Origin of the sequence: Streptomyces scabichelini (assembly GCF_011045015.1) — a bacterium.
In the GTDB taxonomy this organism is placed as follows: domain Bacteria; phylum Actinomycetota; class Actinomycetes; order Streptomycetales; family Streptomycetaceae; genus Streptomyces; species Streptomyces scabichelini.
On record NZ_JAAKZY010000030.1, the window covers coordinates 1 to 57,671 of the forward strand.

Sequence of the window (57,671 nt, forward strand, 5' to 3'; positions counted from 1 at the left end):
CTTTTTTTGTTTTTTTTTTTTAACAAGCAGAAGACGTCAGACGAGATCAGGGAGAGTCTCGTGGGCTGGGAGATTTGTATAGGAGACGGGGGCGGGGGCGGGCCGAGGTGTTACGCGAGAGTTTCGGAGCACTACCGGATCGGCGTCCAGCATCAAACCGAGATCTGTCCATGCGATAAGCGCATCAATGCAAGCGGGCGATTCCTTTTCTCGTCCGCCATGGAGGCCACCACCCTGCGTCAACTGGCGTCGTACGCGGCCGTCGCCCGGGCCGCGAGCTGCACCGCGGCCGCCGCAGAGATGCACATGTCACATCTGTGTAGAGGCTGCCGTGCCCCTGCCGACCGGAGGGCGATACCCCGCCGGGTGGCTGGAGCTGCCGCCCGACAGGCTGCGGGGACGCTCCGGAGCTTTAGGGTCGAGGCGCGGTAAGAGTCGGGCGGTGGGGACGAAGGTGAGGCGGCGGGCACGTGATCCGGGTAGTGGTGGTGGACGACGAGGCTCTGGTCCGGTCGGGTTTCGGGCTCATTCTGGGCGCGTCCGACGACATCGAGGTCGTCGCGACCGCGAGCGGCGGCGACGCCGTGGAGACCGTCCGCCGGGAGCGGCCCGACGCGGTGCTGCTGGACATCCGGATGCCGGACGTCGACGGGCTGACCGTGCTGCGCGAGCTGCGGACGATGCCGGATGCTCCCGTCGTGGCGATGCTGACGACGTTCGACGCCGACGAGTACGTCCTGACCGCGCTGCACTCCGGCGCCGCCGGTTTCCTGCTCAAGGACACCGAGCCGGAACAACTCGCCCACCTGGTACGCACCCTGGCCGCGGGCGGTGTGGTGCTGTCCCCCAAGGCGTCGCGCACCCTGCTGCACAGCCACCCCCGCACCGAGGCGGCCGTCGACAAGGAGGCGGCCCGCGTCCGGCTGCTCACCGCCCGCGAGCGCGATGTCCTCGTCCTGGTGGCGGAGGGCCTGTCGAACGCCGACATCGGGGCGCGCATCCACCTGGGTGCCGGCACTGTGAAGGATCACGTCAGCGCGATCCTCACGAAGCTGCGGGTGACCAGCCGGGTACAGGCCGCGCTGCTGGCGCAGCGGGCCGGACTGCTCGACGAGCGCCCGCAGCCGGAGGCCAGACGATGAATCGCGCACGCGCCCTGCGGGAGCGGGTGCCCGCGCCGGTCGTCGACCTCGTCCTGGTGACGGTGGCGGCCGTTGACGTATGGCTGATGTTGTGGGACGACACCCGTCCCGGCGTCGCGCTGGCCACGCTCGGCTGCGCCGCGTTGGCCTTCCGGCGCAGGTTCCCGTTCGGCGTCTTCCTGCTCACCCTGCCCATCGCGCTGATGCAGGATATCGCCGTCGCCCCGCTCGTGGCGCTGTTCACCCTGGCCGAACGCTCCCGCAACCGCCGTCTCCTGGCGGGGTGCGTCGCCCTGGCCGCCGTGGCGAGCAGCACTCCGTGGCCCCTGGCCAGTTTCTCCGAGGTCGGCCGGACCATGACGCTGATCGACTTCGTGTACAGCCTGGCCACCGCTGTCGCCCCGGTCCTCTTCGGGCAACTCCTCCAGGCACATCGGGACTTGGCGCGGCGGCTGGCGGAGATCGAGGAAGCCAGGGAGCACGAGCGGGCCCTGCACGCCCAGGCCGTGCTGGCCCGCGAACGCGCCCAGCTGGCCCGTGAGATGCACGACGTGGTCTCCCACCAGGTCAGCCTGATCGCCGTACAGGCCGGAGCGATGCAGGTCGCCGCCAAGGAGCCGAACGCCAAAGAGGCCGCCCGCACGATCCGTTCCCTGAGCGTCACCACACTCGACGAACTGCGCACCATGGTCACGCTGCTGCGCGCCTCCGGCGGCCGAGCCACCGAGCTGACTCCTCAACCCACCCTGGTCGACCTGCACAAACTCGTGGAATCAAGCGGCACTCACGCACAGCTGAAGGGTGAACTCCCGCCCACCGTGGGCACACCGGCGCAACGAGCCCTCTACCGCACGGTCCAGGAGGCGCTGACCAACGTCCGCAAGCACGCCCCCGGCGCCACGGCCTGCGTCGAGCTGTGGCAGAACGGCGACCACGTCGGAGTGACCGTCACCAACACCCCGCCCACGCGTCCCTCCCTGTCCCTCCCCGGATCACAACACGGCTTGGTCGGCCTGCGGGAACGAGCCGACATCCTGCGCGGCACCCTGGAGGCGGGCCCGACCACTGAAGGCGGCTACCGGGTGGGGCTGCGGATTCCCCTCAGCGCGGACTGAGATCGCTCAGGAGGTCGTGCTGCCTCGCACTCGGCCGGTCGGGCCGGTCGGGCTGCTCGGCCCGTCCGGCGCGGTGACGCGGAACGAAAGGTGCGCACCGCGCGACCTTCCCCCCTCTGTATCGAGTTCGCCGACTCACCGGCCGGTGGACAACTGACAGGAAGGACCCTGAACAAGTACGTGGTCACCGAGCGGGCCGTCATCAACGCACCCGTAGGCACCGGATTCACCCCGCTCACGAAGCACGGAACGGGCGACCAGGATGCGGCTGTCCGCGGCACACACCTCGCCCTGGTTGGCGAAGATTCCGACCGCCACTCCCTGCGCGGCTCCGGCCGGATCGGCGTCCCCGAAGACGATCTGAGGGCTCTTGCCGCCGAGTTTCAGGGTCGTGCGCCGAAATCACTTCGCGGCCGCCACGGCCACCTTGAATCCCGTCTCGGGGCTTCCGGTGAACGAGATCTTGTCCACCCCCGGGTGATCGAAGGGCGCCTGCGCCGTCACGGCTCCGAGCCCCGGAAGCACACTGAACGCCCCCGGCCGGGAAGCCGGCTTCCTCGATCAACGACGTGAGGAGAAGTGAGGTGAGGGGCGCGTCCTCCGGCGGCTTCAGGACGACGGCGCACCCCGCGGCGAGCGCGGGCGCGATCTTCGAGCATGCGGCTGGCGGAGAGCAGGTACGGGCCGAGGGGGGGGCATTCGCGACGAATCCCGCCCGGTCCTGGGAGCCGATCACGTGCTTGCCGAGGGTGTCGGTGACGAAGTCCTCGGTGCGGATACGGGTCTGAGTTCCGGTCAGCAGGGAGGGCACGAGTTCGACGAGGCCCAGGACCGGCACCGGTTGAGGAAGTGGACGCCGATGACCTGCTCGGGCCGCCCGGAAGCCATACCGAGCGCGACCACGTCCAGTCGTTCTGGGCGGCAGGGGTGGCGGACGAGGACGAAAGGGCGGCCATGGAGCCTCACTCCCTGACTGAAGCGGGCAGGGGACCGCGTCAGCGGTAGGCAGCCTGGCCGATGACCGGGGCGTGGATCTCGCTGGCGCCTTCGTAGGTCAGGACTACTCCGGTAATTGACAGGGTACGAACGTACCTCTTAACGTACCCAAATCCGGGACGACGCCGGCAGCTCAACGAGGAGCACCGATGCAGCACCTGTACGACATAGATGTCCAGGTTCCGATGCGTGACGGCGTAGCCCTCGCCGCCAACGTGTGGCATCCGGCCGAGGGACAGGCTGCGACCCTGCTCGTGCGCCTGCCGTACGGCAAGGACGTGATGGGCTTCGGCCAGTCAGCCATCCCCGACCTGCTGGCTCTGGTGGAGGCCGGGTACGCGCTGGTGGTGCAGGACTGCCGGGGCACCCACCGCTCGGAAGGCGAGTTCGTTCCTCATATGGCCGACCGGGCCGACGGCGAGGACACCGTCGCCTGGATCGCCGACCAGCCGTGGTCGGACGGCACGGTGGGCATGTACGGGCCGTCCTACCTCGGGATGGTCCAGTGGGAAACCGCCGTGACCGGCGCCCCCGCCCTCAAGGCGATCGCGCCGACCTTCACCTCGATCGACAACTACGAGGCGCCCTGGTACTCCGCGGGCGGTGCGCTGTCACTGAGCCTGGTCACGATGTGGAACGTCATGATGTACGCGGCCGACGCGCAGCGTTCCCTGGCGGCCGGCGAGGACACCCTGTCCCAGCTGCAGCAGCTCGGTCAGGCGGCCCTGTTCCCCGAGCCTCTCAACGAGGTGCTGCCGATGGCCGAGGTTCCGGTCCTGGCGGCGTACGGCAAGTGGTGGGACGACTGGATGGCCCACCCTTCCCACGACGGGTACTGGGACGCCATGGAGCTCACGCCCGAGCTCAAGAACGTCATGGCCCCGGCGCTCAACATCGGCGGCTGGTACGACCTCTACATCGGCCAGACCGTCCGCACCTACACCACCGCCCGTCGGCAGGCGGGCAGTGCGCAGGCGCGCGAGGGGCAACGGCTGGTCATCGGTCCGTGGGATCACATGTCCGCGAGTGGCGTCTATCCCGACCGCTCCTTCGGCCCGCTGGGCAGTGCCCAGATGATGGGCCTGACCGGCCTGCATGTGAAGTTCTTCGACCGCTGGCTCCGCGGCGACACCACCGCTCTCGACGACGTGGCGCCCGTGAAGATCTTCGTCATGGGCATCGACCAGTGGCGCGACGAGCAGGAGTGGCCGCTGCCCGACACGAGGTGGACCGACTTCCACCTGACGAGCGCCGGTCACGCCAACACAGCGGGCGGCGACGGCGTGTTGACGACCGAGCCGCCGACCGGCGCCGGGCACGACACCTACCTCTACGACCCGCGCCGCCCGGTTCCCACGGCCGGCGGGGCGTCCATGCCGACGACACCGGGATTCTGCGGCCCGGTCGACCAGCGGACCGTCGCCGCCCGCGAGGACGTCCTGTGCTTCGCCGGCCCCGTGCTCGAGGAGCCTGTCGAGGTCACCGGTCCGGTCAGCCTCACCCTGTTCGTGTCCTCCTCAGCGGTGGACACCGACTTCACCTCCAAGCTCGTCGACGTCTTCCCCGACGGCAAAGCGATCAACCTGTGCGACGGGATCCTGCGCGCCCGCTATCGAGGCGGCCTCTCCGCAGAAGAACTGATGGAGCCCGGCACGGTCTACGAGATCACCATCGACATGACGGCCACCTCCAACGTGTTCCTTCCCGGTCACCGCATCCGCGTGGACGTCTCCAGCAGCAACTTTCCGCGCTACGACCGCAACACCAACACCGGAGGCGTCATCGCCCGTGAGGGCGAGGAGCAGATGATTCCCGCGGTCAACCACATCCATCACGGGCCGAGCCACCCCAGCCGTCTGGTCCTGCCGGTCATCGACCGGAAGGACCAGGCATGAGCGCCGCCGACCGGGTCGCCGAGTTGACCGCACGATTCGCGGCTTCTTCCCTCGATGTGGCCTGGCTGCTGTGCGACCAACACCCCGCCGAACGCCCGGCGTTCACTGTTGTCGATGCCGCTGGCGGGGCTTCCACGCTCACCTACGGCGAGCTTGCCGCTGACTCGCACCGCTATGCCAGGGCGCTGCAGGGCCTTGGCGTCGGTCCGGGTGACAGGGTGTCGACCCTGATGGGCAAGAGCACCGACCTGGTCACCGTCATCCTGGCGATCTGGCGGCTCGGTGCGGTCTACGTGCCGCTGTTCACCGCGTTCGCTCCCCAGGCCATCGCCCTGCGCCTGGAAGGCTCCGGTGCGCACGTCGTGGTCGTCGACCCGGACCAGCGCCACAAACTCGACCCGGGCCCCGACATGCCGGACGACCCTCAGCGCCGTGTCGTCGTCACCGGAACCGGCACGTCGCGCGGTGACGTGTCGCTGGCCGACCTCGTCGCGGCCGCGTCGCCGGAGCCGGTGCCCGCCGTCACCACGAGCGGGGACGGACCGCTGGTGCACATGTTCACCTCCGGCACCACCGGTAAGCCCAAGGGGGTTATCCACCCCGTCTCCTACATCGCCGGATGGCAGGTCTACCTGGAGTACGGTCTCGGCGTCACCCAGGACAGCAGCTACTGGTGCGCCGCCGACCCCGGCTGGGCCTACGGGCTGTACGCGGCCATCGTCGCTCCGATGGCCGCCGGCATTCCCAGCCTGCTGCTGTCCGGCGGGTTCTCCGCCGAGACGACCTGGCGCACCCTGGTCGACCACCAGGTCACCGACTTCGCCGCCGCCCCGACGGTGTACCGGGGACTGCGCTCCTCGCCGGTGCCCGTGCCCCATGGACTGCACCTTCAACGGGCGTCCAGCGCTGGCGAGCCACTGACCCCCGAGGTCAACGAGTGGGCCGGCTCCGCGCTCGGCCTCGCCGTGCACGATCACTTCGGCCAGACCGAGGTCGGCATGCCCTTGGCCAACCACCACCATCCCGAACTCGCCCGCCCCCTCAAGGCCGGATCGATGGGCCGGCCACTGCCCGGCTGGAGCGTCACCGTCCTGGCCGACGAGAAGGACGAGCCCGCCGAACCAGGCGTGCTCGGCCGGGTCGCGATCGACGTCGCCGCCAGCCCGCTGATGACCTTCCGCGGCTACCAGATCCCAGGGCAGAGCGATGCCAAGTTCACCGCGGACGGCCGCTGGTACCTCACGGGCGACGCCGGGCGCATCGACGCCGACGGCGACTTCTTCTTCTCCTCCCGCGACGACGACGTCATCATCATGGCCGGCTACCGGATCGGGCCGTTCGAGATCGAGAGCGTCCTCGCCCAGCACCCCGCAGTCGCCGAGTGCAGTGTCATCGGCGCACCCGACGACGTCCGCGGCGAGGTCATCGAGGCGTACGTCGTCGTCCGCGACGGCCACGACGCCTCGCCGGAACTGGCCACCGAACTCCAGCTGCTGGTCAAGACCCGCTACGCCGCCCACGCCTACCCGCGCACGATCCACTTCATCGACGCCCTGCCCAAGACGCCCAGCGGCAAGACCCAGCGCTACCTGCTGCGCAATCGCCGCCGCACCGAACTTTCCAGCCGAGAGGCACAGTGACCACCGACACGGATCCCCTCATCGTCGAGCAACGCGGCCCCGTCCGGTGGCTGTGGCTCAACCGGCCGGAGCGGCGCAACGCCCTCGATATCACCCTCATCGAGGCCCTGAACAAGCAGATCACCAGCGCCGAGGCCGACCCCGGCACCGCGGTGATCGCCGTGGCGGGCAGGGGACCTAGCTTCTGTGCCGGCGGGGACTTCCACCAGTTCCTCCAGCTGCACGAGCGGGGCGAGAACCCGGTCGGCTTCCTGGCCGACGTGTCGGCCTGCTTCAGCCGCATCGCGGCCAGCCCGAAACCCTGGGTCGCCGTGCTGCACGGTCACGCCGTCGCCGGGGGCCTGGAACTCGCACTCGCCTGCGATGTCGTCGTCGCCGCCGACACCACCCTCATCGGCGACGGTCACGTCAAGCAACGGCTGGTACCGGCCGGCGGGTCAAGCGTCCGGCTGCCCGGTGCGGTCGGACGCGGACTGTCACGCTGGCTGTTGCTCACCGGCGAGCTGCTGCCCGCCACCGCCTTCGCGCACACCGGCTGGATCCACGCGATCGTGCCCGCAGCCGACCTCGACGCCACCGCCATGCGCGTCTGCCGCCAGCTGGCCGACCGCCACAGCCCCGCCCAGCAACGGCTCAAGGCGCTGCTGCACCGGATCGACGGTGCCGCCCCCGAGGACGCCCTGCGCGAGGAACTGGCCACCTTCGCCGACAACTGGACGGCCAGCTCCGTGGCCGACGCACTGCGCGCCTTCCTCGCACCTCACACCACCACGAAAGCGGACACCGAGTGAATCGCTACCACGGACGGGTCGTCGCCATCACCGGGGCCGCACAAGGGCTCGGCCTCGCCATGGCGACCCGATTCGCCGCCGAGGGCGCCCACGTCGCACTGGCCGACGTCAACGAATCGGCCCTCACCGACGCCGCCGACACCATCGTCCAGACCCACGACGACGCGAAACTGCGCACCGACGTGGTGGACGTGACCGACTCGGCCCAGGTCGATGCCTGGATCGCCGGTGTCACTGCCGATCTCGGCCGTCTCGACGTGCTGGTCAACAACGCCGGCATCATCCGCGACAACCGTGTCGAGGACATCACCGACGACGACTGGCACGCGGTCATCGACGTCAGCCTCACCGGCGGCTTCCACTGCGCCCGCGCCGCGTTCGGCCCCATGAAACGGCAGGGCTACGGACGCATCGTCAGCTTCTCCTCCATGTCATGGCGCGGGAACTTCGGCCAGACCAACTACGTGGCCGCCAAGGCCGGCATCGTCGGCATGACCCGCACCCTTGCCCTTGAGGGCGCCCGCCACGGCATCACCGCCAACGCCATCGCACCCGGCCTCATCGACACACCCATGCTCGCCTCCATGAACGGCCCGGCACGCGACAAACTCACGAACAAGATCCCGATGCGCCACACCGGCAGGCCCGAGGACATCGCCGAAGCCGCAGCCTTCCTCGCCAGCGAAGCCGCCGGCTACATCACCGGCATCGTCCTGGACGTGGACGGTGGCATCTCCATCGGATCCTCCATCCGGTAACCGCGAACCTGGCGGACGAGCAGGTGATCAGCCGCTGCATGAGCCTTCGTCGTGGTCCTCATCGATGTCGACTGCGGTCTGTTGCTGCTGCGGAAACATCGCCTGCGAGTTCCGACACCCTTGTCTGAACGTCGCTCACGGGGACAGTCCAGAGGGGTACGTTAGGCGGTACGTTAGTACCCATTTGCAAGGGTCGGCCTTCCGGCCCGGCCGACCACCCGCCGCTTCCGGCGGAGGCGCTCATGGGAGACTGCTGCGGTGACGGCCCAAACTGACTCGCGTGACCGACGCCCGCGCCGCACGGCGCGCAGACGGGTCGTCGACACACGCCGGCGGGACGAACTGCTGCGCCAGGCCGAGACGATCATCCTGACCGAAGGCTTCACCGCGGTGACCATGGATGAGCTCGCCCAGCGACTGGGGTGCTCCAAGGCGACGCTGTACAGCCTCGCCTCCACGAAGGAGCAACTGGTCCTGGCGGTCACCCGCGCCTTCTTCCGGGACGCGACAGCCGAGATCGAGGAGGCTGTCCAGGCCGAGCCCGACCCCAGGCAGCGGATCCGGGTCTATCTCGCCGGCGTCGGCACGGCCATGCGCCGGCATTCCAACGCCTTCTACGACGACATGGTGGGCTACGAACCGACGGCGCAGATCTACCGCACGAACTCCGCCGCAGCGGCGCGCCGGGTTCACGAAATGATCGAGGAGGGCGTGCAGACCGGCGCTTTCCGCGCGCTCAACGGTCATTTCGCCGCCCAGGTCGTGGCGGTCACCATCGATGCGGTCCAGTCGGGGGTCCTCCTGGAGAGGACCGGCCTGACCGCCGGCGACGCCTTCTCCGAGCTGGGGGACCTCCTGCTGGACGGGCTCAGTTCGGAGCAGGGCGCATTCGAGCCTCCTTCCACAGCTGTGCGCTCGCCCAGGGACCAGGCCTAGGCGTGGCCTAGGCGCCCAGGTAAAGCCCGGGCAAGGGGCGCACCTCGCGGATCGTCTCTGACAGGCACCCCCCATATCCAAAACGACGTGCGCGAGCCCACATCCCCGAAGGCGCCCGCTGGCCAGACATGGTGCGCAGAAGCGACACCGGATCCGCTGGGTGGGACCACTCCACCAGGCAGAGACCGCCGATCCATGGATAAGCCGTCCTCTCCCGCCCCTGCGCGGGCGCTCCTACGGTCGAGCTGCGGGCGCTCACCGGCCCGCCGTACCGAAGGAGTAAGACCCTCATGAAGATGACCGGCAACACGATCCTGATCACCGGCGGAACCTCGGGCATCGGGCTCGGTCTGGCCCTGCGTCTGCACGAGGCCGGCAACAAGGTGGTCGTCGCCGGCCGGCGCAAGGAACTCCTCGACGAGATCACGGCCGAGCACCCGGGCATCGACGCGCTCGTCCTCGATGTCGCGGACCCCGACTCGATCGCCCGGGCCCGTGAGACCGTGGCGGCGAGCCACCCGGGGCTGAACGTCCTGGTCAACAACGCCGGCATCATGCTGCGGGAGAACCTCCTGGACCCGGCCGAACTCCCGGTCGCCGAGGATCACGTCGCGACCAATCTGCTCGGCACGATCCGGATGACGTACGCCTTCCTGCCGCTGCTGGCGGGCAAGGACGACGCGGTCGTCATGAACGTCACCTCGTCGCTGGCGTTCGTCCCGTATCAGAGCACCCCGACCTACAGCGCGACCAAGGCCGCGCTGCACTCCTTCTCCGAGAGCCTGCGCATCCAGCTCGCCGGTGCTGACGCCGGCGTTCAGGTGATCGAGGTGGTCCCGCCGGGCGTGCGCACGACCCTGATGGGCCAGCAGGACAGCGACCAGTCCATGCCGTTGGACGACTTCCTCACCGAGACCTTCGACCTGCTGCGCGAGCAGCCCGACGCGAAGGAGCTGGTCGTCGAGCGCGCCCGGTTCATCCGCGACGCGCAGGCCAACGGCTCCTACGACGACGTCCTCACCATGATCAGCGGCAGCTGACCGACCCGTAACGACCGACGCGGAACAACAGCACGCGGGCGGGTACGTTGGGCGTCCTCGACGGAGGACCATCGCCGCAGGCCGTCTTCCAGGCCGTCGGCCTGCGGCGCACCGCCGACAGCCGGCGCATTTACCAGCGGCTCATGGAGCTCACGTGATCATCGGGTCGTCTCTCTGCGCGCGCCGCGGCGTCGGCCGTACGAGCGGGCTTCGCGCGGATGGGAGAGGACTGCTCAGCCATGGATCGGTGGTCCCTGGATAGCCGGGCGGGATGCGGCGAGGATGGGGGCATGGACAAGAAGGAACTGGCGGAATTCCTGCGTCACCGGCGTGAGACGCTGCGCCCCCGCGATGTCGGGCTGGTCGAAGGGCCGCGCAGGCGTACGCAGGGGCTGCGCCGCGAGGAGGTCGCGCAGCTCGCCGGCATGTCCACCGACTACTACGCCCGGCTGGAACAGCAGCGAGCTCCGCAGCCCTCCGTCCAGATCACCACGGCTCTCGCCCGGGCACTGCGGCTGACCCCGGACGAACGCGACCATCTCTTCGTCCTCATCGGCCACAACGCCCCGGCCCGCTTCCACCGCTCCGAACACGTCAGCCCGACGCTGATGCGGGTCCTGGACCGCTTGGACGACTCCCCGGCCATGGTGCAGACCGACTTGTTCGACACCCTCGCGATGAATCCGTTGGCCGTGGCGCTGCTCGGCGACCAGACCCGCCACACCGGTCTGGCCAGCAGTGGCTACTACCGCTGGTTCATGGACCCGGCCGAGCGTCTGATGGTTCCCGAGGAGGCCCGCGAACGCCACGGCCGCGCCCAGGCGGCACGCCTGCGGGCCGCGCTGACCGCCGGCAGCGACACCCCCCGAGCCGCCCGGATCCTCGCCGAACTGCAGGAACACAGCCCCGAGTTCGTCCGCATGTGGGAACTTCAAGAAGTCGCCCAACGCTACGAGGACTGCAAGACCATCCTCCATCCCGAACTCGGCCGCATCGACGTCGACGCCCAGGTTCTGTTCACCGAGAACCGCGCTCAGACCCTGGTGGTGCTGACCACTCGCCCCGGCACGGAGAGCCACAGCAAGCTCGAACTGCTCTCCGTCGTTGGGCACAAGCAGCTCACCCCTTGACGTCCTGGGCCGGGGAACAGGTCAGGGCTCGGCGCGGGAGGGCCGGCGTCCCGCAGCTGGACGAACTGCTTGCCCTTGCCGGATCCGGCGAACCATGTCGCTGGCGGCTTACCCAACCGCACGTCCAGTTCTGAGGGGCCGGGACACAGCAATGGGCCGGGAAGGCTCGACCCTCCGGAGCCCGGGAGACGTCGCCCGCCGGCGCAGAGACAGCCAGGATTAGTCCCTCATGCACTGTTTTGTGGATGGAGAATCCTATAAACCTGGGAATTCACTGAGCATTCGGCGCGCACATTCGTATCTGAGGACGTGCTCCCCCATGCCGGAAGTCCTGCCGGCTCCGGAGATGTCCTTGAGAGGCCTGATGAGACGCAACACGCGAAAAAGATCGAAGACTGCCCGCCGGGCGGTAGGCGCGGCGGCCGCACTGGCCATAGGGGCCGGTGGACTGGCGGCCGTCAACATCTACGCCTCGGCCGACGAAACCAGCGCGCCGAAGGGCACTGCCCAGAACCAGGCGCTCGCGGCCGGCACCTCCACCATCGACTGCCCCGACGTCGGCCAGCAGTTGACATCAGTGCCCGCCAAGGCGAAGGCCCAGGTCGACAAGGAACTGGCACTCCTCGACAAGCAGATATCCGAGGCATACCAGCGCCTTTCCACCTCCCAGAAGGCGATTCAGCAGGACCCCAACTTCGCCCAGAACGCGATCGTGGGCCCGCTGAAGGACAAGCGGAAGGCGACGCTCGACCGGATCACCATCGCCATCGGCCGTGTGGCAGCCAAGCCGCAGGGCCTTGACGCTTTGGCGGCCTGCACGCTCCGTACCACCGGCAACCAGCCCGCCGCCGGTCAGGGCGGCAACAACCAGGGTGGCAACAACACCAATGCCGGCGGGACCGGTAACGGTCCGGTCGCCGCTGACTTCGTGGACATCACCAAGGTGAAGTCCAATGTGCGCACGCCGGCCAAGTCGGCGAAGGCTTCAAAGGGTGTCTTCGTCAGCAAGTGCGGGGTGAACGCCAACAAGCTGTACAACAGCGACAACGTCATCGTCGCGCCCGGTGTCACCAACGGCGCACACCACGTGCACGATTACGTCGGCAACCAGGACAACGACGCCTTCTCGAGCAACCAGGACTTCGCCAAGGCCGGGACCAGCTGCCAGAACAAGGGCGACAAGTCTTCCTACTACTGGCCGGTGCTGCGCCTCCAGGATGGCACCAAGGAGTTCGACGCCGACAAGCAGGGCGGCGGCGCCGAGGGCAACACGGGCCGGATTCTGACGGCCAAGAAGGCCACCTTGAACTTCGTGGGCAGCCCCCGCGGCAAGGTGGTGGCGATGCCCCAGTTCCTGCGCATCATCACCGGTGACGCCAAGGCGTTCGTCAACGGCACGGCCAACGCCAATGCCTCATGGAGCTGCACCGGCTTCGAGAACAAGGTGCAGTTGAAGGACAAGTACCCCCTCTGCCCGTCAGGCAGCGACGTGGTGCGCACCTTCAAGTTCCAGAGCTGCTGGGACGGTACGAACATCGACAGCGCCAACCACCGTACGCACGTGGCCTTCGCCGACGCGGGCGGCAACTGCCCGACCGGCTTCAAGGCCATTCCCCAGTTGGTGCAGCGTCTGGTGTACGACGTGGACGCGCCCAGCGTCAAGGACAACGGCAAGACCCGGCCGTTCTTCTCGCTGGACAGCTTCCCCGAACAGCAGCACAAGCCGGTCACCGACCACGGTGACTTCATCAACGTCTTCGACGCAAAGCTGATGAACAAGGCGGTCCAGTGCATCAACACCGGACGTAAGTGCAGCTGAGTCCGAGTACCGAGCGGTGGGCGTCGCGCTGACGACGCCCACCGCCATGAACGGAATCCATGAACGGAATGCCGGCGGGACCGCCACGTCCGAGGCGTCAAGCGGGCAGCGCACCCCGGATCCGCTGGAACCCCACCCAGGCAGCCGCATTCCTGCGGCACAACCACTCCAGAACCCTTCGCCCCGCGGGGTCGCCCCCCCCGTGAACGCCGGTCCGGTCGGCCCGAGGGCGGTTGGATACAGTGCGCGAGACGGCAGCCTGGTCAGGGAGGGCAAGCGTGACCGACACCAGCGACACCCGACTCGCCGACAGCGAGGTGCAAGCTCCGCGGCGGAGTCGCCTGCTCCGCCTGATGCGCTACCTCCCGCTGATCGCCCCCGTCCTGCTGTGGGCCGTGCCCTGCTGGGTGCTCCTGCACGCCGGCCAGCACTGGCCGCTGCCCGTCACGCTGGCCGGCACCGCCCTGTTCGCCCTCGGCCTCATAGGTATGCCGCTCGCGATGGCGCGCGGCCACGGCCGGCGCCAGCAGGACCGGGCGGCGATCGTCGGTGACACCCTGCTGGGCGCCGGCTGGGTCGTGTTCACCTGGTCCGTTCTGCTCGGCGTCCTCCTGCGGCTCGCCCTGAGCGTGGCCGGCGTCGGCGAGAGCCAGGACCGGGCCCGCATCGTCACCTGGGCCGTCCTGGGCATCACCGCCGTACTGCTCACCTGGGGGTACGCCGAGGCCCGCCGCGTGCCGCGCGTGCGCCGCCTCGACGTACCACTCCCGCGGCTGGGTGCCGGGCTGGACGGCACCCGCGTCGTCCTGATCACCGACACCCACTACGGCCCGCTCGATCGCGCCCGCTGGTCGGCACGGGTGTGCGAGACGGTGAACACGCTGGAAGCCGACCTGGTCTGCCACACCGGCGACATCGCGGACGGCACGGCCGAACGCCGCCGCGCCCAGGCTGCCCCACTGGCCACCGTGCAAGCCACCCGGGCCCGGGTCTACGTCACCGGCAACCACGAGTACTACAGCCAGGCCCAGGGCTGGGTCGACCTGATGGACGAACTGGGCTGGGAGCCGCTGCGCAACCGCCATCTGCTGCTCGAACGCGGCGGCGACACCCTCGTGGTCGCCGGCGTGGACGACGTCACCGCCGAATCCTCCGGCCTGCCAGGCCACCGCGCCCACCTCGCCGGAGCCCTGAACGGCGCCGACCCCGACCACCCTGTCCTGCTCCTGGCCCACCAGCCCAAGTTCGTCGACCAGGCGGCAGCCGACGGCATCGACCTCCAACTCTCCGGCCACACCCACGGCGGCCAGATCTGGCCCTTCCACCACCTGGTCCGCATCGACCAGCCCGCCCTCGCCGGCCTCAGCCACCACGGCACCCGCACCCTCCTCTACACCAGCCGCGGCACCGGCTTCTGGGGCCCACCGTTCCGCATCTTCGCCCCCAGCGAGATCACCCTGCTCGTACTCCGCTCCCCCCACCCGCCCACCTCGCCCTAGCACCGGACCGGCCAACACATCCGCTCGGAGCAGTCCAGGAGTTGAAGCAGCCCACGAGCCGAGGGGCGCGGCGTCGACAGATGACCAGCCCCGCCTCACCGAGGACAAAATCCGGACCATTCCCGGACCGACGGCCCCAACGAGCCATACGTGGCCACGACGCAGGTCAACGACGCGTGACGCCTGTCCACCAGCAGACCAAGAACCTTCTGGTGTCGTATTCGCCAAGGAAGCCGGGCTTCTTCCAGAGGCACGAAAAAAGCGCCTGACCTGGGCTTTTGCCCGTCAGGCGCCTTCCTCTCGACCCGTCCGGGGCAAGGACCGACTTACGTCATAACTCCCAGGCACCACGTCCACTCAGGTCAGGCGGCCGTGAGTCACCTTGTTGCGCAGCTCTCGCACGACCTTGTTCGCCGCGGAATCCCTTCTGCCGAGCTCAGTGGCCGTCCCGGCCGCATACTCAGGACCTTGGTGCGACGGTCCTCACTCGTCCGGCAGCTCGGGCACGGGCTGCGCGGACCCCGAGTAGACGGGACAGCCTGGCCGAGTTGTCGGCCGCGGCCGGGGTGGTGGCGGCGAGCGAGACCGGCAGCCCCAGCGCCGGCGCTCCGGCCAGGCTTCTGTGACGGTGCCGTCTTCGCGGTCCGTGCACGACTACCTCCCTGTGGGGGTGCTGTCCGGCGGGGCTGGACGGTCCGGTTCCACCGCCGGCAGCCACACCCGCACCGTCGAAGGCCCGCGGTTCGCCCAGGAGTGGTAGGGGACCAGGACGATCCCCGTGCGGTCGGCGGACGGCGGGGCGGCAGGAACGTCGAGCGGCCGGTACGGCCAGGTCTCGTCGCGCTGTACGTCGTACGCGGTGATCTGTCCAGCGGTGACCACGGTGCCGTCCGGCCCGTCCTCCGGCGCGATGGACGGGTCCACCCGGATCACGTCGACGTCTTGTCCGTCCGGCAGGTCCACGGACTCGGCGCAGTACACCAGCGGCCCGCGTTGGACGGCCACCGTGCCGCGGACGGCGTCGGCGCGCGGGTCGGCCCGGATCCAGCGCGGCCGTACGGGCAGTTCGAGCCGGATCTGATCACCGGGCCGGAAACTGCGGGTCACCTCGGTCATGCCCGGGGCCACCGTGCGGCGGGTCCCGTCCGGGTCGACCAGCCACGCCGTGGCGCCCGCCGTCCACGCGGGGACGCGCAGCGCCACGGTCCACGGGCGGTTGGACGACGACCGGTCGATGCGCACGGTCACGCTTCCGCCCGACGGATAGTCGGTACGGACGCGCAGCGCGACCCCCTGGCCGCCTTCGAGCAAGGTGGCGATCTCCGCGTCGGCGTACTGGTGCAGCTGCACGCCGTGGTCGTCGGCCGTCGCGAGGTACGCGGGCAGAAGGGCCAGCGTCCGCGCCACATTGGTCGGACAGCAGGACACCGCGAACCAGGGCGCGCGCAGGCTCGACTCGGCGCGCGGGCTCACCGCGTCCACGGCGGGCACGGCGCCCCGGTGGCGTCGGTGCAGGGTGTTGGCGTAGAAGAAGGCCCGGCCGTCCTCCGCCGGGGAAGTCGCGATCACGTTGAACAGGGTCCGCTCGGCGAGGTCGGCGAAACGCGGCTCGCCGGTGGCCAGCAGCAGCCGCCAGCTGAGCATCACGGAGGCGACGCCGGCGCAGGTTTCCGAGTAGGCGCGGTCCGGCGGGAGGACGAAGTCGTCGCCGAAGGACTCGTCCCGGTGGTGCGAACCCATTCCGCCCGTCAGATAGGTCCGTCGGGCGACCGTCGCCTCCCACTGCCGTACGACCGCGTCGAGCAGATCGTCGTCCCCGGTCTCGACGGCCACGTCGACGGCGCCGGCCGCGAGGTAGAGGGCGCGGACGGCGTGGCCGCGCAGCACCGTGGCTCGACGTACGGGCATGTCGTCCTGGTAGTACACGCGGCCGAACTCGCTGTCGGCGAGCGTGCCGTGGCCGCGGCGGTCGACGAAGAGCGCGGCCTGGTCGAGGTAGCGCTGTTCCCCTGTCAGCCTGGCCAGTTCCACCAGGGCTGTCTCGATCTCGGGGTGACCGCAGACGCCCTCGATGCCGCCCCGCCCGAAGGTGGCGCAGACGTGGTCGGCGGCTCGTCGGGCGATCTTCGTCAGCTCGCCCTCGCCCCGGGCCCGGGCCTGGGCCACGCCCGCCTGGATCAAGAACCCGTGGCAGTAGAGCTCGTGGCCCCATTCGAGGTCGCTGTAGCGGGGCTGCTGTCCGGGGTGGCCGAAGGCGGTGTTCAGGTATCCGTCCGGTTCCTGGGCGGGTGCGACGGCCTCGGTGAGTGCGGCGATGTCCGTGTCGAGCGTGCCCGCGGTGCCGGCCTGCCAGGCCATGGCTTCGAGGAGCTTGTACAGCTCGGAGTCGGCGAACTCCCGGCCGCGCCGGTCCCGGTGGATGCGGCCCGCCGCGGCAGCCCGGAAGTTGCCGGTCCAGCCGAGGCGTTCCATCCAGTCGCGGCAGTGGCCGAGGGTGGCGCTCTCGTTGGTGTGCCGGCGGCGGGCCCAGAATCCCCCGGTGATCCTGACCTCGTCGAGGCCTAACGGTCGCAGCCTGCCGCGGGTCGGCGCCACCGGCAGGACGAGTGACCCCGCTGTGTTCTCCTTCACCACTTCATGCCTTCGGTTCGTCCTTTCAGTTGTCCGGCCAGGTCGCCCGCCGCGTCAGCCATCAGCCCTTGAGCGCGCCGGACATGAAGCCCCGTATGTAGTGCCGTTGGAGCAGCAGGAACAGGAGGAGGCAGGGCACGGCGAGGACCACCACGCCCGCCTCGGTGGCGCCGTAGTCGACGGCGCCCATGCTCTGCTGCCGCAGGTTCGCGACGGCCAGTGGCAGCGGCGCCTTCTCGCTGTCGGAGATGAGGATCAGCGGTGCGATGAAGTCGTTCCAGGCCGCGAGGAACGCGAAGAGACCGACGGTGATCAGTCCCGGTCGCACCGCCGGGAGGAGGACCCGCCGCAGCGCGCCCGCCGTGCCGCAGCCGTCGACCAGCGCCGACTCCTCCAGTTCGCGCGGCACCGCCTCGAAGGAGATCCGCATCATGAAGGTGGCGAACGGCAGTTGGAACATGGCCAGCACCAGGCTCAGCCCGATCAGCGAGTTCTGCAGGTGGAGCCTGCCGAGCAGTACGTAGAGAGGGATGAGGAGGGTGGCGTACGGGACCATGAGGATGGCCAGGGTCGCCAGGAACAGCAGGTTCTTGCCGGGGAAGTCGAAGCGGGCGAAGGCGTAGCCGCCCAGCAGCGACACTCCGAGGGTCAGGGCGACGGTCAGCGCGGAGACGACGGTGCTGTTGAGGAGGTATCGCCACAGGCCCGCGTCGTAGTCGAGCAGCGTCCGGTAGTTGCCGAGGCCGTAACCGGACTCCTGTGCCGTGCCGGGCTGCCCGCTGACGGAGGCCCAGGCGTTCCACAGCAGCGGAAAGAGGAAGACGACGGCCAGCCCTCCGGCGACGACGTAGTAGGGCGTACGGCCGAGGGTGCGGGTCAGCACCGTGGTGTCCCTTCTCGTAAGGCACGTGAGGTACGTGAGGTACGGCTCATGACTCGTCGGCGCGGCGCATACCGCGGAACTGGAGGACGTTGAGCAGGAGCAGCACGGCAAGGACGGTGATCGACAGGGCCGCCGCGGTGCCCAGGTTCAGCCGTTGGAAGGCCTCGCGGTAGATCAACTGGACGACGGTGACGGTGCTGTTGTCCGGTCCGCCCTTGGTGAGGATGAAGAACTGGTCGAAGGCGAGCAGCGATCCGGTCACACACAGCAGCAGCGTCAGGGCGAGGGACGGCCGCAACAGCGGCAGCGTGATGGAGCGGAAGATCTGGCCGCGGCTCGCGCCGTCCATGCGGGCGGCCTCGAACACCTCCTGGGGGATGCGCTGGAGGCCCACGAGGAGGATCAGCATGTAGAAGCCGGCGAACTTCCAGACGATGAGGAAGACCGTCGACAACAGGGCGGAGGTCGGTGTGCCGAGGAAGGACACCGGGTCGTCGACGAGGCCGAGTTTTTCCAGGATGCGGCTGAGCGGGCCGGTGCTGGGGCTGTACAGGCCCCAGAACAGCAGGGACGCGGAGGCCAGTCCCAGGGCGCCGGGCAGAAAGTAGACCGTACGGAAGAAGCCCGCCCCGGGCCGGGACTCCTGCACCAGCAGGGCAAGGAGGAGAGCGAGGCCGAGGAGTACGACCGTGACGATCCCGGTGTAGAGGAGGGTGAAGCGGACCGCGGGCCAGAACAGGGTGCTGTCGGTCGCGTCGGTGTAGTTCTCGGGGGCGTTGAAGCCCCGGTCGCCCGCGAGGAGCGGCCAGTCGCTGAGCGACATCTGCCCGACGAGCAGCAGCGGCAGCAGGAAGAACACCGCGACGAACACGGCCGTGGGGGCCGCGTAGGCGAGACCTTTCGCTTTGCGGGACCGCCACCGGGGCGGGGTGGCGCGGGACGGACGGACCCGGCGTTCCGGCCGGGTCCTGGGTTCGGCCGCCGCTGGGTCGGCTGCCTTCACCTGCATGGCTCTCCTCTGCCGTGTGACGTGGGAGGGGTGCTGCGGGAGCCGGGTGCCGTTCAGTCGGCCAGTGAGGCGCTGACCGCTTCGTTGTCCTTGTCGACGGACGCCCCGTCGCCGAAGACGGCGTCGCGCATCAGGCTCAGCCAGGGCCCGTTGGGGTCGTTGAAGGTCTGGCCGAACTTCAGCGCGTACGGGGTACGGCCGTCGGCCACGAGTTCGTTGATCGTCACCAGCCGCGGGTCCGCCTTGGAGTACTTGTTGGACGCGAGGTCGGTGCGCGCCACCACGTCCTTGTTGGCGGCGACCACGTCGACCTGCGCCTTGTCGCCCAGTGACCAGGCGAGGAAGTTCCAGGCCTGGTCGGCCGACTTGCTGGTGGCGGCGATACCGATGGCGTCACCGCCGACGAAGGTGGACTTGCCGCCGTCGGGTCCGGGGATGGGCGCGACGCCGAGGTCGAGGTCCTTGGGCATCAGCCCCAGGGTGGTCGACGGCATGGGCATGACGCCGACCTTGCCCTTCGGGAAGACCCCGGTCCAGGTCGTGCCCGTCTCCTCGCGTGCGCCGGGGGCCACGATGTCGTCCCTCACCCACCCGCGGTAGGTGTCGTAGACCTTCTTGGCGGTGTCGGAGTCGAGAGTTGCCTCGGTTCCCTCCTTGTTGAGCACCTCTTCGCCCGCGGACCAGATGGACGGCCACCAGGTGAAGACACCGCAGCCGCCGCAGTTGCCGCCGAAGAAGGTGCCGTTGACGCCGCTGCCCAGCGCGTCCACGGCCCGTGCCTGCCGGTCCCACTCGCTCAGGCTGGTGGGCGGCTTGTCGGGGTCGAGCTTCGCCTTCCGGTAGAGGTCCTTGTTGTAGAAGAGCACCGACAGGTCGAGGGTGTGCGGCACGACGTACTTCTTGTCCTCGTACGTGCCGGCCTTGATGTGCGACTGGGCGAGGTTCTCGGCGAAGGGCAGGGCGTCGACGCGTTCGGTGAGGTCGGCGAACAGCCCGCTGGAGGTGTAGTTCGGAACGAACACCACGTCGGAGGCGAACAGGTCGGGCAGGTCCTTGGACCCGGCGGCCGCACCGACCTTCGCCTGGTAGTCGTCGGTGGGGACGACGGTCAGCTCGATCTTGTTCTTGTGGCCCTCGTTGTATGCCTTGACCAGCGCCTCGCTCTGCGGCCGGGTCGCCGCACGCGTCCACATCGTCAGCGTGGCGCCGTCGTCGACGCCCTTGGCGTCCGCCGCGCCCCCTCCACCTCCCGCGCCGTCCGAGCCGTCGTCCCCGGAGCCGCATGCCGTGACCAGGCTAGAGGCGACGAGGAGCGCGACGGCACCGGTGGTGATTCGGCGTAGGTATCCACATGGTCCGGTCGTGCTCCCCATAACGATCCCCCTCGTGCGGGTTCTGCGCCGGAAGAAACCGAAAAGCTTTTCTGAAAGCTAGGACTCGGCTCACTGTCCGTCAATCCCCTTGCACAGAAAGGAAATCCGGGACCTGGCGAGACCTGTGAAAACAGGCTGGACACACCTCGACCGAAACAACTCGCGTACGGTTTACGCACGCAAGGCGAGACAGGAGAACACCCATGGCACAGGCCACCGGCCCCTCTCGTTCGCAGCCGGCCACGCTCAGCGACGTCGCCCGGCTGGCAGGCGTGTCCATCGCCACCGCGTCCAAGGCCCTCAACGGCCGCAGCCAGGTGCGCGCCGAGACCCGGCAGCGGGTGGTCGACGCGGCCGAGCGGCTGTCGTTCCGGCCCAACCAGCTGGCCCGCGGTCTGCTCGCCGGGCGCACAGGCACCGTCGGTCTGCTCACCAGCGACCTGGAGGGCCGGTTCAGTATCCCGATCCTCATGGGTGCCGAGGACGCCTTCGGAGCGGGCGAGGTCGCGGTGTTCCTCTGCGATGCCCGTGGCGACGCGATCCGAGAGCAGCACCACGTCCGTGCGCTGCTGGGCCGCCGGGTCGACGGCCTCATCGTGGTGGGCAGCCGGACCGACCCGCGCCCGTCCCTGGGCCGCGAGTTGCCCGTCCCCGTCGTCTACGCGTACGCGCCGTCGGAGGATCCGGCGGATCTGTCCATCGTCCCCGACAGCGTGGGCGCCGGCCGGATCGCCGTGGACCATCTGCTCGTCTGCGGCCGCAACCGGATCGCGCACATCACCGGCGACCCCGGGTATCTCGCGGCGCAGGAGCGGGCCGAGGGTGCCCGGTCCGCGCTCGCCGACGCCGGCCTCTCGCTGGTCGGCGAACCACGGTTCGGGGTGTGGTCGGAGGGCTGGGGACGGGCGGCCACTGCGATGCTGCTCGGCCAGCACCCGGACGTCGACGCCGTCCTGTGCGGCAGCGACCAGATCGCTCGCGGCGTCATGGACGTACTGCGCGAGCGGGGCCACCGGGTGCCGGAGGACGTGGCGGTCATGGGCTTCGACAACTGGCGGGTCCTCACCTCCGCCTCCCGCCCACCGCTGACCAGCGTCGACATGAACCTCGAACAGGTCGGGCGGGCGGCCGCGCACGCCCTGTTCAGCGCGATCGCCGGGGCACGGCGCTCGGGCGTCGAGGCCCTGCCCTGCCGCGTGGTGATCAGGGGGTCCACCGCGCCGTTGTCCTGAACACGCGCGGCCGGTCACCTCGGCCCTCCGGCATCCCTCTTGACACTTCCGGGGCCCACACTTACGTTGCGAAAACCTTTTAGGTCGTTTCAGCACCTCTCGGGGACACGGGGGAACACTCCCCCGACCGGTCCCCTTCCTCGCACTTCAGCGCTTCCACGTGCACAGCCTTACTGGCACAGCCTTATGTCATGAGCACTACATGAGCGACGGCAGCCGATGCCCCGTCACCATGCGCGCCCGGGTGCAGACGCTTGCTGTCGACCGGACAGGGAGCATCCGATGAGAAGACGACGGACGGCGATCCCCGGAGGGGCCAACAACGCGTCCCACCGGTACGACGCCGGCGCACCGGGCGACGGCAGCACGACCCGGCTCCGGCTGAACGCGGCCTCGAAGGCCACTCATTTGTCGGGCGCCCAGGAACGGCAGGCCCTGCGATGAAGCGCCTCCTCTTGGCACTGGTGCTCATCGTCTGTTCCGTCTTCACCGCGACCCCGGCCCACGCGGCGCAGACCATCGGGTTCCCCACCTTCAGCGGGCCCGCGATCCCGGCACCGCCCGTCGCCTACACGCCGGGCGACATGATGCGGAGCATCTACGACGCGGAGAGTTCGGGGACCGACTTCTGGATGGACCGCCTGCTGGCCCGCTCCGGCAACGACCCGGCCGGACCCTGGCTGATGAGCCGTGGTCGCGCCGTCTTCATGAAGGAGCACGACCCCTCCAAGCTCGGGTTCGGCGGCAAGGTCGCCTACTGGGAGAGCATCAACGACAACAGCGCCTACACGGTCGCGATCAGCCCGGGCACCTTCACCGAACAGGTCTCCCAGCGCCGGCAGGCACCCAGCCACTGGAAGAGCGTGCACACCAGCGGCTCGGTCACGGTCGACCAGGCCAAGTTCATCACCGACAACAACGTCGCAGTGACCAACCTGTCGATCAAGAACAACGGCAGCAGCTCCGCCACACTGCAGTTACGGGCCACCTCCTCGTACACCACCTCGGGCACCGGCAGCGAGCTGACGGGGCAGGTGAACGCCTACAACAACCTCACCACCATCCGCCCGCGGCTCACCGGCGACGGCTTCGCCGTCTCCAGCGGCGGCCTCAACCGGTCCGTGACGATCGCGGCCGGAGCCACGGTGACCGCCAAGGTGGTCATGGGCTTCGTCACCGACGAGATCCCCGAGTCGCTCACCGAGTACAACGCCTACGCGGGCTACTCCAACGCGACCGCGTTCGCCACCCACGTCAGGGCCTACAACCTGTGGTGGGCGAAGAACGTGCCCTACATCGACGTACCCGAAGCCGCGATCAAGAAGAACATCTACTACCGCTGGTGGCTGATGCGCTTCAACAACCTCGACGCCGACATCCCCGGTCAGACCTTCCAGTTCCCGACCTCGACCGAAGGCGTCCTCGGCTACAACAACGCGATCGCGCTCACCCAGCCGATGCACATCGACGACCTCAAGTACCTGCGCAACCCGGCCTACGCGTACGGGGACTGGCTCAGCGTCGGCCAGACCTCCAAGGGCGGGCGCTTCCTCGACAACCCCGGTGACCCGGAGAACTGGTCCAACAGCTACACCCAGTACATCGCCGAGGCGGCCTGGAAGAGCTACCAGATCCACGGCGGCCAACCGGGCATCGCCGCCAATCTGGCCCGCTACGCGGAGGGCGACGTCAAGGGCCAACTCGCGCACTACGACCACGACAACAACAAGCTCATCGAGTACGACTGGGGCGCACTGACCGGCAACGACGCCGACGCCGTCTCCTTCCACTGGAAGCCCGGCAACATGGACCGCGCCGAGTCCGCCTACCAGTACAGCGGCGCGCTCGCCGCCGCGCAGGCCTACGAGGCGATCGGCAACACGGCCAAGGCAACCGAGATGCGCACGCTCGCCACGCAGATCAAGGACGCCATCGTCAACGTGCTGTGGAACCCCAACCGGCAGCTGTTCGAGCACCGATTGAAGTCGACCAACGAATGGGTGCCCTGGAAGGAGATCAACAACTACTACCCGTTCTCGGTCGGAGCCGTCCCCGACACAGCGACGTACAAGCAGGCTCTGCGGCTGTACGACGACCCAGCCCAGTACCCGGTCTTCCCCTTCTACACGGCCAACCAGGTCGACAAGAAGGCGGCGGCCGACGCCGGGAACCCGGGCTCGAACAACTTCTCCACCATCAACTCGACCGTGCAGTTCCGGCTCTACTCCTCAGTGCTGCGCAACTACCCCAACTCCTGGATGAACGCGACCGACTACAAGAAGCTGCTCTACTGGAACACCTGGGCCCAGTACGTCGGCGGCAACACCCAGTGGCCGGACGCCAACGAGTTCTGGGCCGACTGGAACGGCAGCGCGATCAACTACCGCTCCTGGATCCACCACAACATCCTGGGCAGCAGCAACTGGACCGTGATCGAGGACGTCGCCGGCCTGCGGACACGCAACGACGCCAAGGTCGAGCTCTCACCGATCAACATCGGCTGGGACCACTTCACCGTCAACAACCTCCGCTACCGGGGCGCCGACCTGTCCATCGTCTGGGACGACCCGGCCGACGGGGTGGTGCGCTACCCCGGCGTCCCGGAGGGCTACTCGATCTACGTCAACGGCAACCGGGCCGCCACCGTCAGCTCGCTGGTGCCCTTCACCTGGGACCCGGCCACCGGCGACGTCACCACGAGCGGCACGGTCACCCACCACACGTCCGTCGCGGGACTGAAGGCCCCCAACCAGGTCGTGCAGAACAGTCCCCAGATGGTCGACATGCTCGCCAAGGCCGGCGTCGACCTGACCGCCGACCTGACCAACCTCGCCTCCGGGGCGACGGTGTCCGCCTCCCACACCGGATCCGGCAGCGCCGCCTCCGGCGCGGTCGACGGCTACCCCACCGACGAACCGTTCTGGGGTGCGGGCGGCTCCCCCAACAGCCAGGACTGGTACGAGCTGAACTTCGGCACTGCCCGCACGCTGAACGAGGTGCGCCTGTACTTCAAGGACAGTCGCCCGGCGAGCACCGCCTACCGGGCCCCGTCCGCGTACACCGTCCAGTACTACGACGGCAGTTCCTGGGCGAACGCACCTGCCCAGACCAAGAGCCCGCCCGCGCCGCGGGCCAACTACAACCTGGTGCGGTTCCCGGCGATCAACGCCCAGCGCGTACGGGTCCTGGCCACCAACGCCTCGGGGGCCAAGACGGGCCTCACCGAGGTCAAGGTGTACAACCGCGGCGGCGCCCAACCACCGGCCAACCAGGCGAGCTCCGCGACAGCGTCCGCGTCGTACACCTCCTCCTGGGAGAGCGTCGCCGCCGTCAACGACGGGATCGACCCACCGTCGTCCAACGACACCGTGAACCCGCGCTGGGGTACCTGGCCGGAGACAGGCCGGCAATGGGCCGAGCTGGCCTGGCCGTCGGCGAAGACCCTCGACAAGGCCGAGGTGTACTTCTTCGACGACGACCAGGGCATCGACATGCCCGCCTCATGGAAGCTGCAGTACTGGAACGGCAGCGCCTACGTCGACGTGCCCAGTGCCGGCGCCTACCCGCTGGTCAAAAACCAGTACAACACCGTCACCTTCACGGCCACGAGCACCACCCGGCTCCGAGTGCTGCTGACCGGCAGCGGCACCAACTCCGTCGGCCTGCTTGAGGCAAAGGTGTACGGCCCCACCCCCTCCAGGCGATGAAGGGTGTGCCCAGTGACCCGTTCCAGATACCTGTCCGTGCTCACCGCCGTGCTCGCCGCGGTGGTCGCCTTCCTGGTGGCGCCTGCGGCTTCACCCCGGTCGCGGGGACGGCCGACACCTACACGATCAGTACGCACGCCTCCGGCCAGTGCGTCGATGTCTACGGCGCGTCCGCCGCGGACAACGCCACGATCATCCAGTGGACCTGCCACAACGGAATGAACCAGCAGTGGCGGCTCGTCCCCGTGACCGTCAGCGGAACCGACAAGACCTTCAACCTGGTCTCCGTCGCCTCCGGCAAGTGCGTCGCGCCGAGCGGCGCCTCGTCGGCCTCGAACACCGGCCTGGTGCAGCTGCCCTGCGGCGCGGGCGGCGGCGCGGTCTGCGTCCGGAGCGGTCCGGTGCGCGACCCGTCCCGCTCCCCTCATGTTTGATACCTTTCACTGGACACGCAAATCGATCGGATGTTCGTTTACTGGGATCTCCGAGACGTCCGTTGTCGGCAGTAGACGCTCACGTTCTCCGACGTGCGGCGTGCCACATAATCGGACCGGGTGAAAGCTCATGGCAGGAACCGACCACGAAAAGGCGCTGGACACCGCGCTCGCACAGATCGAGCGGAAATTTGGCAGGGGCGCGGTCATGCGCCTCGGCGAGCGGCCCAATGAGCCCATCGAGGTGATCCCTACAGGATCGACCGCGCTGGACGTGGCGCTCGGCGTGGGCGGTCTGCCCCGCGGCCGTGTGGTGGAGGTATACGGGCCGGAGTCCTCCGGCAAGACGACCCTGACGTTGCACGCAGTAGCGAACGCACAGAAGGCCGGCGGCCAGGTGGCCTTCATCGACGCGGAGCACGCACTCGACCCCGAGTACGCCAAGAAGCTCGGCGTCGACACCGACAACCTCATCCTGTCCCAGCCGGACAACGGTGAACAGGCGCTGGAGATCGTCGACATCCTGATCCGCTCCGGCGCGATCGACTTGATCGTGATCGACTCCGTCGCGGCCCTGGTGCCACGCGCCGAGATCGAGGGCGAGATGGGCGACTCCCACATGGGTCTGCAGGCCCGTCTGATGAGCCAGGCGCTGCGGAAGATCACCGGCGCGCTGAGCCAGTCCAAGACCACCGCGATCTTCATCAACCAGCTCCGCGAGAAGATCGGCGTGATGTTCGGCTCCCCGGAGACCACGACCGGTGGCCGCGCGCTGAAGTTCTACGCCTCGGTGCGGCTCGACATCCGCCGGATCGAGACGCTGAAGGACGGTACCGACGCAGTCGGCAACCGTACCCGCGTCAAGGTCGTCAAGAACAAGGTCGCGCCGCCCTTCAAGCAGGCCGAGTTCGACATCCTCTACGGACAGGGCATCAGCCGCGAGGGCGGCCTGATCGACATGGGCGTGGAACACGGCTTCGTCCGCAAGGCCGGCGCCTGGTACACGTACGAGGGCGACCAGCTCGGCCAGGGCAAAGAGAACGCCCGCAACTTCCTCAAGGACAACGCCGACCTCGCCAACGAGATCGAGAAGAAGATCCTCGAGAAGCTCGGAATCGGGGCACCGGCGAAGGCCGCAGTCGCCGAGGACACGGGCGCCGTCCCGGTCCCTGGTGCCGTCCGGACCTCGGCGGGAAACGCCGCCTGACAGGCACGGGCGCGGCCTGGCCGGGGGCAGGCTTCCGACATGTTCAGCATCTCGGCGTGCTCCACGGCCCAGATCCGCTCGTGCGCGTCCGGGCGATACGAGACACCGCGCTCGGCAAGGAATCGATAACCGCGTCAGGATCCGGCTGGTCGGGAGCGGCCGGATGTGTCGGGGATGCCGGGCGCTTCGGGCATGGCTCTCTCCTCGCGGGGGTCGGCTGGAGGCACAGGTGACTGGGGAGCACGGGGAGTTGTGCATCCCGCGCGAGCGGAGGTGTTCCGTCGCGCAAGATCCGGACCATTCCCGGACAAAGTTGGCGGCAATCACCGACAGCACTCTCGTTTTCGCAGATCAACGCAGCCGCCACGCGTGTACCAGCAGCAGACGAAGATCTGCTGCTGGTACCGGCGTCAGATAACTTCACGCGGTTCCCGAAACACCCTCCCGATCCATGGACAGACGCCCCTGACCGCCGACGTCCCTCGGCTGCCCTCCCCGCAGATCTCCTGGCAGCACCCGACCGCGGGCCCGGCGAGCGGTGAGAAACTCGGCACTACCGCCGGTGCCTACCACCTCCGCTTCCCAACGGCTGCCGCCGCGTCCGGCCAATGCGTTTGCCGAGCGCGGCTTTCGGGCCGCTCGGGCGGACGTACACTCGGCACATGAGTCGCACACGTGCCGTGAGGGACAGCCTGCAGCAGGCTGCCTGCCGGCTGTGCCCGGCTGCCATGGGATCGGCTGCCGTCGGCCCGACGACCGCAGCTGACAATGAGGCGCCCGACAGCGGCCGTATCGCGCTGCACGGCCACGGCTAGCGATTCTCCGCGCCCTCACCGGGGCAGGGCCCTGGCCTCGCTCGGCTCGCTGTTCTTGTCAACACACCGCAGGCAACACGGCAGGACTGCTGCTACCGGCCTGAGCCGCCGCATCCAGCCGCATCCAGTTCTGATCGGACGCGTCCACGACGCCTGCGCACCCGCTCAACGGCACCACCGCAGCTTCCGGCGCACCGCCGGGGCTGCCGCCTGGCGACGGCCGCACGACGGCCCGACCCACCTTCGAAGGGATCACTGTGAAGCTGAGCGAGTTGCTGGCCGGGCAGGAGCACCACGTTCTGCAGGGCGACCCGGCGAGGACGGCGATCACCGCGGGAACCACCTTCGACGCCGACCGGGTGACGCCGGGTTCGCTGTTCATCGCCGTGCCCGGCCACCGTGAAGGCGGCCCCGACTCGGTGGCACCTGCCCTCGCATGCGGCGCGGCGGCAGTACTCGTCGACGCCGCGACGCCGACACCCGCGGCGTCGGCGTGGGCGTTGGCACCGCAGGCGTGCGTCGTACGGGTGCCCGACACCCGGACAGCGGCCGCAGTCATCGCCTCCCGCTACTTCGGTGAGCCGGGGCGGCAGATGGACCTGGTGGCGATCACCGGTACCAACGGCAAGACGTCGGTGTCGTACATGGTCGAGTCGGTCCTGCGGATCTCCGAGGGCGCGAAGGTGGGGGTCATCGGGACCGCCGGCAGCCGGATCGGCGACGAGCTGATCCCGATGCCGAGGTCGGTGCTGACCACGCCGGAGTCGCCGGACCTGCAGTACCTGCTGGGGTGCATGCGCGACCGCGGAGTCGGCAGCGCGGTACTGGAAGCCACGTCCATGGGGCTGCTGACACACCGGGTGGACCGTACGTTCATCGACGTCGGCGTGTTCACCAACCTGACGCAGGATCACCTGGACGATCACGGAACGATGGCGAACTACCGGGACGCCAAGCTGCGTCTGTTCCAGGGCTTGTGCAGGCGCGCTGTGGTCAACGCCGACGACCCGGTGGGCGCCGGGATCCAGGCGATGATGCCGGGCGCGGTGACCACGTACGCCCTGGACGCCGAGGCGGACTACCGGGCCACCGACCTCTCCGTGGACGCCTTCGGCACGCGTTTCATCCTGCACCACGACGGCCACAAGTATCCGGCGGCGATCCCCATCCCGGGCCGCTTCTCGGTGGCCAACGCGCTGGCTACCGTGGCGGCCTGCCACCTTCTGGGCCACGATCTGGGCAGGCTGGTCGCCGCCCTCGACCGGATGCCTGCGATCCCGGGTCGGTTCGAGCGCTTCCAGACGCCACGCGGCACGTCGGTGATCGTTGACTACGCCCACTCACCGGACTCCCTGGACAAGGTCCTCACCACCATCCGCGACTTCGCACGCGGCCAGGTCATCACCGTCTTCGGCTGCGGCGGGGACCGGGACACCACCAAGCGGGCGGACATGGGCAGGATCGCCGGCACTCACTCCGACCTGTGCGTCCTCACCTCGGACAACCCCCGAGGCGAAGACCCCCAGGCCATCCTGGACCAGATCGCCCCCGGCATCGCGGCGACCGGCACACCGTTCGAACAGTTCACCGACCGCCGTGAGGCCGTCGCCTTCGCTCTCTCCGCCGCGGGCCCGGACGACATCGTCCTGATCGCCGGCAAGGGCAGCGAGCCCCACCAGATCGTCGGCGACAAACTGCTCCCCTTCAGCGACATGGCAACCGTGCTCGAACTCACCCGGGGATAGCGGGTCCTGCCGCCTCAAACGCGGACCGCCCGCGCCGTTCTCGGCCCGAAAGCGCACTCGCCGGTCCCTACTGCCCTACCGCGGAAGTGCACCGATTCGGTGGTCAGTTCGCTGTCCTCCAGCATCAGCTTGCCGAAGACAGACGCGCCCCTGTATTGCAGGACAGCCTGCGGTTCTGGCGATATGGCCGCGATCGACAGCGGCGAGTAGACACCGACGATCAACCTCAAAGCCCACCACCCCGCGAACCACTGCCTGCGCCACTGCCTTGCCGCACTCGCCAACACCCCGAGCACGGCCGCCGCCGGCAACGGATCGAAACAATCCCGGCCAGCGGCTCTGTTCTGCTGACCGTCCCCGCAGAGCGCGGGACTGCGTGCCGTACTGATCGTCCACGAGGGTGAGTTGGAGATCACGGCGTGCCCCGTACCCTCGACAACCGCCGGTGACCGCCGTTCCGGAGCCGCGGCCCTTCGCCACCCGCAGGGGCGCTGCTGTTCAACGGTGACGGGCCATGTCCTGTGATGGCGAGGTGATGTCACCGCCCTCGTACGCCGTGATCCGCCAGCTGACGCGCCGGAGGATGACGCCGTCGCGGTGGAGCCAACGCACTCCCCCATCGGAGGTGAGCACCATGGCTCCTCGCACTCCCGAGCGCGGTCGTCTCTACCGGCGCTGCGGCTGCCGCCGGCCCGACGGTCGGCAGTTCGGCGCGGCCGGTCCGAAACTCAAGGGCCGTTCCCGGCACGGTTCGTGGGCCTTCGCCGTCGACCTGCCGTCCGCCGACGGCAGACGCAGGCCCCACTGCCGCAGCGGCTTCCCCACCCGTAAGGCCGCCCACGCGGCCCTGGAGCGCGCCCTGGCATGCGACCGCACCGGCCTGTACGTCGACGAGGACCTCATCCTCGCCGCCTACCTGACCGACTGGCTGCGCACCAAGGATGCGCACCAAGGAGGAGACGCTCAAGCCCACCACGTTCGTCCGCTACCGCGACCACGTCCGCGCCGACCTCATCCCCTCCCTCGGACGCATCACCCTCCAAGGCCTGCGACCGCGCCACATCACCGCCTGGCAGGAGGCCGAGCTCGCCCGCGACCGGGGGCGGACCACCGTTTACCCGATCGGCGCCACCCTCTCCAGCCCGCTCGGCCCGGCCGTGCGTGCCCAATAGATCGCCGACAACCCGTGCCGACATGCGATGACACCGCGGCCCGCGACCCAGGAACGAATCTGCTGGAACCCCACCCAGGCGGCCGCCTTCCTGCGGCACAACCACACCCACTACGGCGACCAGGTCGCGAACCTGTGCGAGCTGCTGCTGGGCACCGGGATGCGCCGCGGCGAGGCCCTCGGCCTGCACTGGACCGACGTCCACCTGCCCGAGAAGACCCTGCTGGTGCGCCGGAACCTCACGGCCGTCAACAACAACCGGCCCTACCTCGGCCACCCGAAACCCAAAGGCGAGCCGGAACCGGGTGAGCCTGTCCCCGCGCGTCGCCACCGCGCTGGAGCGCCAAACCGCCCTCGCCCGGGCCGGCCAGCCCCCAGGCACCCCTCTGGAGGGCCTGGTGTTCTGCCAGCCGGACGGCTCCCCACTGCGCCCGCAAGGCCTCCCGACCGAGCTGCGCCGACGCTCCGAGGAGCTCGCGGCGGCGGCGGACCGCGCACAGGCGGAGGCAAATGCACCGGTCGTGATCACCTACGACGAGCCGCCGGCCGTGGGTCGTTCGGAGCACGAGACAGGTGAGTAGTGAGCGAGCGCGTGGAGGGTGCCCCGGCGTTTTCGCCGCCCTCTACAAAGGGAACTTGCCGCCATGGGGGCTTCTGTGATCATGATCCGGCAGCATTCTTGAGCCGTCGAGCAGATGAGGCCGCAGCCCAGCCAGACGAAGGCATGGTGGAGGTCGAGGCGTCGCTCCCGCCGTCCGGCCAGGCGCTTGAACGGGTGCAGCAGGCAGGCGCAGATAAGCCTGCACTGCGGTGCGTTCGTGATCGGTGAGTACGGGGTCGGCATCGGACGGCCCTCCCGGTTCGGCTACAGCGCCACAAGGGTCAGCGGTTCCACGCCGCCGCACAGTGGTGGCGCGGGATCCAGCTGCCGTCCGCCACTGACAATGCCCTTTCGGTACGTATCGGTTCGCCCGGTTAGCGGAGGCGAAACCTCACGGAAATCCCTTGTGGGACAAGGGCCTTACGCTGGAACCGAGCGCTTGGAGCCGCATTTTCCGCGGCCCGGAACGGGAGGTGAGCCGGTGGTCGACGTCCCACGACAGGGCCCGCGGCGCATCAAGCGGCTGCGCCCGGTGGGCAACGGAGAACTACGGCTGCACCACCGCGTCGTGCACGGCTACCGCCGTGCCTACCGCATGGCCGGCCAGGGCCCGGTACTCGTCCTGATCCACGGCATCGGCGACTCCTCGGCGACCTGGGCCGAGCTCATCCCCGACCTCGCCCGCACCCACACGGTGATCGCCCCCGACCTGCTCGGCCACGGCGCCTCGGACAAGCCCCGGGCCGACTACTCGGTCGCCGCGTACGCGAACGGGGTGCGCGACCTGCTGTCCACGCTGGACATCGAACAGGCCACGCTGGTCGGGCACTCGCTCGGCGGCGGCGTCGCCATGCAGTTCGCGTACCAGTTCCCGGAGCGCACGGAGCGGCTGATCCTGGTCAGTGCGGGCGGCGTGGGCCGTGAGGTGAATCCGGTCCTGCGGGCCGTGTCGCTGCCCGGCGCCCATCTGATGCTCTCCGCGCTGCGCCTGCCCGGCATGGGTGTGCAAGCACGCCTGTTCGCCCACCTGATGCGACTCCTCGACACCGATCTGGGCCAGGACGCACCGGAGTTGCTCACCCTCGTGGACGCGCTTCCCGACGCGACCTCGCGCAGCGCATTCATCCGTACCCTGCGCGCCGTGGTCGACTGGCGCGGCCAGGTGGTGACCATGCTCGACCGCTGCTACCTCACCGAGGGCATGCCCACGATGCTGATATGGGGCGACCGGGACAGCGTGGTGCCCGTACGGCACGCGTACGGGGCGCACGAGGCGATGCCCGGCAGCCGCCTGGAGATCTTCGAGGGGGCCGGGCACTTCCCGTTCCACACCGACCCCGCGCGGTTCCTCTCCCTCGTCGAGGAGTTCACGAGTACCACCGGCCCGGCCGACTGGAACCGGGAGAACTGGAGCGGACTGCTCCGCGCCGGACGTCCGGGCAGCGCGGCGGGACAGCCGGACACCGCGCAGAACCGGGCCGTGGAGCGGGACATGAGAGAGGCGAGCGAGCGCAGCGCGACGTGATGCCGCGCGGCTCTCTGTCGGACGGGCGGCATACTCACCACCGCGGAATGCCACCACGCCGCGGGGCATCGGTCGGCCCGACAGCCCTCCCCCGTCGGCCGGTCGGACGCACGGCGGCGGGTGAGGGCCCAGCCCTGGTCGCATGTCATCCAGGGCTGGGCGCCCGGTCACTCCGGTTCGGGGAGGCGGACGCGCGTGCGCCGCCGCAGCAGCACCGGTGCCACCAGCGCGGTCAGCGCCAGCGCGAGGATGGCCGCCGACGCGGGCCGGGTGAGGAAGACCGTCGGGTCACCCTCGCTGAAGGCCAGGGCCCGGCGGAACTGGGCCTCCATCAGCGGCCCCAGTACCGCGCCGAGGATCAGTGGCGCGACGGGGTAGCCGGTGCGCCGCATGAAGAGGCCGAGGACGGCGACGCCGATGGCGAGCATCACCTCGAAGGTGCTCTGCGAGATGGCGTACACGCCGAGGAGGGCGAAGCACAGGATGCCCGCACTGAGCACGGGCGCCGGGATGCGCAGCAGCTTGACCCAGATCCGGATCATGGGGAGGTTGAGCACGAGCAGCATGACATTGCCGATGTAGAGGCTCGCGATCAGCGTCCACACCAGGGAGGTCTGCTGGTCGAACAACTGCGGTCCGGGCTGGATGTTGTAGATCTGGAAGGCGATGAGCAGCACGCCCGCCGTGGCGGAGGTGGGGATGCCGAGGGTGAGGAGCGGCATCAGTACGCCGGAGAAGGCCGCGTTGTTGGCGGCCTCGGGGCCTGCCACGCCCTCGATGGCACCGTTGCCGAACTCGTCCTTCCGCTTCCCTCGTTCCTGTCCGCGCTTGGCCAGCCGGCGCTCGATGTTGTAGCTGAGGAACGTCGGGATCTCCGCACCGCCCGCGGGCATCGCGCCGAAGGGCACGCCGAGGGCGGTGCCGCGCAGCCACGGCCGCCAGGAGCGGCGCCAGTCGTCGCGGGTCATGCCGACCGGGCCGCGGAGCGAGGCGACCTGCTCGGATCCGTCGGGCGTCAAGGTCGTGTACAGCACCTCGGCGATGGCGAAGAGGCCAACCGCCAAGGCCACCACGGGGACGCCGTCGTACAACTGCGGCACGCCGAAGGAGTAGCGGGCCTGGCCGGTCAGCGCGTCGATGCCGACGAGCCCGATCGCGAGGCCGAGGAAGAGGCTGGACAGACCGCGGATCAGGGAGTCGCCGATCAGCGAGGTCACGGTCACGAACGCCAGCACGATGATGGCGAAGTACTCGGCCGGCTGGACCAGCTTCGCCACGGCGGACATGCCGGGTGCGAGGAAGGTGATCACGACCGTCGAGATGGTGCCCGCGACGAAGGAGCCGATCGCGGCCGTGGCCAGGGCCGGGCCCGCGCGTCCCGCCCTGGCCATGGGATGGCCTTCGAGGGTGGTCGGCACCGAGGCGGTCTCGCCGGGGACGTTGAGCAGGATGGCGGTCGTGGACCCGCCGTACATGCCGCCGTAGTAGATGCCCGCGAACAGCACGAAGGCGCCGACCGGGTCGAAGACGAACGTGAGCGGCAGCAGCAGTGCCACCGTCGTCGCCGGGCCGAGGCCGGGCAGCACGCCGACCAGTGTGCCCAGGGTCACGCCTGCCAGGGCCAGCAGCAGGTTCTGCAGGCTGAGGGCGCCGGCGAAACCGTCGCCGAGATTGCCGAGAACTTCCATGACTGTCAGATGGCCAATCGCAGGTAGCCGGGCGGCAGATCGATGCCGAACAGCCGGTCGAACACGAAATAGGTGGCCAGGCCGATCACCAGTCCGATCAGGACGTCGCGCACCAGCTTGCGGCTGCCCTGGATGCGGGCGGCGCCCGCGTAGAAGACGGTGGTCGCCTGCCAGTAGCCGGCCGTCGGCATGAGCAGCGCGTACGCGATCAGGGCGGCCAGCAGCATGATCGTCGCCCGCCGCCGTGCTGGGGTCGGGCCGCCGGGCTCCGCCTCCCGCGTCGCACCCGGGGCCTCCGGCTGTGCCGGCCCGGCCTGGGCTGCCGGCCGCCGCGGCCCCAGGAACGCCTGGACGACGCCTATCGCGCCGACCAAGGTCCCCGCGGCCCCGATGAGCATCGGGAAGGGCCGCGGGCCCACAGCTTGGTAGCCGCCGCCCTCCGGGATGAGGAACGCCCCGATCAGCACCGTGAGGCCCACGGCGAGGACGAAGAGCGCCATCACGCGGAAGCCGAACTGCCGCTGTTTGTCCGGCTCTTGCTGTTGCTGTTGCTGCGGCCGGGCAGTCTGGGGAACCGTCACTTCACCAGTCCCAGTTCCTTGAGTACGTCATTGACCTGGTCTTCCTGCTTGCCGATCAGGTCGCCGAACTCGTCGCCCGGTGTCCAGGCGTCCGTCCAGTCATTGCGTTTCAGTACGTCCTTCCAGCAGTTGGAGTCGCGCATCTTCCGCACCGTGTCCACCACGGCCTGCTGCTCGGCGTCGGAGAGCCCGGACGGGGCCAGCACGCCGCCGACGCTGGAGACGGCGGCCTCCTCCAGGCCCAGTTCGGCGAGCGATGGGGCGTCGATGCCCTCGATCTCCTGGCCCTCGGGCTTCTCGGCGAGGGCCAGGACCTTCAGCTCGCCGGCCTCGATCTGGCCGCGGAGCTCGGTCACCGTGGCCATCCCCACGGTCGCGGCCCCGCTCAGCAGCTGGCTGACGGTCTCGCCGCCACCGCCGGTCGGCACGTAGTTGATCCTGTCCGGCGAGACGCCCTTGCTCTTGCCGAGCAGCGCCGCCTGGATGTGGTCGGCGCCGCCGACCGAACCGCCGGTCCACTTGATGGACTTCGGCTTCTTCTCGAGGTCCGCGAGCAGGCTCTTCAGGTCGTCGTACGGGGACTTCTTCGGGACCACGAGGACACTGGGCGAGCTGGTGAGGCCGGCCACCGGGGTGAGCGACTTCATGTCGACCGGGGACTTGTTGACGGCGATGCCACCGAGCATCGTCACGGTGTCCATCACCATGAGCTGGTGCATGTCGCCCTTGTGCTCGATGAACTCGGCCAGGCCGATGGTGCCGCCCGCGCCCGGTTTGTTCGTGACGGTGACCTTCTGGTCGATGACATCGCACTTGGTGAGGGCCTGCGACATGCCACGGGCCCGGGTGTCCCAGCCGCCACCGGGGCTGCCGGGGGCGAGCACGGAGATGCCCTCGGTGGGGTAGGCGACGGTCTTGTCACCACCACCGTCGCCCTCGTCCGCCGCGCCCACGGCACAGCCGCCGACCAGGCCCGCGGTCACCAGAGCGGCAACCGTGCGGTAGTACGTGCTCGTGCTCTTCATCTGCCGCTGCCTTCTTCCAGATCTTCCAGAATCGACGTGAAGAAATCCTTGACGGGTTCGAGGACGTACATCGCCTCGTGGCCCACGCCCGGCACGACGTCGAAGCGCACCGGTATCCCGTGCCGCTCGAAGTCCGCGCTCAGTGCCTTCAGCCGCTCCAGCCGGGTCCGGCCATGGGCATCGGCACCGTCCATCCAGTTCGAGTCGCCGACGTTGTTGATCTCCCAGGTCTCGGTGTCCTCGGAGCCGACGACCATCTGCACCGGTACGTCCCGCAGCTCCGCGAGCCGCGGCGGCCGGCCGAACTTCTCCTCGAAGCCCTTGAGCCCCACCCACCAGGGCCGCTCGGAGTCCAGGTGGGTGATCCGCCCCGGGGCACCGATGGAGAGGCCGCTCAGCCGGTCCGGGTGCAGATAGGCGAAACGGTGGACGAACTGCCCGCCGCCGGAGAAGCCGTGCAGCAGGAACCGGGAGGTGTCCGTGTTCCAGCGGGCACCGGCCTCCGCGACGATCTCCAGCAGGACCTGGTCGTAGCGGATGTCGCCGTACTCGAGGAACTTGAAGTTGTGGAGGTCGTCCGGGTCGCCGATGCCCGCGGGAAACAGCGGGCACAGCACCAGACAGCCGTGCCGCTCGCCCCACTCGGCGAAGTTGTCGCGGTACTGGGGGCCACGTCGGCCCGTACCGTGCTGGAGCACCGCGAGCGGCAGCGGGGCGCCGTCCGGGTCGTGTGCGCTCGGCACATAGGCACAGAACGAGAAGCGCTGATCGAAGCGCGAGGCGAAGACCGTGGTCGCGCCCCCCGAGTAGTACTGACTCGGATGCGCGGGCCCGCCCCGCTCCGAGGGCCGTACGTAACCGGCCACTTGTCCTCCAAACCGCAGGTCAACAGGGATTCGAGGGATGAGTCTGCGAACTTGCCGGGGGCCGGACAACAAGATTGTCGCCAAGGCGGTAACACTGGGGGATGGCCGTGACCCTGCACATTGACGCGGCGAGACCGGAGTGGATCACCGTCCGGCCCTCGCCGCTCGCGGAGTTGTGCGCCGCGCTGCACGCCCTGGACGAGCCGGGACACCACCCGGCGAGCCAGTCGTGGGTGTCCGCCGTGCACAGCGGCGTCACCGGGGACCTGCTCACCCGCGCGACGGTGTGGGCGCCGCTGTGGGGCGCCTTCCGGGCGCGCTATCTACTCCCCCTCACGGCCGGTGCTGAGCGCTCGCTCGGCGCCGAGCTCGACGGCATCGCGCGCCTGCCGCTCGACGCCTTCACCGCCCTGACCGTGCAGGCCCTGATCGGCAAGAACCCCACCTCGGGCGAACCGCCGCAGGACCCCGCGGCTGTGCTGCCGCGGCTTCGGCTCATTTCGTTGGGGCGCTACGACCTGGGCCTGCGGCTGATCGAGGATCCGGCCCGGTTCCGGGGCGAGTTGCTGGACTTCCTCGCCGCCTTCGCCGCCGCGGCCTTCGACGAGGAGTGGCGGCGGGTACGGGCGGCGGTGGATCCCGATGTGCAGACCCGGCTGCGGCAGCTGCGGCTGCGCGGCGTCACCGGGGCCTTCGACGGGATCGGTGCCGTGGCGGACGACCCGCCGCGGGTGGTCTTCGACAAGCTCTACCACGCGACGGTGCGGCTGGACGCGCGCATGCCGTGCGTGCTCGTGCCCAGCGCGCACGGGGACTCGCATCTGGTGGTCAAGCACGTCCCCGGTTACGCCGTCGTCGTGCAGTATCCCGTGGTGCCCGCCGTGGAGGCTGTCCCGGTCGAGGAGATGCGCAGGCGGCTCGCCGCGCTGCAGGATCCGACACGGCTGCTGATCTGCCGCGACATCCTGCGTCATCCGGCGGCCACGGCGGAGCTGGCGGCCCGGCTGGGGATGACGTCGCCGCAGATCTCACGCCATCTGCGGCAGCTCCGCGAAGTCGGTCTGGTGTCCACGCACCGGCACGGGGCCGTCGTGTACTACCGGCTCAACGTGGACGCCATCCGGCGCCTCGGCCCGGATCTGCTGTCCGGCTTGCGCCACTGAAGCACAGCCGGGCCTGCGCTCTTGGGCTCAGCCGAAACGGACTCGCCCGTCGGCGCCCACGCGGGTCGGCGGAGCACTTCCGCGGGAAGCCGATCAGCCGGGCACGCACGCGCTCCGGCGACGTCACCAGGTCGTACGCCAGCCCCGCGCCGGAACGACCGCCGCTCGCACTGCGTGACGTACCGTCCTGCGGGACCTGGCCCGCTTCCTTACCGAGCACCGCGGCAAGGACGACTGGGCCCTGGTCGACGTGCACGATGTCGAAGCCTTCCTGGCCACCGTGCCCAAGGCCCGCAAGCGGCGGCTGGTGGTGTTGCGGCAGTGCTTCCGCTTCGCCCACTCCGGACACATCGTGCTGATCGACCCGACCCGCACCCTGATGGTGAAGGAGCCGAACGGTTTCCGCGGCCGCACTCTCGCCCTCGACCAGCGGCGCGAACTCTTCCGCCGCTGGACCACCAGCGACGGCGTTCACCCGCATGAGGCCCTGCTTGGCATACTCGCCCTGCTGCACGGCGCCGCCAGCACGAAGGTCCGGATGCTGCAGGTCGCCGACCTCGACCCGGCGGCTCATACGATCCGGCTCGGCAAGCGACCCCATCCCGTCCCGCTCGATCCTGCCTCCTGGACGGTGCTTGAGCGGTGCCTGGCCCATCGTGCGGCATGGCCCACGGCCAACCCGCACGTGGTGGTCACCAAAGGAACCAAGGCCGGGCGAAACCCGGCCTCAACTGCCTACCTGTCCCACGTTCTTGACGACTGGGGGTATCCGCACCGGATGATCCGCAGTACCCGACTCGTCGACCTGGTCAACACCATGAACCCCAAACTCGTCGCAGCCGCCTTCGGCATGGACCCGCAGGCCTCCCTGATCTACCTCGCCGATCATGCCGTTGCTGGACTGGTGAAGAGGCGATGTTCCGTGCCTGCGCTGTTCGGGGCCTGAGGACTTCGTACTGGAGACGGGCTCCTGGGGTATCGGCACGGAGCAGCGCCGAGCGGCGGGTGGCCTCCGGGGCGGCGACGAGTTCGCTCAAGGTGCCCACCTGCGATGGCGCTTCGATACGTCTGCCAGGGCCCGAACGCTTCGCGGGGCAAATTCCCGGGAAGGCAGGGCGCCAGGGGCGCCCACTACTCGTCGGTCAGCAGGCGCATGCGCCCGCTCGTGGTCACCGAGTGCACTGACGAGCCGTCATGAAATGCCGAGGCTGAAGGGCGTCGATGTTCCCGATGAATTCGAGAATGGCCTTGGCCAACTCCGCAGGGCCTTCCATCGCGGCATAGTGCCCTACACCGTCGAGTGACACCGAGCTCACTTCGGTTGCTGCCGCTTGGGACACGGTGTCAGCTGTGAAGGGTCCTCCGCCCGCGCCGACCGCGAGTACAGGCACGGTCAGGCCGTGCGTGTCGGCAAGAGCCTTGATCTCTGGCCCCTCCCTCGGCATCGACTGGTATAGGCCGATCGCTCCGCGCCAGCCGTCGGGGCGCGAGTAGGTGCGGGCGAACTCCTCGATGTCGGTGTCGGTAGTGGCTCCTGGGGTCGCGCTCGATGCGGGGAATGCGAACTCTCCCAGGAATTCCCGTTCGCGGCCGGCCAGGCGGGTGGCCACGGCTCGGTGCCGCAGCGGTCTTGCGTGACTGCCCGCGGGGTCCGCTTCAGCCACCTCGCCGAAGACCGGACGAGCGAGCCCGGCATTCGTCAGGCAGTGCGCCAAGGCATAAGGGGACAGCCCGGCCCGATCCTGAACTCAGAGGTCTCAAACTCCATTGCCGCGGAGCTCAATGACGTGCGGGGTGTCCTGGGCGTTCGTACTGATCTTGAGGTTGCCGACGTGCGTACCTGGACTCTTCGGTGTGAACCTGATGTCGACGGTGCGAGATTCACCATTGCGCAGGACGGCGCCTGTGAACCCGTCCGACTCCTTGAAGAAGTCGTCCGAAGCGCCGCCGTTTTCGACGCCTGCCTGGGCCACGACCAGCGGCCAGTCACCGGTGTTGGTCAGCCGTACGGTCTGGGGCGGCCCAGTGGTGGCAACCGCCCGGTCACCGAAGTCGAGGTTCGCACTGCTGACCGCGGCGTGCGGCGCGGCGCCGGTTCCCGACAGCGGAGCGGTGTGGTGCCGACCGTGGTCGTCGGTCACCACTACTTCGCCGGTGCGGATGCCTTCCACGGTGGGAAGAAAGATCACCCTGATCCGGCAGTACTGATTCGGGCCCAGCACATCGCAGAAGTGGTCGTGCCGGAAGTCGCCGGTGACCGAGACGCCCACGACCCTCAGCGTGGTGTTCCCGGTGTTGGTCAGCAACAGGTCCTGGCGTGCGCTGAAGCTGCCGACCATCTGCGGACCGAAGGCCAGATCCGGCGGATCGAAGGCCACGATCGTGCCGAGACCGGTGCCGGTCACCTGCACCGGCAGCGCGGCCACCGGCGTGTCGCAGGTAACCACGATCTGGGCATCCCGCACACCGATCGCCGTCGGCCGGAACACCACGTCGATCTCACAGGAGTCACCGGCCGCCAACGGCCCTGTGGTGCAGGCTTGTTGCACCGCGTAGTCATCCTTGGCGGGCCCGGCGGTCTCCACGGCGTTCACGGTGATCGGACCAGCCGAGTTGTTGGTCAGGGTCACCCTCTGCGGCGCACTGGTGCTGTAGATCGGTTGTGCCGGAAACGCGAGCGCGGTGGGGTTGGTGCCGCAATCGGGTGCCGGGATGCCCGTACCGGTGAGCGCGACTGTGCGAGGGCTGCCGCCCGCGTTGTCGACGATCCGCAGTTCGGCACCGCGGACACCGGACGCAGTAGGCGTGAAGGTCAGGCTGATCGTGCACCCTCCCTCGGGCGGGATGATCTTCTGGTTGCAGTGATCATCGGTGACGCGGAAGTTGTCGGCATCCGGCCCGACGATGTCCACGCCGGAGATCTCCAGATCGGTCACGCCGTCGTTGCCGATCTGCACCGTTCGGGCCAGGCCATGAGTGCCGAGCGGCTGAGGGCCGAAGTCGAGGGCGGCCGGAGACAGCGTCGTGATCGGGGCGGCCACTCCGACGCCCTCCAGTGCGACGGTGGCCGGACCGTCCAGCGTTCCGCCGTCGACGACGAGCACGCCGGCCAGCGGACCGGGGTGCCCAGGAGCGAAGATGAGGTTGACGGTGATGTCTGCCCCGGGCGGTACGTCGTCCACAGGTATCGGCGTGGTGATGCGCCAGTCCGTCGTGGCGGTGAGGCTCGTGATGTGCAGGGGCCGGGAGCCGCTGTTGGTCACGGTCAACTGCTGCGCCGGGCTCGCCGTCCGGATCAGCTGCGGATTGAAGACGAGCGTCTCGGGCGCCACGTCGATACGCGGTCCTGCCCCGACCGCGCCGAGCGTGAGCGTATGGCGGCTGGTGAACCTGGACGGCGCGGGTGAGCTGCCGGCGATCAGGACGAGTACCGCCTCCGCCCGGCCGATGGCACGCGGGGAGAACGCCACGTTGAACTGACGCGATCCGCCGGCCGGGACGTGCCGGTCGGGTAACACCGGGGGCACGCTGAAGCCTCGTGAGCCGTCGTCGCCCTCGAAGAGCAAGTCGTCGACGGTGGCATCGATAGTCCCCCGGTTACGGACGATCACGCTGCGGATCGCCGTGGTGCCCGCCTCGACTTCCCCGAACTCGACGTTCTGCCCGGGCAGCGCAGGCGCGAGTTCCATCTCGAAGCCGATCACGTCGGCGCGTACGTTGACGTAGAAGCCGCCCAGGTCCGGTGCGTTCGTGTTCAGCCACAGGGTGCCCGTATGCGGCCCCATCTCCGTGGGCGTGAACTTCAGCTCCGCCATGGTGAAAGCGCCTGGCTGGGCCGGCGAACCGAGGATGACCACCTCCACGTTCTTCTTCCGGCCGCGCGTTCCGAGAAGGGGCGAGTCGGGCTCGTCCTCCGTAAGGAAGTAACCGGTCAGGCGAGGGGTATGGATGCGTAGCCCTCCGACCCCGACGTTCTTGCACACCACCTGCGCTCTCCTGGACGTTCCGACATCGACTGTGCCGAAGTCCAGGACGGGGGCAGGCACCGCCGTGACATCCGTTCCCACCGGGATGTCGGGCTCGATTCCAGCAGTGGGGGGACGCACCCAGACCTCGGCCAATGGGTACTCCGCCAGCAGTTGGACGAACCGGCCCACCGATGGCGTGCCCGCGCCGTCGAGCAGAAACAGGAGGTAGTAGCCGGGCGGCGCCGCATACCCGTTCGGCGGCATCCGCACTGTGAGCGAGTCCCCGCTCCGACGTGTGATCTGGAGGGAGAGGAATCGCTGGTCCGGATTGAACGCATGAGTGGCCGAGCTGCAACGGATCAGGTGCGCCCGCTGGATGTCAGCCGCGTCGGGCGTGGCCACCCGGAACAACTGGCCGTGCCCGGCCCCGATGAGTGTCTTGCCGATGACCGGCCGCGGAGCGGGAACGACTGCACCGTTGTCGTCCCGGGTGAAGAGGTATGGGGGCGAGTAGACCTCGATCCTCAGCTCCCGCGCGTCTCCGAGATTCGGATCATCCTTGCGGGCCCCGCCGTGATTGCGGTCGCTGTCGTGGTTGGACCCCGCGATCCAGACCCGTCCATCAGCAAGCAGCAGCGCCACCGAGTGATACACCCGCGAGATACGGTCGGGTGACCCGGACAACCGTACCCAGGTGTCGCTCTCCGGGAGATAGCGCTCTGCCCAGTGCACTCCTGAGGAGTCCGCGCCGCCCCCGAAGACCGGGAGGCGCTCCGAGGTCGCTCCGCCCACCACCAGTACGGACGCGTCGGGCAGCAACACGGCGTTGGCGTACGGGCGATCCGGATCGTTGGGGCGCCGTCGCGGGCCTGTCGCCCGCCAGCCGAGATGGGAGTTGTTCGGCTCGAAGAACCGGGGCTGGCGTTGACCGCAGATGAGGATCCGCGCCCCGGAATACGGCGGATGCATGGGGAGGAGCACCGAGGGAAACGCCGAACGGGCATAGATGTGAAGAGGCTGCGTTGCATCGAAGCCGAACAACGGGGGCGAGCCGAGATCAGCGGTCGTACGCCCCGCGATGTCGATGTTCCGGATTCTGCGCTCACCGTCGACCCGCAGTGGCGTGGACGAAAAGATGCGCCCGTCCGGCAGCTGGTGGAGCCGGGGGTAGTAGACCATGGGGCGGATTTGGATCCCAAAAATGCTGGTGACGCCACCCGTGTCCTGGAGCGGCGGACTGGTGGGCCAGGGTGCGGACCAGGTTCCGTCGGCCGGGTCGAAGATCTCGACGAGCGTGTTCTCATGCGGCGCGCTCCTCTCGCCGCTGTGGCCGCTGAGTACGAGGACGCGCCCGTCGGCGACGGTCACACAGGTCGGATACCAGCGTCCGCCGGCCATGGGGCGGGCCGGCCGCCAGCGCTCGGACCTCCAGTCGAAGACGATGGCCGAGTTGATTCCTGTGAAGTGACCGGCCTGTGCGTGAATCGGGTCGGCCGTGTTCTCGTAGTGGGCGGTCCCGCCGGCGACGAAGACGTCACCGCTGGGCAGCATGCAATGACCAGCACAGAACAGATCGTCTGTGAGCCGGCCGCCAGCCCTTCTGACCCGGTTGTCGGCCGGATCCCACAGCCGGGTGGCGTCGATCCGACTCGCAGGATCCGGGGGCTCCTCATCGTGCTCGGAACCACTGAAGAAGAGCACCTTTCCGGACGGCAGCAGTGCCGCGTGGACGGCGAGAATCTCGGAGTTGCGAGTGACGAGTTCCCAACTTCCTTGTCCAGCAGGCATGTTGTTACCTCGCCCCCCCGGGTCACCCCGTCGTGCCTCGCACGCTACGTCCAGGTCCGCACCCGTGCCAGAGTTCCGACGTGCGTATGACTCCTACGCACAAGGTGTGTCAGCTGAGTGTTTTGCTGGTCGCCCTCCCAGACAGCGTTGCGGCGCGTCGGTGGCCGTTTGCCGAACACGTCATGCGCGGGCCGCGCGGCTTACCCGCTCTTGCTGACGACGGCACGGTGCGCTGTGACGGCAGTCGCCGTCACAGCGGACGGAACGAGTGTGGCGAGCGGCTACGCCGACGGCATGATGGGCCCGTGGCGCGCTGCAACCGGACGCCGGACTCCGGGCACACGCAGGTCGATCCAAGTCCCTGGTGTTCGCTCCGGACTGCACATGGCTGGCCTGCGGGCACATCGACGGTGGCGTGGTGACGTGCTGCGACGGCCGCCCAATACAGCTGTACGAACCGGCCTCCCGGGCCATCGTGTCCACGCTCACGGACCACAGGCGAGGTGCGAGCCTTGCAGTTCGCCCCAGACGGCAGGCAGCGCAATCTGCGGGACGAGGGCTTCAGAGTCGCCGAAGCGCTCGAACACCCTCCGTACGGCCGACCCGGTCAGCCGGGCACGCGGAATTTCGCCGGCGGGCGGAGCCCCTCCTGATCCGACGGCACGCCGTCTCGTTGCTGCGCACGGTTGGGCCCGCCCATCGGCCGTGGTACCCGGGCGATCAGTGCGGCGGAGGGTGTCAGTTGCATCTCGTCCCACAGGAGTTGTGCGTACTGGTCGACTTGTCGGCGAGCCTCCACGACGTTGCCTTCGGCCAGGTGGATTTCGACCAACGCGGCGCGGGCTGACTCCTGCAGGGGTTCCGCGGTGATCGCCGTGTAGGCGGCGTTGAGGGCTGGGATGAATCGACCGAGGCGACGCAGCCGGTGCGACAACGCCACGAGGGCGTGGATTCGCACTTGGTGGATGCGCTCCCGTTCCACGATCAGCCATTCCTCCTCCCAGCCGGGCAGGAGGTCTGCGACCAGGCCCGTGGTCGCGGTGTCGTCCGGTTCGAGATCGCCGTCCCCGTTGAGCAGCCGTCCGGCCTGGTCAAGGCTTCGCTCGACGTCGATCTCGACAAGTGCGCTGAGGTATACGTGCCCGCGGTCGGCGTGCACGAGACGGTCGTCGGCCTGTCGGATCCGCCAGATCGCCGTGCGCAGGCTCGCCTGGGCCCGTTGGCGTGGACCGTCACACCAGAGTTGCTCGGCCAGCGCCGTGCGGTGCTGCGACATGCCGGACGGGCGTGACAGTGCCAGGAACGCCATCACACGCTGTGCGTGGACCGGAAGCGCCACTTCGCGCTGCCCGATGTCGAGCCGGAAGCCGTTGAGCAGGCGCACCAGCATGGGAGCCGAGCACGTTGCGGAATCGGGCCAAGGAGGGTGCGGCATGTGCGCCTCCTCGCCTAGTCCGCGAACTCTATCCTCGCACCGTGTGAGGGAGCGTCAATCCATCGTCACTCCCTAACCTGTTGATGCAAGCGAGACGGGCCGTCTGGATACTCGCGGCCATGGAATCCCTGCCATGGCGCGTCGTTGTCGTACGGGCCTGGCTGCACGACGGCAAGGCGGTCGTCGTACTGCTGGTGGGGGCCGAGCCGGGTTCGCCCGTGCCCGGGCGGCGTATCGCGACGGGCTCGGCGGAGGAGGCCTGTGCCGTTCTCGCCGCCGTTCTCGGGGAATTGACGGCGGACCCCACGGATCCGGACATGACCGATTGACGCGGTGCGCTACGGACGTCCCGCACGCTGTCGTCCACCTCCGCACCGGAGGGCGAGGAGGCAGGGCGATGGACATGTTGGCCACGAGCCCGACCGCACCCGAGTTGCAGTCCCCGTTCGCGGGTTTCGCCGGCTTGTCGGCTGACCCCGCCGATGCGGGCGAACGTCCGCAGCCGACGACCGGGGTGGTGCTCGACTCGCCGTTCGGCTCGGGACTGCGCACCGAGGAGACCGAAGCGGGCGCGGACGTGCTCACCGAGCTCCTCAGTGAACTCGCCGACGACGAGTTCGAAGACGCCGTGGCGCAGCTCGTGGACGATGCTGCAGGAGCGCACTTGCAGGGAGAGACCGCATGGTCCGCGGGGGAGGGCTCTCGGGCTGGGTTGCAGAGCTGGGCCGAGGCGCTGGCCGAGCAGTCCGATCGGCTGCTCGACGGCATCACCGCCCGTCTGGAGCACGAGGACCTCACGGCCATGCCGGCGCGTGACCTCGACGCCCTGCTGGAATCGCTGGCCCCGGAGCCGGTCGGCGCGCGCGAGGTCGTCTTCGAGCAGTTCCTGGGAGGACTGCTGAAGAAGGCGGGCAGCCTGGTGAAGGGCGTCGTCAAGATTGCGAAGAAGGGGATCAGCGCGGTCTCGAAGATCCTGCCGATCGGGATACTGCTCAAGAAGCTCGGTGGTCTCGTGCGGCCGCTGCTCGCGCGTGTGATCAAGTCGGCGATGAACCGGCTGCCCGCGACTGTGCGGCCCATCGCGGAACAGATCGCGAAGAAGCTGGGCATCGCCGGTGGTGCCGGTGCGGCCGCCGCCCCCGCCACCGCGGCCGGAACCGGTGACACGGAGCCGTCGGCCGCCTCCCAGCTCGCCGGCGAGTTCGACCGGAATGTGCTGGGTCTGCTGCTGGCCCCCGACGAGATCGCGGCGGACGGCGTGCTCGCGGAGGCGGCAACCGATGCCGAGGCCGAAACACCCGACCCGATCGGTGAACTCGATGCGGCCCGCCGCGAACTGGGCCGTCGGCTCACCGAGCTCCCCGCGGGCTCCTACCCGAAGCCGGAAGTCCAGCAGTTCCTCCCAGTCGTGATGGCGGCACTACCGTTGATCAAGCTCGGCCTCAAGATCATTGGCCGGCAGAGGGTGGTGGACTTCATCGCCGAGCGTATCGCCGACCTGCTGCGCAGCATGGTCGGACCGGGTCCCGCCAAGCAGATCGCCCGCCCGATCGTCGACGTCGGCATGAAACTCATCGGCCTCGAAGTCCCGCCGGAGGCCGAGACCGATGTCGCCGGGGAGGCGCTGGCCGCCACCGTGGAGACGACGGCACGCCGGGCACTCGCACTGCCCGCCGCGGTGCAGGACGACCGGCTGCTGCTCGACGCCGCCGTGCAGCAGTTCTTCGCCGAAGCCGCCGCCGCCCATCTTCCCGGCCGGCTGCTGCGCGCCGACCTGCCCGAGCGGGAGTCGGAGCACGAGAGCGGGGTGTGGGTGCTGATGCCGCGTGCGGCCGCCCCCCGCTACCGCTTCCTCCGGTACACGCGGCCGTTCGAGATCCAGGTCAGCAGGCAGGTGGCGCGGGCGGTGCCGTGGTCCGACGGCGGGACGCTGGAGTCGCATCTCCTCGACCGCGGCGTGCGGCACTGGCCCACGACCGCTGAGGCCCACCTCTACGAGATGCTCCCCGGAGGGCACCTGGGACACCTCCGCCACGACGACACCCTCCGTGGAGTCGCAGGGGAAGCGGAAGACATCGCCGAGGAGGTGGCGCCCCTGACGCCGGAGATCGCCGGACTGCTGCTCGGCGAGCCGGGCCTGGGTCGGCCGGCGCCGGGAGGTGCCGGAGCGGCCCGCCCGGGAGCCGCTCCCGGCCGTCGTTTCGTACGGCTGCGGCCCAAGGGGCGCGCGGCAGGCAGTATGGCGGGGCGTGCCGCCGGGCCACGCGCACGGGTCGGCGTGCACATCGACACCACCGCCACACCGCCGCGGCTGAGGGTCAGCCTGCGCTTGAGTGAACGACAAGCCCAGGAGATGCTGGACCTGTTGACCAGGGCCGAGGGTCCGGACCTTCCCGGGGCCCTGCGCAAGATGCAGCAGGCGCACCGGAGTTCCCTCGTGCCCCGGCTGACCGGCCAACTGGTGAAGCGGTCCCTCCTGCCGGACGCCGCAGCCGCGAAAACGGCCGCGGAGCAGCTGGCCACGGCAGTCGACACCGGGCTCTCCGCGATGCTGCAGGGCCAGACGGCACAGCTCACCGCAGCGGTCCGCGACCCGGCCCAAGGCCTCACGATCAAGCTGGACTTCGAAGGCGTCACACGGGAAAGCCTGCAGGGCACACCGCCCGAGCCGACCGTGACGGTGACTCCCGGCTGGCGCTCCGGTGGCTGAGCCGGGAGGTGACGTCCTCGCCGCCCAGCTCGCGACGGAGCTGCGGCACTGGCGCCGGGCTGCCCACGAACTGGCCGACCTGGACATGGTCGCCGCGCCACACGCCTGGGCCGGCCTCGAGTCCTATCTCGGCACCGGCGTCCGCGCCGGGCTGACCAGGTCCGCCCTGGCGGTGGCCACCCGTGCCGACCAGCTCTCGGCACAGCTGCCCGGCACGTCGGCGAAGGACGATCTGGCCCGGCTCCGGGAACGGGTGCTGACCTTGCGCCAGGCCTATATTCGCGCCGAGACGGTGCTCGACTTCTTCGGTGACGCTGTCGGCTCGCGTACGAATCCACGCCTGGCGGAGCTCCTGCGCGGCCTGGACCTGCTTGCGGTCGATGCCATGGACCGTATCCTCGGGCCACTCGGCATTCCGGTCCCTCCGGTGCTGGTCTATCTCGACAAGGGCCTCGGAGCATCGATCCTCCGTGCCGGGATACGGCTGTGGGACGCATCGCTCTCACCTGCCGCCGCCATCAAGATCACCCGGCACAACCTGCTGCGCCCCACGGCAGTGCTCCACGAATGCGGCCACCAGGTCACGCACCTGACCGACTGGACCGGTGAACTCGGCGCCGCCCTGCACGAGGTGCTCGCGCCCGTGTCACCGGTCGCCGCGGAGGCCTGGCAGAGCTGGGCGAGCGAGGCGGCCGCCGACGTTGTCGCATTCATCCTGACCGGCTACGCGCCCGTACCGGCGCTGGCCGACGTCGTGGACGGCACGACCGCCGCCGTGTACCGGATGCCGCCCGGCGACCCGCACCCGATGGGCCTGCTGCGGGTAGCGTTCAACGCGGCGCTCTGCCGGTACTGGTACGGGACCGGGCCGTGGGACGACCTCGTACGGACCTGGCTGCACCACCACCCCCTGAACGCCGCGCCCCCGGAGTCCGCACTCATCGCGCGGGCGACGCTGCCGCTGCTCCCGCAGATCGTCCGGGTGTGCACGGAACGGCCCATGCGGGCCTTCGGCGGACGGCCCCTCTCGGCGCTGGCCGATCCGCGCCGGGTGGCCCCTGCCGAGCTGCGCCGGCTCGCCGACGGGGCCGGGGCGGCGCTGTACACCTCGAGTTATCTGCAACGGCTCGAACCGATGCGGATCCTGGCCTGGAGCGTGCTCCGGTCGCTGAGCCCCGATGACCATGCCGACCGCGACCTGGAGACATGGCTGCGCCGCCTCGGCGCGGCCCATGCGACCGCCGCAGCCTGACCAGGGAGACAGCCATGCCACGTGCCTCGACGCCGAAGCCGGCGTCCACACCTGCCGAGTCGGCCGCCCCCGGCGCGTCGACATCCACCACGCCTCCCGCGACACCGGATCCCGCGGCCATACCCACCGGGCCGCCCCCCACCGGCGCGTCGACATCCACGACGCCTCCCGGGACGCCGAATCCGGCGTCCCCGCCTGGCGGGCCGCCCTCCACCGGGCCAGCGGCGTCCAGTGCACTGCCACCGGCCCCGACCCTCTTCACACCCGGGATCGTCGACGCGATCACGGAACTGACGGCGTTTCTCCGCAACGGTTCCCAGACGCAGGACCCGCAGGCGTTCAGCCCCGCGCAGCTCAATATCGAGCGCGACTTCCGGGACCTGCGGGCCGGGCTCGGGCGCGGCACCTCGGCCTCGCCCGGCCGACTCGTGCGGCCGGAGCTGTCGAACGGGCACCTCAAGCTCGGTGCGGCGCTTCCCCCGGAGGCGTACCGCATCGGTGGCTTCGACCGCGTCGGCAAGAAGGTCTGGCTCGTGGACGTGGCCGAGGCCATCAAGGCTTCCCATGGCCGGACCCACCTGCAGCACCCCGACATCGTGATCGACCGTGTCGTACGGCTCCGAGTGTTCGACGACTCCGAGCCGCGGCCGCGGCGGATCCTCAGCGGCATCCCGAAGATCGTGGGCGTCCCGCCCAAGCCCGGCACCACCTTCTGAGGAGACGACCATGTTCCGCACCCTCGCGCGCTTGCTCGCCGACTCGGGATTCAACACCGACGAATTCTTCAAGATCCATCCGCTGCAGCTCAGCCGCTGGCTGGAGGAGGCGTGGGCCGACGGCGGGCAGGCGGACTGGCCCGGCTTCGACACCTCCCCGACGGGCGTCACCCCGCAGGTCGTCTCCCGGTTCCAGCTGCCCGGTGAGGTGAACGGCGGGCTGCTCCAAGCCCTGCGTTCCGGCATCAACACCCCGGGCGAGTTCTCTGTCAGTCCGCCGCCGTCCGCCGTGGGCATCGGCACCGGCCTCGCACTGCCGTGGGACCACCTGATCTACGCCTTCCTGGTCGAGAGCACGGGTGTCGCGGAGATCCTGCGGGAGGTCGTCCGCCGCTTTGTGGTGGGCGAGTCGCTCGAAGCCGTCAAAGACACGACCTACAGCTGGGTCCGGTCCACGGAGGAACTGTTCTTCCGTGACCCCCCGCTGTTCTCGATCACCGGCACCACCAGCGCGTTGCGACCGGACCCGCTGGTCAACCGCCGCAATGCCTACTGGCGAATGTTCGGGATGGATCTGCCGCACGCGCCGCCCGGAATCCAGGGCCAGCCGTGGAAGACGGACGTCGGGGCGTCCGCGAACCTCCGGTTCGGGGAGGTGTGGATCGAACTGCTGCGGCAGGTCTGGCTCGCGTTCGTGAACGACAGCAACTCGGTCGGCGCCAACCCGACCGACGCCTCGTACATCGGATACCTGTGCCAGACCCTGTCGGAGATGATGGGGATGCGCCGACGGGCCGGGATGCTCGCCCGTGAGGAGTTCGGCCACGTCGTCACCATGAGTTGGTTCCACCTGCTGCTCGAGACCGAGAACGAGGTGGTGGCCGATCTGCAGGCGGGCGCGGGCACCGCCGGAAACGCTGCGGACCGGCTCGCCCGGATCGCGCAGCGGGTGGGCATCACACCGCCGCGCCGGGCCCGTGAGCTGTTCGAGCTTGCCGACCTGGTCTCGCTGGTGCTGATGTTCATCGAGGCCGGCCGGTTCAACGAACCCAAGGACGCCGAGCTGCTGTTCCGCAGCGGCTCCCCGGATCCACTGGTGCGGAACACGATGAACCGCGTCATCGACCTCTGGCAGTCCGCCACCGGAGAGTCGATCAAGGAGCAGGGCGTCCGGGTGGCCAACGGCCCCATCCCGTCGTCCCCGCAGCCCGTCCGGCTGCCGAGCGCCCATCTGCCGACCGCACCCGACGGCGCGAAGAGCAGCTCGAACGGCGCCGCGCCTGTGCAGCTCTGAGCCATCTGACACCGCTGGAGACCGGGAGCCGACGATGAACCGTCCGCAGACCTGGGACTGGACCGAGTCCCTCACCGCCGACCCGCCGTCCGCCGAGCAGCAGGCACCGGCCTGGGCCGCCCAGGACGTGTTCCGAACGTCCGAACAAGGAGGCGGCGACGGAGAGTCGGGCCCCGAGTTGTCCCTGGCCGAGTTCGCCGCCGAGACGCGCGGAGGGAGCTTCACCCCGGAGGTCTTCGAGGAGGCCGAGTCCGGGGAGGTAGAACTGGCCGAGTGGGAACTGGCCGGTGGGCCGGTACAGGACGAGGCGTTCCCGTCCGGTCTGGTCCTGAGCCCGGCCGCGGGTGCCACCGGTGAGAAGGAGGAGCACTGGGATCCGTACCTCACCGGACTCCCGCTCTACGCCACCGGTCCGACGGTCCGGTCGCAGCGGCTCTCCCCGAACTTCACTGTCGGTGAGCTCGTGACCAGCGGGGGGCAGGCATCGGACGTCGCACGGATCTCCCCCGAGCTGGTGCGCTGCCTGCAGGCGCTGCGCGACCGGCTGGGCAGACCCGTCACGATCAGCTCGGGGTACCGGTCCTGGGCGCGCAACGTGGCCGTGTACCGCGCGCGGGGCTCCGGCCCGACCCGCAGCCGGCACTGCAGCGGACAGGCTGCCGACATCAGCGTCGCGGGCATGTCCGGACTCGATCTCGCCAAGGCGGCGCTGGACGCGTGCGGCCGGGACATCGGGGTCGGGATCGGCGCTTCCTTCGCCCATATCGACGTGCGCGGGGAGTGGGCCCGCTGGCCCTACGCCTCAGGGGACGCGGCGAAACGCGACATCGTCGCGATCGACGCTCATCGCCGCGGGCTGGGCACCGCCCCGCCGTCGACGGGCGGCTCGCCCCTCGCTCCTGGCGGAGTCGTCGGCAGCCCTCCCCTCGGCGGTGTCCCGGGCGGCGGGCCGTTGCGGGCCAGGATCGCGCAGTTCGCCGAACAGGAGCGGACCCGGTGGGGAAACGGGACCCGCGTCGAAACCGAGCCGGCGATGACGGCGACGCTGCAGGACTACTACAGCACCGGAGTCAGGAGCCCGGTAACTGCTTCGGACCTGCAGAGCAGTTCGTGGCAGGCCGGCCATCCGTGGAGTGCCGTCTTCATCAGCTGGGTGATGCGCCAGGCCGGCGTGGGCAACGCCTTCACCTACAGCACGGCGCACCGCGTGTACGTCAGCGCCGCCAAGCGCAACGCCGAGACGGGCAACACCGCCAACCCCTTCTGGGCCTACCCGGTCGAGAAGATCGTCCCCGAGGTCGGCGACCTGGTCTGCGCCGATCGGGACGGTGGCGGCGGGTGCGGGGGTGTGACCTACGCGACGATCGACAACGGCACGGCGTGGTCGACGCACTGCGACGTCGTCACCGCCGTGGACCGGACCGGGCGCAAGCTCACCGCCGTTGGCGGCAACGTCAGCCAATCGGTGAAGGCCAAGACGATCACGATCGACGCGCAGGGCTTCGTAGTGCCCCAGCAATCAGGGCAGAGCTGCCGGTACTTCGCCATCCTCAAGGTCCGCGACGGCACGCCCTCCGCAACTCAGCAGGAGGCAGGACCGGTCGCACCAACTCCCGTGCTCGACCCGGACGCCATGACCCGGGCGATCCGCCTGAACACCTCCTACGCCACCGCCCTGCGCTGGAGTGAGCGCCTCGACGCCATCACCCGGCTGATCTCATCACCCGGAGCGACCCCGGCCGACGTCACCTTCGCCAACGCCGTGGCGCAATGGCAGCGCGGCCGAGGACTGACACCCGACGGAGTCATAGGCCCGGACACCTGGATCGAAATGGTGAAGGTGCTCAACCGCTGAGAGATGTTCATGTGGCACTCCTTTGCAGAGCAGGTACACCCAGTGATCGCTCACCGGAGACGGTCGCGGCTGAAGGTACCGGCGGTGCAGCGCAGGATTGGACGGCAACGGACGGGCCAGCCGTGGGTGGGGCGGGATGACCGAGCCCACGCGCTTACTGTGCGCGGCTGCGCATCTGCGGCCGGACAAAGCCGCGTCGTACCGACGTCCGACCAGGAACGGCCTGGCGGATGTGCGCCTGTGCAACACGGACACGGTGACACCATGTCAGCCGGGGTGCTGGACGCCGTCGCCCGCGCCCTGCGCCTGAGCGGAGACGTGCACGCCCATCTGTTCCGCCTTGCCCGGCCGGAGCTTCACGGGAATCGCCACGCCATACCCCAGAGGCAGCGGCTGCGGCCGGGCATCCAGCAACTGCTGGACACGCTCGACGGGATCCCCGCGTACGTCTGCGGCCGACGCCTGGACATGCTGGGCTGGAACAGGCTCGCCACCACCGTGTTCGGTGACTGGTCCCGGCTCCCACCTCGGGAGCGCAACCTGTCCCGGCTGGTCTTCCTCTCCTCTGCGGCACGCGATCGTTTCGCCGACCTGGAAGCCAAGATGCTGGACCTCGTCAGCGTCCTGCGCCTGGACGCGGGGACCCACCCGGACGATCAGGAACTCGCCGCCCTGATCGACGAGTTGGCGGACAAGAGCAGCGACTTCCGCCGGCTGTGGGCCCGGCACGACGTTCGCCGCAGGGGCCACGGCGTCCAGCGGCTACGGCACTCGGTGGTGGGCGAACTCACCCTCTCCTTCGAAGTCCTGGGGTTGCACGGCGACACAGACCTGACCCTCGTCGTCTATCACGCCGAGCCCGGCTCGACGTCCCGGAAAGCCCTGCGGCTGCTGACGGGCCTGGCGGCCCTGGGCACCGAGTCGGCCTCCTGACAACAGGACACCTGAAGCAACAAGACGCCGACCGACCTACCGAACAACAGGAGCCACCGTGCAACCGTCCTCCGACCAGAGCGCCCACGACGACGTCACCACGGCCTTCCGCGCCTACCTGCAAGCAATGCTCGACGGCAATACCGACGCCCTGGACAACCTGCTCGCCGACGGCTGCACCCTCACCCACGTCACCGGCTACGTGCAGCCCAAGGACGAATGGCTGTCGCAGATGCGTGCCGGCCAGTTCCTCTACCACCGGATCGAGGAGAAGAACTTGGCTGTCGAGGTCGAGGACACCACAGCCCGCGTCTCCGGCCGCTTCATCACCGATGCAACGGTGTACGGCACCCGCGCGAACTGGCGGCTGCACATGACCATGGACTGCGTCCGCGAAGGCGATACGTGGACCGTGCTCCGCTCAGCCGCCACGACCTGGTGAGCAATGGGCCCTCGGTTCACCGCTCCGGCGACCTGCTAGCCGTCTGGCGACGGCACCGGGAGGCCGACGAGGTAGCTCTCGGGGTCTTGCCGTATCGAGTCGCGATGCCCCGCCAGGCTTTCACCGGTGTCCGGCGAGAACTGCACCATGCCGAAGGGCACGGCGGCACCGGGATAGGTGTTGCCATCGTTCTCGGTGCCGATGAAGGGGTTGACCAGATCGGTGAGTCGGGCGTCGCTCGGCTGGGCAGCCTGGGCGACCGGAACGGCGAACAGCGCAGAGGCTGTCACCGCCCCTGCCACGCACAGGCGCAGGCGCCGGGTCCATCTCATGTCGGAAGAGCTCCGGGGGATACACGTCGTTGTCTGCAGGGTCAGGGGAGCAGGGGGCAGGCCAGGTCGCCGGGCACCTCGTAGGGGTCGCCGTGGCGCCCGAGGGCCGGCGCTGCCGCCGGCCCTCGGAATGCCGCTATTCAGTGGTGTCAGCGGTGATCAGACGCAGTTGTGCGTCCGCCCAGTCCGCGTGATCGGAGTTGATGCCGTCGCCCCCGTCGGTGACGCGCAGCGTCAGGCGCTGCACCCCACTGACGTCGATGTCGAGTGCGCGAGCGGCGTCCGCGGGGGTCATCACCTCGGTCCGTGCGAGCAGTCGCCCGTCACCCACCACTTCGAAGGCGACCGTGGCCCTGCCGCCGACCTCGTCGTCGACACCCACGTGAGCCCGGAAACGGTCGTACGCGCCACGGATGTCGACGGACACCTCGGCCGTGGCATGCATACCGAGGCCTTTGTCGTACGCGGTGCCGCGGATGCGCAGGGGACCGCCGTCGCCTCCGGCGCTTTCCCCGTTCGAAGTGTCGCGTTCGACCGGCCCCCAGCCGTTGCGCTCCTGCGCGAACGGCAGATCGCTCACGTAGTCCACTCCCGGCGGTGCGACGAACACCCGTACCGTCCGCTCCTGGCGCAGCGCGGGGACGCCGGCCTTCTCGCCCGGAGCCCGGTAGGAGGCGCTCACCACCACGTCGTGGTAGCCGTACGCCGCGTCGGACGGGACGTGCACGGTGGCGCGTGTGCTGAGCGCGGCGCCAGTGGCGAGTTCATCGGCGTGAGCGGTGCCGCCTGTGACCGTCCATCCCTGCGGGGAGCTCACGCGCACGGTGGCGTCGCGCGCCGGACCGAAGTCCTCCACCTGGAACGTGCCTTCGACAGCGACCGTCGTTCCCGGGTCGGCCTCCGCTTTCTGCGGTGTGGCCGACAGGGCGGTCAACGGCATGCGGTCCACGGGCCGGTCGCACGTGGTGCGGCCGGGCAGGGCACGGCAGATCAGGGCGGCGAAGCCGCCGCCCGCCGACGTGGGGACCGTCAGGACATCGCGGCGGTCGGCGACCCGGGAGTCGCGGACCAGGCCGTCCGGTCCGTCACGCAGGACCTCCAGCCGCCAGCGGCCGGCGCCGAGGAAGTCCAGCGGTACGCGCCGCGTGGCAGGCCCGTCGGCCGCGGTGACGTCGCCGACGAACCAGCGGTCGCCGTGACGCCGTGCGAGGGTCGCCCCGTCACCGGGATGCCCGGACAGCAGCCGTGTCTCGTCCCAGACGGTCGGTACCTGCTCGAGGAACCGTTCGAGCTCCGGACGGGACCGGTATGCCTCCACCGAACCGGCGAAGTTCTGGAAGCCGGACTCGTAGACGACCGACAGGGCCAGTTCCGCGGCCTCCGAGGTCTTACGGGTGCCGAACTGGAATCCCATGGGCGTGTAGTCCATGGATCCCACCACATTCCGGGTGTACGGCAGTGTGGTGATGTCGGCGAGAGACACGTTGCCCTGCTCGGCACCGTAGACCGCCTCCATCGACATGACGTGCGGCCAGGTGCGCTGGATGCCGTGCGGGATGGTCGATCCGTGGAAGTTGACCAGCAGTTCCCGTTCGGCGGTCGCCTCAAGGATGTCGTCGTACCAGCGGAAACGCTCTTGCGCATCCGAATCCATGAAGTCGATCTTCAACCCGGCCGCGCCCCACTCCTTGACCCTGCCCAGGGTCTCCTCGCGTTCGGCCGCCGTGTCCAGATCGGACCAGTGCATCCACACCAGGATCTTCACGCCACGCCGCTGCGCGTACTCGATGAGCCGCGGCATCCAGTCCTCGGTCTTCCACCCGTCGTCCACCAGCGTGTACTCCCAGCCGTGGGCGGCGCTGTAGTCGACGAACCGCTGCTGGGTCTTCAGGCTGCGCTGCGCGGCGCCGAAGCCGGCCAGCCAGGACCAGGCGACCTTGCCCGGGCGGATCCACGAGGTGTCCGTCACCCGGGAGTCGGGCGCCAGGTCGTCGGTGAGGGTGGACTCCGTGACGGTGGCCAGGTCACCGATGACGGCGGTGCGCCACGGGGTGGCCAGCCGGCCCGCCGAGGCGATGCGTTCGTCGGCGAGTTCCACGGTGTAGCGGCCGCTTCCGGCGTCGTGTGCGAGACGGCTGCCGGCATAACGACCGTCCACGTCCGACTCCGTGAGCAGGACATAGGACTCGCCGACCCGGAAGAGCGAGGGGTACGCGTAGTCGCCTGTCGCGGCGTCCGCGGCGGTGGTCTCGGTGCGGGGCCGTTCGTAGTTGGGCGTGTACGGCATCAGCCACGCCGCGGCTTCATCCGGCACCTGGAAGGCGGAAGCCTCGCCGAGCACCGTCACCTCGTCGTCGCCGGGCAGGACGTAGCGGTAGGCGAACCCGTCGTCCGAGACACGGACGACCAGGTCGAGCCGGGCACCGTCGTCCTTGGCGAAGGAGAACCGCGCCTCGGTCATATGGGCCACACGCCGGCGCTGCTTGCCGGTCGTCGTGGAGTACCGTTCGGTCACTTTCCGTACGGTGT

General features: G+C 69.3%; 44 protein-coding genes and 3 pseudogenes (1 of these 47 running past the window's edge). 31 read left to right on the forward strand and 16 right to left on the reverse strand.

The window, feature by feature from the left end; all coding sequences use genetic code 11:
* The first annotated feature begins 470 nt into the window (after positions 1–470).
* Both G5C60_RS12280 and G5C60_RS12285 read left to right on the forward strand, forming a co-directional pair.
* Positions 471–1,142 carry a response regulator gene (locus tag G5C60_RS12280; RefSeq protein ID WP_165258092.1) on the forward strand — a complete coding sequence of 224 codons (672 nt, stop codon included), beginning with the start codon at positions 471–473 and terminating at the stop codon, positions 1,140–1,142.
* Complete coding sequence (locus tag G5C60_RS12285; RefSeq protein WP_165258094.1) at positions 1,139–2,257, forward strand: sensor histidine kinase; 1,119 nt, start codon at positions 1,139–1,141, stop codon at positions 2,255–2,257. Before G5C60_RS12280 ends, G5C60_RS12285 begins: the two co-directional genes overlap by 4 nt.
* A gap of 135 nt (positions 2,258–2,392) precedes the next feature.
* On the opposite strand, the pseudogene G5C60_RS54075 reads toward G5C60_RS12285, so the two are convergent.
* Both G5C60_RS54075 and G5C60_RS54080 read right to left on the reverse strand, forming a co-directional pair.
* A pseudogene (locus G5C60_RS54075) lies at positions 2,393–2,782 on the reverse strand (aldehyde dehydrogenase family protein).
* A 31-nt stretch (positions 2,783–2,813) separates the two neighbouring features.
* Positions 2,814–3,095: pseudogene (locus G5C60_RS54080) on the reverse strand (aldehyde dehydrogenase family protein); the annotation flags it as partial.
* A 307-nt stretch (positions 3,096–3,402) separates the two neighbouring features.
* On the opposite strand from G5C60_RS54080, the gene G5C60_RS12295 reads away from it, so the two are divergent.
* The 9 genes from G5C60_RS12295 (at position 3,403) to G5C60_RS12335 (ending at position 14,761) form a co-directional block, all read left to right on the forward strand.
* A complete protein-coding gene (locus tag G5C60_RS12295; RefSeq protein WP_206439409.1) occupies positions 3,403–5,148 on the forward strand; it encodes a CocE/NonD family hydrolase in 1,746 nt (581 codons plus the stop codon).
* Positions 5,145–6,788: an AMP-binding protein gene (locus tag G5C60_RS12300; RefSeq protein WP_165258096.1), complete on the forward strand. Its 1,644-nt coding sequence runs from the start codon at positions 5,145–5,147 to the stop codon at positions 6,786–6,788. The genes G5C60_RS12295 and G5C60_RS12300 overlap by 4 nt, the downstream gene beginning before the upstream one ends.
* Entirely contained in the window at positions 6,785–7,579 is a 795-nt protein-coding gene (locus tag G5C60_RS12305; protein WP_165258098.1) for an enoyl-CoA hydratase-related protein, read from the forward strand. The genes G5C60_RS12300 and G5C60_RS12305 overlap by 4 nt, the downstream gene beginning before the upstream one ends.
* A complete protein-coding gene (locus tag G5C60_RS12310; protein ID WP_165258100.1) occupies positions 7,576–8,337 on the forward strand; it encodes a 3-oxoacyl-ACP reductase FabG in 762 nt (253 codons plus the stop codon). Before G5C60_RS12305 ends, G5C60_RS12310 begins: the two co-directional genes overlap by 4 nt.
* A 258-nt stretch (positions 8,338–8,595) precedes the next feature.
* A complete protein-coding gene (locus tag G5C60_RS12315; RefSeq protein ID WP_165258102.1) occupies positions 8,596–9,273 on the forward strand; it encodes a TetR family transcriptional regulator in 678 nt (225 codons plus the stop codon).
* A 290-nt stretch (positions 9,274–9,563) separates the two neighbouring features.
* Entirely contained in the window at positions 9,564–10,313 is a 750-nt protein-coding gene (locus tag G5C60_RS12320) for an SDR family oxidoreductase (protein ID WP_165258104.1), read from the forward strand.
* A 290-nt stretch (positions 10,314–10,603) separates the two neighbouring features.
* Complete coding sequence (locus G5C60_RS12325; RefSeq protein ID WP_165258106.1) at positions 10,604–11,443, forward strand: helix-turn-helix transcriptional regulator; 840 nt, start codon at positions 10,604–10,606, stop codon at positions 11,441–11,443.
* Positions 11,444–11,807: 364 nt separating this feature from the next.
* Positions 11,808–13,262: a DUF1996 domain-containing protein gene (locus G5C60_RS12330; RefSeq protein WP_165258108.1), complete on the forward strand. Its 1,455-nt coding sequence runs from the start codon at positions 11,808–11,810 to the stop codon at positions 13,260–13,262.
* Between the two features lie 278 nt (positions 13,263–13,540).
* Complete coding sequence (locus G5C60_RS12335) at positions 13,541–14,761, forward strand: metallophosphoesterase (protein WP_165258110.1); 1,221 nt, start codon at positions 13,541–13,543, stop codon at positions 14,759–14,761.
* 654 nt (positions 14,762–15,415) lie between these two features.
* On the opposite strand, the gene G5C60_RS12340 is transcribed toward G5C60_RS12335, so the two are convergent.
* The 4 genes from G5C60_RS12340 to G5C60_RS12355 form a co-directional block, all read right to left on the reverse strand.
* On the reverse strand, positions 15,416–17,392 hold the full coding sequence (locus G5C60_RS12340; protein ID WP_165258112.1) for a beta-L-arabinofuranosidase domain-containing protein: 1,977 nt from the start codon (positions 17,390–17,392) through the stop codon (positions 15,416–15,418).
* Between the two features lie 61 nt (positions 17,393–17,453).
* Entirely contained in the window at positions 17,454–18,275 is an 822-nt protein-coding gene (locus G5C60_RS12345; protein WP_165258114.1) for an ABC transporter permease subunit, read from the reverse strand.
* 46 nt (positions 18,276–18,321) lie between these two features.
* The gene (locus G5C60_RS12350; protein WP_165258116.1) at positions 18,322–19,284 is read right to left on the reverse strand and encodes a carbohydrate ABC transporter permease; all 963 of its coding nucleotides are present in this window, start codon (positions 19,282–19,284) and stop codon (positions 18,322–18,324) included.
* Between the two features lie 53 nt (positions 19,285–19,337).
* Positions 19,338–20,657 carry an ABC transporter substrate-binding protein gene (locus tag G5C60_RS12355; protein ID WP_165258118.1) on the reverse strand — a complete coding sequence of 440 codons (1,320 nt, stop codon included), beginning with the start codon at positions 20,655–20,657 and terminating at the stop codon, positions 19,338–19,340.
* Positions 20,658–20,860: 203 nt separating this feature from the next.
* Between G5C60_RS12355 and G5C60_RS12360 the strand changes: the two genes are divergently transcribed.
* The 7 genes from G5C60_RS12360 to G5C60_RS12390 all read left to right on the forward strand — a co-directional run bounded on the left by G5C60_RS12360 (position 20,861) and on the right by G5C60_RS12390 (position 29,797).
* Positions 20,861–21,889, forward strand: coding sequence for a LacI family DNA-binding transcriptional regulator (locus tag G5C60_RS12360; protein ID WP_165258120.1), 1,029 nt, complete (start codon positions 20,861–20,863; stop codon positions 21,887–21,889).
* Between the two features lie 282 nt (positions 21,890–22,171).
* Entirely contained in the window at positions 22,172–22,333 is a 162-nt protein-coding gene (locus G5C60_RS12365) for a hypothetical protein (RefSeq protein WP_165258123.1), read from the forward strand.
* Positions 22,330–25,596, forward strand: coding sequence for a discoidin domain-containing protein (locus G5C60_RS12370; RefSeq protein WP_165258125.1), 3,267 nt, complete (start codon positions 22,330–22,332; stop codon positions 25,594–25,596). The genes G5C60_RS12365 and G5C60_RS12370 overlap by 4 nt, the downstream gene beginning before the upstream one ends.
* Positions 25,593–26,030 (forward strand): RICIN domain-containing protein, encoded by a 438-nt coding sequence (locus G5C60_RS12375; RefSeq protein WP_241266732.1) that lies wholly within the window; start codon positions 25,593–25,595, stop codon positions 26,028–26,030. Before G5C60_RS12370 ends, G5C60_RS12375 begins: the two co-directional genes overlap by 4 nt.
* Before the next feature lie 130 nt (positions 26,031–26,160).
* Positions 26,161–27,237, forward strand: coding sequence for a recombinase RecA (gene recA, locus G5C60_RS12380; RefSeq protein ID WP_165258127.1), 1,077 nt, complete (start codon positions 26,161–26,163; stop codon positions 27,235–27,237).
* 662 nt (positions 27,238–27,899) lie between these two features.
* Entirely contained in the window at positions 27,900–28,052 is a 153-nt protein-coding gene (locus tag G5C60_RS12385) for a hypothetical protein (RefSeq protein ID WP_165258129.1), read from the forward strand.
* A 257-nt stretch (positions 28,053–28,309) separates the two neighbouring features.
* Positions 28,310–29,797, forward strand: coding sequence for a UDP-N-acetylmuramoyl-L-alanyl-D-glutamate--2,6-diaminopimelate ligase (locus tag G5C60_RS12390; RefSeq protein WP_165258131.1), 1,488 nt, complete (start codon positions 28,310–28,312; stop codon positions 29,795–29,797).
* Positions 29,798–30,295: 498 nt separating this feature from the next.
* On the opposite strand, the gene G5C60_RS12395 is transcribed toward G5C60_RS12390, so the two are convergent.
* The gene (locus G5C60_RS12395; RefSeq protein WP_165258133.1) at positions 30,296–30,433 is read right to left on the reverse strand and encodes a hypothetical protein; all 138 of its coding nucleotides are present in this window, start codon (positions 30,431–30,433) and stop codon (positions 30,296–30,298) included.
* A gap of 305 nt (positions 30,434–30,738) precedes the next feature.
* Between G5C60_RS12395 and G5C60_RS12400 the strand changes: the two genes are divergently transcribed.
* The 3 genes from G5C60_RS12400 (at position 30,739) to G5C60_RS12410 (ending at position 33,094) form a co-directional block, all read left to right on the forward strand.
* Entirely contained in the window at positions 30,739–30,969 is a 231-nt protein-coding gene (locus tag G5C60_RS12400) for a tyrosine-type recombinase/integrase (RefSeq protein WP_165258135.1), read from the forward strand.
* Between the two features lie 304 nt (positions 30,970–31,273).
* The gene (locus tag G5C60_RS12405) at positions 31,274–31,549 is read left to right on the forward strand and encodes a hypothetical protein (RefSeq protein ID WP_165258090.1); all 276 of its coding nucleotides are present in this window, start codon (positions 31,274–31,276) and stop codon (positions 31,547–31,549) included.
* Positions 31,550–32,050: 501 nt separating this feature from the next.
* Positions 32,051–33,094, forward strand: coding sequence for an alpha/beta fold hydrolase (locus tag G5C60_RS12410; protein WP_165258137.1), 1,044 nt, complete (start codon positions 32,051–32,053; stop codon positions 33,092–33,094).
* Between the two features lie 167 nt (positions 33,095–33,261).
* Here G5C60_RS12410 and G5C60_RS12415 read toward each other — a convergent pair whose 3' ends face one another.
* Genes G5C60_RS12415 through G5C60_RS12430 form a run of 4 tightly spaced genes read right to left on the reverse strand, consistent with a single transcriptional unit; the run spans position 33,262 to position 37,254 of the window.
* On the reverse strand, positions 33,262–34,782 hold the full coding sequence (locus G5C60_RS12415; protein ID WP_165258139.1) for a tripartite tricarboxylate transporter permease: 1,521 nt from the start codon (positions 34,780–34,782) through the stop codon (positions 33,262–33,264).
* A gap of 5 nt (positions 34,783–34,787) precedes the next feature.
* Positions 34,788–35,363: a tripartite tricarboxylate transporter TctB family protein gene (locus tag G5C60_RS12420; protein ID WP_165258141.1), complete on the reverse strand. Its 576-nt coding sequence runs from the start codon at positions 35,361–35,363 to the stop codon at positions 34,788–34,790.
* Positions 35,360–36,388, reverse strand: coding sequence for a Bug family tripartite tricarboxylate transporter substrate binding protein (locus G5C60_RS12425; RefSeq protein WP_165258143.1), 1,029 nt, complete (start codon positions 36,386–36,388; stop codon positions 35,360–35,362). Before G5C60_RS12425 ends, G5C60_RS12420 begins: the two co-directional genes overlap by 4 nt.
* Positions 36,385–37,254, reverse strand: coding sequence for an alpha/beta hydrolase (locus G5C60_RS12430; protein WP_165258145.1), 870 nt, complete (start codon positions 37,252–37,254; stop codon positions 36,385–36,387). The genes G5C60_RS12425 and G5C60_RS12430 overlap by 4 nt, the downstream gene beginning before the upstream one ends.
* A gap of 101 nt (positions 37,255–37,355) precedes the next feature.
* Here G5C60_RS12430 and G5C60_RS12435 point away from each other — a divergent pair, with 101 nt between their 5' ends.
* Positions 37,356–38,417: an ArsR/SmtB family transcription factor gene (locus G5C60_RS12435; protein WP_165258147.1), complete on the forward strand. Its 1,062-nt coding sequence runs from the start codon at positions 37,356–37,358 to the stop codon at positions 38,415–38,417.
* A gap of 250 nt (positions 38,418–38,667) precedes the next feature.
* Positions 38,668–39,363 carry a hypothetical protein gene (locus tag G5C60_RS51915; RefSeq protein WP_241266733.1) on the forward strand — a complete coding sequence of 232 codons (696 nt, stop codon included), beginning with the start codon at positions 38,668–38,670 and terminating at the stop codon, positions 39,361–39,363.
* A gap of 223 nt (positions 39,364–39,586) precedes the next feature.
* Here the strand turns inward: G5C60_RS51915 and G5C60_RS12445 are convergent, their stop codons facing one another.
* The 3 genes from G5C60_RS12445 to G5C60_RS12455 form a co-directional block, all read right to left on the reverse strand.
* Positions 39,587–40,027 carry an alpha/beta fold hydrolase gene (locus G5C60_RS12445; RefSeq protein ID WP_206439412.1) on the reverse strand — a complete coding sequence of 147 codons (441 nt, stop codon included), beginning with the start codon at positions 40,025–40,027 and terminating at the stop codon, positions 39,587–39,589.
* A 147-nt stretch (positions 40,028–40,174) separates the two neighbouring features.
* Positions 40,175–44,173: a choice-of-anchor D domain-containing protein gene (locus tag G5C60_RS12450; RefSeq protein WP_165258149.1), complete on the reverse strand. Its 3,999-nt coding sequence runs from the start codon at positions 44,171–44,173 to the stop codon at positions 40,175–40,177.
* 607 nt (positions 44,174–44,780) lie between these two features.
* Positions 44,781–45,608, reverse strand: coding sequence for an AfsR/SARP family transcriptional regulator (locus G5C60_RS12455; protein WP_165258151.1), 828 nt, complete (start codon positions 45,606–45,608; stop codon positions 44,781–44,783).
* Positions 45,609–45,727: 119 nt separating this feature from the next.
* Here G5C60_RS12455 and G5C60_RS12460 point away from each other — a divergent pair, with 119 nt between their 5' ends.
* The 8 genes from G5C60_RS12460 (at position 45,728) to G5C60_RS12495 (ending at position 54,810) form a co-directional block, all read left to right on the forward strand.
* Positions 45,728–45,937: a hypothetical protein gene (locus G5C60_RS12460; protein WP_165258153.1), complete on the forward strand. Its 210-nt coding sequence runs from the start codon at positions 45,728–45,730 to the stop codon at positions 45,935–45,937.
* A gap of 68 nt (positions 45,938–46,005) precedes the next feature.
* Positions 46,006–48,318, forward strand: coding sequence for a hypothetical protein (locus tag G5C60_RS12465; RefSeq protein WP_165258155.1), 2,313 nt, complete (start codon positions 46,006–46,008; stop codon positions 48,316–48,318).
* Complete coding sequence (locus G5C60_RS12470; RefSeq protein ID WP_165258157.1) at positions 48,311–49,570, forward strand: hypothetical protein; 1,260 nt, start codon at positions 48,311–48,313, stop codon at positions 49,568–49,570. Before G5C60_RS12465 ends, G5C60_RS12470 begins: the two co-directional genes overlap by 8 nt.
* 14 nt (positions 49,571–49,584) lie before the next feature.
* Positions 49,585–50,286: a hypothetical protein gene (locus G5C60_RS12475; RefSeq protein ID WP_165258159.1), complete on the forward strand. Its 702-nt coding sequence runs from the start codon at positions 49,585–49,587 to the stop codon at positions 50,284–50,286.
* Between the two features lie 10 nt (positions 50,287–50,296).
* A complete protein-coding gene (locus G5C60_RS12480) occupies positions 50,297–51,580 on the forward strand; it encodes a hypothetical protein (protein ID WP_165258161.1) in 1,284 nt (427 codons plus the stop codon).
* A gap of 34 nt (positions 51,581–51,614) precedes the next feature.
* A complete protein-coding gene (locus G5C60_RS12485) occupies positions 51,615–53,435 on the forward strand; it encodes a DUF2272 domain-containing protein (RefSeq protein WP_165258163.1) in 1,821 nt (606 codons plus the stop codon).
* Positions 53,436–53,699: 264 nt separating this feature from the next.
* Positions 53,700–54,368 carry an MmyB family transcriptional regulator gene (locus tag G5C60_RS12490; protein ID WP_241266734.1) on the forward strand — a complete coding sequence of 223 codons (669 nt, stop codon included), beginning with the start codon at positions 53,700–53,702 and terminating at the stop codon, positions 54,366–54,368.
* A 58-nt stretch (positions 54,369–54,426) separates the two neighbouring features.
* On the forward strand, positions 54,427–54,810 hold the full coding sequence (locus tag G5C60_RS12495) for a DUF4440 domain-containing protein (protein ID WP_165258167.1): 384 nt from the start codon (positions 54,427–54,429) through the stop codon (positions 54,808–54,810).
* Between the two features lie 116 nt (positions 54,811–54,926).
* Here the strand turns inward: G5C60_RS12495 and G5C60_RS12500 are convergent.
* Both G5C60_RS12500 and G5C60_RS12505 read right to left on the reverse strand, forming a co-directional pair.
* A pseudogene (locus tag G5C60_RS12500) lies at positions 54,927–55,142 on the reverse strand (hypothetical protein); the annotation flags it as partial.
* A gap of 136 nt (positions 55,143–55,278) precedes the next feature.
* Positions 55,279–57,671: the 3' portion of an NPCBM/NEW2 domain-containing protein gene (locus tag G5C60_RS12505; RefSeq protein WP_338145795.1), read on the reverse strand. 316 nt of this gene lie beyond the right edge of the window; 2,393 of the gene's 2,709 nt are visible here — the last part of the coding sequence; its start codon lies beyond the right edge, outside the window; the stop codon is at positions 55,279–55,281.

Coding starts and splice junctions, on each gene's coding strand:
- G5C60_RS12285 (WP_165258094.1), top strand. CDS start 1,139: ATGAATCGCGCACGCGCCCTGCGGGAGCGGGTGCCCGCGCCGGTCGTC.
- G5C60_RS12295 (WP_206439409.1), top strand. CDS start 3,403: ATGCAGCACCTGTACGACATAGATGTCCAGGTTCCGATGCGTGACGGC.
- G5C60_RS12300 (WP_165258096.1), top strand. CDS start 5,145: ATGAGCGCCGCCGACCGGGTCGCCGAGTTGACCGCACGATTCGCGGCT.
- G5C60_RS12320 (WP_165258104.1), top strand. CDS start 9,564: ATGAAGATGACCGGCAACACGATCCTGATCACCGGCGGAACCTCGGGC.
- G5C60_RS12325 (WP_165258106.1), top strand. CDS start 10,604: ATGGACAAGAAGGAACTGGCGGAATTCCTGCGTCACCGGCGTGAGACG.
- G5C60_RS12330 (WP_165258108.1), top strand. CDS start 11,808: ATGAGACGCAACACGCGAAAAAGATCGAAGACTGCCCGCCGGGCGGTA.
- G5C60_RS12350 (WP_165258116.1), bottom strand. CDS start 19,284: ATGCAGGTGAAGGCAGCCGACCCAGCGGCGGCCGAACCCAGGACCCGG.
- G5C60_RS12355 (WP_165258118.1), bottom strand. CDS start 20,657: ATGGGGAGCACGACCGGACCATGTGGATACCTACGCCGAATCACCACC.
- G5C60_RS12360 (WP_165258120.1), top strand. CDS start 20,861: ATGGCACAGGCCACCGGCCCCTCTCGTTCGCAGCCGGCCACGCTCAGC.
- G5C60_RS12365 (WP_165258123.1), top strand. CDS start 22,172: ATGAGAAGACGACGGACGGCGATCCCCGGAGGGGCCAACAACGCGTCC.
- G5C60_RS12370 (WP_165258125.1), top strand. CDS start 22,330: ATGAAGCGCCTCCTCTTGGCACTGGTGCTCATCGTCTGTTCCGTCTTC.
- G5C60_RS12375 (WP_241266732.1), top strand. CDS start 25,593: ATGAAGGGTGTGCCCAGTGACCCGTTCCAGATACCTGTCCGTGCTCAC.
- recA (WP_165258127.1), top strand. CDS start 26,161: ATGGCAGGAACCGACCACGAAAAGGCGCTGGACACCGCGCTCGCACAG.
- G5C60_RS12385 (WP_165258129.1), top strand. CDS start 27,900: ATGAGTCGCACACGTGCCGTGAGGGACAGCCTGCAGCAGGCTGCCTGC.
- G5C60_RS12395 (WP_165258133.1), bottom strand. CDS start 30,433: ATGGTGCTCACCTCCGATGGGGGAGTGCGTTGGCTCCACCGCGACGGC.
- G5C60_RS12400 (WP_165258135.1), top strand. CDS start 30,739: ATGCGCACCAAGGAGGAGACGCTCAAGCCCACCACGTTCGTCCGCTAC.
- G5C60_RS12415 (WP_165258139.1), bottom strand. CDS start 34,782: ATGGAAGTTCTCGGCAATCTCGGCGACGGTTTCGCCGGCGCCCTCAGC.
- G5C60_RS12425 (WP_165258143.1), bottom strand. CDS start 36,388: ATGAAGAGCACGAGCACGTACTACCGCACGGTTGCCGCTCTGGTGACC.
- G5C60_RS12435 (WP_165258147.1), top strand. CDS start 37,356: ATGGCCGTGACCCTGCACATTGACGCGGCGAGACCGGAGTGGATCACC.
- G5C60_RS12450 (WP_165258149.1), bottom strand. CDS start 44,173: ATGCCTGCTGGACAAGGAAGTTGGGAACTCGTCACTCGCAACTCCGAG.
- G5C60_RS12455 (WP_165258151.1), bottom strand. CDS start 45,608: ATGCCGCACCCTCCTTGGCCCGATTCCGCAACGTGCTCGGCTCCCATG.
- G5C60_RS12460 (WP_165258153.1), top strand. CDS start 45,728: ATGGAATCCCTGCCATGGCGCGTCGTTGTCGTACGGGCCTGGCTGCAC.
- G5C60_RS12465 (WP_165258155.1), top strand. CDS start 46,006: ATGGACATGTTGGCCACGAGCCCGACCGCACCCGAGTTGCAGTCCCCG.
- G5C60_RS12475 (WP_165258159.1), top strand. CDS start 49,585: ATGCCACGTGCCTCGACGCCGAAGCCGGCGTCCACACCTGCCGAGTCG.
- G5C60_RS12480 (WP_165258161.1), top strand. CDS start 50,297: ATGTTCCGCACCCTCGCGCGCTTGCTCGCCGACTCGGGATTCAACACC.
- G5C60_RS12485 (WP_165258163.1), top strand. CDS start 51,615: ATGAACCGTCCGCAGACCTGGGACTGGACCGAGTCCCTCACCGCCGAC.
- G5C60_RS12490 (WP_241266734.1), top strand. CDS start 53,700: ATGTCAGCCGGGGTGCTGGACGCCGTCGCCCGCGCCCTGCGCCTGAGC.